Below are 57,671 nucleotides of genomic sequence, written 5' to 3' on the forward strand. Positions count from 1 at the left end.
CCAATACAAGCTCAATCGTGAAAAACAGAAAATGCAGCTTGATAGTGTCAGTTATACCGAAGAGGAAAAACTGGCATTAGCGGTATTTGATGAGCGTATTTCTCGTGCTGATGAAGATCAAGAGGTTGCTAACGCTAAAGTTGAGCGTCTTTCAAGCGAAGAACGTAAATTACGGGCTCGCCGCGACCAAGCCAATGAAAGCTTACGTTTAGCCGCTATTCGCGTGACTGAACGTCAATCTGAACTGGATGAGCTACACCATATTTTATTCCCGCAATCGCATACCTTATTAGAATTCCTACGCAAAGAAGCCCCAGGTTGGGAGCAAACGCTGGGTAAAGTCGTTGCACCTGAGCTATTACATCGTACTGACTTACAACCGAGCATTAGCAGTGGCGACAGTTTATTTGGCATTGGTCTTGATCTAAAAGCGTTAGATGTACCTGAATATGCAGCATCTGAACAAGAGCTACATGCGCGTCATGCTAAAGCTGAAGAGATTTTATTATCAGCTAAAGAGCTGCAACACGAAGCGGAAGAGATGCTGATCAGCATTAATAGCGACTTAGACAAAATGAGTAAAGAACTCACTTTTGCCCGTACTAGCTATAAAAACTGTCGTGAAAATCTACGTCGCTTATTTGATGAAAAACGCAGCCAGCAACAGCAAATTAATCAGGCATTAGCGGCTCGTAAAGCTAAGGCTCAGCAACAATTGAGTCAACTTGATCATGAGTTAAAACAACATCAAAACCAATATCAACAATGGTTAGAAGCGCAGCAAGAACAAGCGCTTGAAGCGCGGATGGAAAAAAATGCCTACTGGCAAGAGGTGATTGGTGCCTTAGAAGCCCAATTACAGCAGATTAAACAGAATATAGAAAGTCGCCGCATCAACGCAAAAGAGGAACAAAAAGCCTGTGAGCGTTGGTACAAAGATGAATTAAAATCACGCGGTATTGATGAAGATAAGATTGTTGCCCTCAAGCAGCAAATCCGTGAATTAGATAATCGCATTGTTAAAGCTGATGGCCGCCGCAGTGAAGTACTGCGTTACGATGATTGGTATCAACATACTTGGTTAGGTCGCAAGCCAAAACTGCAAACTCAATTAAGTGATGTTAAGCGAGCGGTGACCGATTTAGAAAAGCAGCTGAATGGCAAGGTTGCGACCGTTAAGCAGCGCCGTGGTGAGCTAGAAGCTGCGCGTAAGTTGTCTGATGCTGCGCAAGTGGAAGCGTCTGAAAACTTAACTAAATTACGCAGTTTAATTCGTAAATTAACCGAACTTAAATTACCTAAAAACTCAGATGAAGCCGAGGGCAGTTTAGGTGAGCGTATTCGTGAAGGTGAAGATCTATTATTAAAACGCGATAATTTACAAGGCTCAGTTAAGCAGTATGTGGATCATTTTGATTCTGTGATTGCGGCTAAATCAGGTTCTGGTTTATCTGAAACTTGGGAGCGCGCCCGTGAAGAGTCAAGCTTTATCAATGACAAGGGCATTAAGCTGCTGGACTATCGCAAGTTAGTGCCACAGTTAGAGCAGTTACTGAATGTGATTGTGCCACAATCTATGATGGCATTGAGAGAACAAGGCCGTATCTTCGGTGTTGATTTGACCGCTTTCTACGATGTATTAGCGGATATTGACCGCCGTATTGCGACTCAGAGTGCGCGTATAACCCGTGAAGTTGGCGAAGAGTTATTCTTAGACGGTGTATCTGAATCTGCGGTTAAAATTCGTTCTAAAATCAGTGAACTAGAATTTTGGCCTGAGCTGCAAGTGTTTGTGAAGGCATTTGCGGATTGGAAAGCCGATGGCTTTAACGGTTTACCAGATGAACATTACACCAATAGTATGCGCCGCGCCCTTGATATTATTGGCCGTGCAGCACTCACTGGTGGTATTGCTAAGCTACTCGAAATCGAATTGCGCCTTCGTGAAGGTAGCAGTGATTTGATTATTCGTACTGATCGCCAGCTTAATGAATCATCAAGTCACGGTATGGCGTACCTGATTTTATGTAAGTTCTTATTAGCCTTTACTCGCTTATTACGTGGCCGCGCAGATGTCACCATTCATTGGCCTATTGATGAGTTAGGGACGTTGCATCACGGTAACGTGAAAAAGATTTTCGATGCCTGTGAGAACAATAATATTTCAGTGTTAGGTGCATTCCCTAACCCCGAGTCGGAAGTATTAAGCCTGTTTGCTAACCGTTATATCATCAATAAACAGACCCGTAAGCTGCAAGTGGTGAAACCTAAAGTGAATATTTTGGCAGATAAACTGCAACAGCGTATGACTAAGGAGGCGGCAGTATGAGCCAGTCTGAAACAGTAATTTTAGGTACCAGTGCTGTTATTGAACGTCTACTTCGTGGTGAGTTTATCTGTCAAACCCGTGATGAAGATGGCTGGCGTGCATTGCAGCATCCAGCAACACGTGAACGCATTGAAACATACCTTAATGAGATTAACCGTACGCTGGTGGTTGTGGGCGAAGCTGAAGTGTTTTTCTGTGGCTATTTAACCTTAGGCGACAATGAACGTAAGGTGATTTCGCAGCAGTTTAAAGAGGTATGTCAGGCGTTAAGTCCATTAGTGGATTGGTTAGTGCTAGTGCAAGAATCAACAGGGCAAGATGCGCCACTGACTCAAGGCGCCGCAGTTCGTTTAACTGAATTACAAGGCCGTATTGAAGATACCCCAGCGTTTCGTGAACAACTTGATAAATTAAGCCGATACCGTTTATTTGGTTCAACCAGTACTACGGTTGATGCCCAACTTAAATTGGTCTTTAAACGCTTGGTTGAATTGGGCTATTTAATTAAGCCTAACCCAGAAAAGCAGATCTTTATTGCTACCGGTAAGCTTGATTATTTGTACGATGTGATCCGCTTTATTGATGAAACTGAAGGACTCAGTTTAGAAGCTCAAGCTGAAACTGCCACGCAAAAGGATCTGCTATGAGTAGTCATTTGCATCAAGCTGGGGTTAAGTTGCTTAAGCAACTTGGCCGCCATGCTGATCTTATTATGGATGCCTATCAACAAGGCTCTGTAACCGAAGAAAACCATGATGCTGCAGTGATTGAAAAACTTCGTAAAAGCGGCATTTTATGGCGACCAGAGCCTGAGCAAGAGCTGCGTTTAAAGCGCAGTATTCGTGCCTTGTTGGAGGAAGCATTAAGTGATGAACGTAATCGCCAAATCGATGCCAACGTTGGCTCGGCAATGGCGACCATTAAAACCTTAGCGGATCATTACAAAGAAGCGCGTCATGAGGTTAACTTTGCCGCGGCAGAAGCTTATCTTGCCGATTTGAATGAGCATGTATTTAGCTTTGCTGATGGATTGCGTTATGCCATTCGTGTGCTTTGGAGCCGAATTAATAACGAGTTTGGTTATGTTGGTACTATCAATGCCAAAATTCGTGAAAATGAGCTGGCGCAGAGCCAAGTCACTGAGTTATTGAATGGTCTTGAAATGCTGCATTTTAGCGAGTTAGCTGAAATCGCGGGTGATATTCGTGAATTGCGGCGTTTACTGGTAACCAGCTTACAAGAAACTTTATCCGACTGTACTGCCGAATTGAGTGTTGTACAGGGACGATTACTGGAGCTGTTAGGACGCTTCCGCCAAATACGAGGTCGTACTCGATTACTGAAAGGTTGGCAGCTACACCGCGATCTACATCCTGATTATCAGGTCAGTGACCATGTATCGCATAAGCAGATATTTAAGTTGTTTAATCGCGCCGAAGGTTTGTTAGCTCCTGCTGCAGTTGATATTCATAATCAAAGTCATGAAGCTGAACTGTTAGAGATGGTGGCGCATATTAAGAGTATTGTGCGGCTACCTAATATTGAAGCGAACAATCGTGATTTCAATGTTGAATTTGTTTTAGCGGATAGCGAAGATTTTGATATTCCACATAATGAATTGAAGTATGCCGTTGATGAATACTTCTGCGCTGTGATTGATTCTGGTATTAGCCAGTCGGCGCTTGATTATCATCAACAACGACAGTTTGATTGGGATTATGAAGCATGGTTATATCAGGTGATTTGTGGTTATGAAGGCTTGAGTATTGAACATAAACAATACTTCGAGTTAGAACCAATAGGTGAACCTCATCCAATTTATACCGGCAATTTTATTATTCGGGATGTTGAACTGGGTTTAGCATAAATTTAAAACGCGCTTCGGCGCGTTTTTGTTATGAGAAAGAAGTGCTAATGAATTTAAATAAACAGCAACGCAATCTGATTGTTAATCTGCTCAAGCAACCTAAGTTTAAAGTGGCTTACTCAAAGAACTGGCAAGTGATTCACCAAGAGTTTGAGATTGGCCAAGTTGATGGGCGAGCTAAATATTTAGAGTTCAGTAAAGATGATTTATTGCTGTTAAAGCAGATGAGTCAGCAATTTTTTGGAGATGGACTATTAGCACCATCTGTTGCGAGTAATCGCATGGCTCAAGCCCACCACAGTCGTAATGAAAAGTGGGCCAGTATTAGTCCCGAAGCTGAATTTGTAACCATTAAACCGCTGCACTGCCAAACTGAGTTTAAGTTAGCGCCTGATTTTGCATTAAGAGTGCCGCTAGATGCCGCACACAAATTTTGCCAGCAGTGGCAAGTTAAGCAAGTACTCGTGGTCGAAAACCTTGATTGCTTTGATTATATTGCGCAGGCCATATTGCCGTTCTCAAGCGCGACTATGGTGATTTATCGAGGCAGTGGTATTGCTTCACCGAGTGCGGTGAAATTATTTTTATCACAACTGGATGATGGCATTGATGTGGTGGTGTTTGCAGATGTTGATCCTGCAGGAATACAGATAGGCTTAACGACCCCTAAAGTGAGTCAATTACTACTGCCATCCATTATCGACTTAACTTCCTTACTCGCTCAATTTAACTATCAATCTGACTTTGATGAGCAGTATAAACAACTGAATTTCATCGTGAGTAGTAATTGTATTGAAATAAAATCTTGGATTAATTTTGTTTGTCAGCATAAAGTTAGTGTTAAGCAGCAGCATTTAATCGCCAATAAGCTGACATTACAAAGCATAGGTGTTTTTAAATAAGCTAGGTTATTATTTTATAAATTTCCATATTAAGATGTTTAATATGGCAATAACCATTAAATATAGATAAATAAACCATTAAATTTTTATGTTTTTATGGGTTTAATAAGAATATTATTTTGCAATCATTTTGTGTGTAAAATTGTATCGCCATAATTGCTATTTAAATCATTTAAAATCAATTTGTTAATGCATGGCTTTAACCTGGTTGTTATTGTTTTTCTCTACCTTTAATTTTTTGCTTATTGTATTTGTTAATAGCATGATTCACTATCTCTGCACGCCAATATAATCATAACTAATTATTAGTAAAAGCTTATTTAAATTAGGTGCTAATGATTTAATAATAAGGTAGTGCAAATATGACACTTTCAACTCGAATATTTATAGGGCTCTTTAGTGGCTTGCTCTTAGGCACATTAATTCAATATTTATTTAGTGATATTAATTTTCTAGCGGGAAGTGTCGTTGATTTTGCCACCGCCATTGGCACCATGTTTGTGAATATGATTATGATGCTCGTGGTACCTCTGGTATTTATTAGTATTGTGTGCGGTATTTGCGAATTAAAAGATATGGCTAGTTTTGGTCGTTTGGGCACTAAAACATTTGGTTTTTATCTGCTTAATACTGTGTTTTCAATTGGCGCTGCATTTGCGGTTGTGATGTTATTACAGCCGGGACAAGGGGTTGATATGCGTAGCGCAACAGGGGCTGATATTGTGGCCACTGAGTTACCAGACTTAATGGCGCTTATCGTCAGTATTGTGCCAAGTAATCCTATTGCCGCTTTTACTTCGGGCAATATGTTGCAAGTGATCTTTATGGCATTGCTGCTAGGTGGTGTGATTAAGTCACTAGGTCAAAGCGCACAAGCTGCAGTAAATGGTTTTGTGGTGGCGAACAAGATAATGATGAAGCTAATCAGTGTGGTTATGCAGCTTGCGCCAATTGGTGTGTGTGCACTGATGTTAAAGCTTGGTGCGACCTTAGACGCTGAGCTATTTACAAGTGTACTGCAATACTTAGGTTTAATTATTGGTTTATTAACCTTGTGGGTATTTGTGGTTTATCCTGCTGCGGTTGGCATATTTACTCAAACATCAGCAAAAACTTTTAGACAAAAGACTCGTGAGCAGATTTTATTTTCGCTTTCAACTGCAAGTTCAAACGCGACTATTCCTGTGACCATGCGCACTTTAACTGACAAATTGAATGTGAGTCGTTCAGTTGCAGGTTTTGGTGTGCCTTTGGGAGCAACCATGAATATGGGCGGCGTATCTATCTATATTACGGTGGCTATTTTCTTTATCGCCAATGCATTTGGTGCGCCGATCACTTATGAGCAAATGCCTACGGTACTATTTAGCATCTTTTTATTAGCGATTGGTGCCGGTGGCGTACCAGGTGGTGGCATGGTGATGATTGGCGTAATGATCCATCAAATGGGATTACCGATTGAAGCATTCGCAATTGTGGCTGCATTAGACCGCTTAATCGATATGATTTTAACATCATGTAATGTGGTTGGAGATACTGCGGTGCTAACTATTGTGGATCAAACAGAAAAGCAGGGAGTCAATACGACTCAAACGGTATTGAATTAGAATCCTTGCAAGTATCTGATTGCTTAGATATAGGTACGAAGGGACGTAACTGTCCCTTTTTCATGTTTATTTTGTATAGCGCTCTACACTCACTAGAATTTCTTCACGTGCAGCAGCTGCGCCTTCCCAACCATCAACTTGTACCCACTTACCTGCCTCTAGCTCTTTATAGTGCTCAAAGAACTGTTTGATTTGGGCTTTTAGTAGCTCAGGGACATCGTTAATATCTTGGATATGGCCATATTCTTTCGAGATTTTTTCATGCGGTACGGCAATAATCTTGGCATCTTCACCAGACTCATCTGTCATTCTTAATATACCAACAGGTCGACAACGAATTACGCTACCCATTTGTAATGGATACTGAGTCGGTACAAGTACATCGACAGGATCGCCATCTAAACTTAAGGTGTTATTGATATAGCCATAATTGCATGGGTAAAACATAGGTGCGGTCATGATGCGATCAACAAAAAGTACACCTGATGTTTTATCGACTTCATACTTAATTGGATCATGGTTTTGTGGAATTTCAATAATGACATAAATATCATCAGGTAAGGATATACCTGCAGGAACAGTATTTAAGCTCATATAAGTATCTTGACCTAGGTAACTTATTTGTCATCATTATAGCCATAAATAGTTAAAAGTTATTAAATTAAACAAGAATTAATATGAGATCTAGGCTGACTAGAATTGGTCTTAATTATGAATGAAATGTAACGCTAGTCAGCTGCGCAATATGTATTGACGTTCTCTAATTGTTCAGCTAATCCAAATAATGGTTGTTGGCTACTAACACTGTCATTTGAACGATATGAGATCACCTCTAATAGGGTATCTGGCATACGCGCTAATTTAATTAGTTGCAGTATTTCTTTATTGACTAAATTAGCATGAAAAGTGTTAACAGTGCTGCGTCCTTTAATTTTTAATTGCTGATTTTTATTGGATACTATCAATAGACTTTGATCTCTGTGATAAGCATAAACGCGAGCCATTCTAATTTTTACCGTGAGTATTTTATTTGCACAGTTAGCTATTACTTTTACGTCAAGTAGTTTTGATGTTTGAAAAGGTTGTGATGATTTATGTATTTCTTGCTGTGAGTTTTTATTTAGTATTTGATTGTCGTGATAGTCATTGAACATCGCTATAGTAGATGTAAACATTAATACTTCCCTCATAAGTATTGGGATGAGTAAGACTTATTAACAGGGATATTTTACGTGATATTTTGATTAGGGAAGAATCTAAAATGTGCACAACTTAATCTGTTGGGTGACAGCTTGGAAAGAAAAGTATGCAGCAGGCGAGTATTATACCAATTTGATTAAAGATGTGATCTATTCAGAGCTTGTCAGCCTTTTCAGTTCTAGGCGCATTGATGCAGTAATGGCTATTCCCTTTCAAATCAATGCAACATCGAAATGGAAAGGCCTGAAAAGCTCACTTCGTGCGGGTTTCAAGGCGCCGTATACTGCGTTGAACATTTTCAAAATACGACTGCATGGATGCAGAAGGTAGAGCAACGCAGGAGCTAGTTGTCGAGAATAACTATTCCATTCAAATGTCCGTAAACCACATGGATGTGGTGAATGTAAGTATTGCAGGAGCAAATACTTACCTTGTCTACAGCACCTTGAACTCCCGCTGAATGATCACCTTCTTAATCAAGTTGGTATTACCTTATCTGCCGCATAGATTGATTAAAGTGCTGGCTCTTGATCGTTATAATTTTGCTGATGGTACTCAAGGCAAGTTGCCACTTCATTAGCTGAGCCCAAAATCACCGCGACACGTTGATGAATATGCTCTGGCTCGATATCTAAAATATCTTGATAGCCAGTTGATGCTTTACCTTGTGCTTGTTCAACTAGCAATGCCATTGGGTTGGCTTCATACATTAAGCGTAGTTTGTATGGCTTGTTAGGATTTTTGTTATCAGTTGGATAGGTAAAAATACCGCCGCGACATAAGACGCGGTGAACATCGCCTACCATGGCTGCAATCCAGCGCATATTGAACGATTTTTGACGAGGCCCAATTTCACCTAATAGCAGATCGGCAATATAGGTTTGCATGGGTGCTTGCCAAAAACGTTGATTTGACATGTTAATCGCAAATTCACTGGTGTCAGTGCTAATCGTTACTTGCTCATTGGTCAATAGGTATTCATTGGTTTCAGGATTGAGAGTGAAAAATTGCACCCCATTGCCTGTGGTCAATGCCATCATGGTTGATGGACCATAAAGCATATAACCCGCTGCAACTTGATTGCGACCCGATTGTAAAAAGCTCTGTTCAGTCGCTTCACCAGCAGGCGCTGGTAATACAGAAAAAATAGTGCCAACTAATGAGTTGATATCGATATTTGATGAGCCATCAAGTGGATCAAAGCAGACTAGATATTCACCTTGTGGATTCACAGGGACAATAAAATCTTCCTCTTCAGACGCTAACGCTTTGACATGACCATCTGCAGCTAGCGAATCTTTGAGCATATCATTAGTGATGATATCAAGTTTCTTTTGCGTTTCACCTTGAACGTTTTCACTGTCCGCAGCCCCTAATACACCCGCTAGTGCACCATGTTGTACTGCATGGCTAATCTCTTTCGAGGTATTGGCAAGTGTTAAAATTAATTGACTAAGAGATGGGCTAATTGTTTGGGCACTTAGGTATTGGGCTAAGGTTTGCATCGATGTTCCTTAAGTTCTGAAATTCAGATCCGTGCATTTATTATTGGCCGCATAATAGCATGTTAAATCGACCAATTTTAGTGGTATACCGCAATTATCTTTATGCTTGTTTTTTGGGCATAATAATCTGTAAACCATCACCCAAGGAAGAATAATGAATTGGTGTCGAATAAAATATGTATTGGCTTTAGGCTTGGCGACGTTATCAATAGATACTGTGGCAAAAACAGATTTTGGACAGCAAGCGCTAACCGTTGAACGTTTACATGGCTCACCTGCCTTAGCTGGCAGCAGTCCGCAAGGATTGCAATTATCTCCTAATGGATTATTAGTCACTTATTTAGAAGGGCGGGCTGATAACCAACATTTTTATGATTTATGGCAAATGGAAATTAAAACTGGGGTCAAACAGCGCTTAATTGATGCCAGTTTATTATCACAAGCGGAATTGTCTGATGAAGAGAAAGCGAGGCGAGAGCGGCAGCGTATATACGGCCAAGGCATTATGGAATACTTTTGGGCAGATGACAGCGAATCAATTCTGATCCCTGCCTCGGGACAGCTTTATCATTACACTTTAGCAACTGGAAAAATCAAAGCTCTGGCGATTGGCAATAAAGTCGCAACTGATGCTCGTTTTTCACCTAAAGCGAATTATGTCTCGTTTGTGAGCGAACAAAATCTGTATAGCTATCATCTCAAAACAGCAAAGTTAACCCAGTTAACCTTTGATGGTAAGGGACCTGTTAAAAATGGTATGGCAGAATTCGTCGCGCAAGAAGAGATGGATCGCATGACAGGTTATTGGTGGGCACCGGATGAGTCTGCCATTGCATTTACACAAGTTGATGAATCTCAAGTTGAGTTAGTAACCCGTAATGAAATTTATGCTGACGGTATTAAACTGACTAAGCAACGTTATCCTTATGCCGGTAAAACTAACGCGAGTATTGCATTAGGGATTGTGACTTTGGCTGACGCTGCGATTTCATGGTTGGATTTAGGAAAGCAAAAAGATTTTTATTTGCCAAGAGTGCAATGGTTACCAGATAGTCAGCAATTGAGCTATCAATGGCAAAGTCGTGACCAACAAACCTTGCATTTAGTGAAGCAAGCTCTTGATAGTGATACACCTGCTCAAACATTATTAACTGAAAGCAGTCAGGCTTGGGTTAACTTGCATAATGATCTCTATTTCTTCAAACAAAATAAGCAGTTTATTTGGGGCTCAGAGCGAGATGGATTTCATCATCTCTACTTATTTGACGGGGACGGTAAACTTGTTAGAGCTTTGACTCAAGGACAGTGGAGTGTTGATCAGCTTGAATATGTTGATGAATCATCGGGCTGGATTTACTTCACTGGACGTCAAAAAACAGTAATAGAAAAGCAGCTCTACCGGGTAAACCTGAAAGGAGGTGAGATTGAGTTATTATCACGGCGTGATGGGATGCATTCGGTGGTCTTTGCTGCTGAAAGTGCCACGTATTTAGACTATTTTAATAGCTTAACGCAGCCACCTCAAATTAGTTTGCATGATAGTGATGGTCAGCAAATTTTATGGGTATCAGAAAATAAAATCGATAAACAGCATCCATTGTATCCTTTCTGGGGATTGTGGCAGCAGCCACAATTTGGTGAGCTTAACGCGAGTGATGGACAAACATTGCATTATCGTTTGTTTAAGCCTGTCGATTTTAATCCTAAACACCGTTATCCGGTTGTGGTGCGGGTTTATGGTGGCCCTGGCGCACAGTTAGTAACCAATAGTTGGAGTAGTCATGATTATTTTACTCAATATTTGTTGCAGCAAGGCTATGTGGTTTTTCAGTTAGATAATCGTGGCAGTGCCCATCGAGGAACTCAATTCGAGCAGGTGATTTATGGTCATTTAGGCGAAGTTGAATTAGCAGACCAAAAACTGGGTGTTGATTATTTACGTCAACTTGATTTTATTGATAGTCAAAAGATCGCAATTTATGGTCATAGTTATGGTGGCTATATGGCGTTAATGGCAGCATTTAAAGCACCCGATTATTTTAGGGCTGCAATTGCAGGGGCTCCTGTAAGTGATTGGACACTTTATGATACGCATTATACTGAGCGTTATTTAGGCCATCCTGATAACAATAAAGCGGGCTATCAAGCCAGTTCGGTGATGCCTTATTTAGATAATTATCAACAGGGTTTGTTGATTTATCATGGTATGGCTGACGACAATGTATTGTTTGAAAATAGCACGCGAGTATATAAGGGCTTACAAGATAAGGCGGCATTATTTCAGATGATTGATTATCCAGGTTCAAAGCATTCTATGCGTGGTAATAAAGTGAGAACCCATCTTTATAAGTCGTTAGCTCACTTTTTAGATGCAGAGTTAAAATAATTACAGACATAAAAAAACCACTCAAATGAGTGGTTTTTTTGAAGAGTAATAATATTAGTCTTCTAAAGTACCGCAGAAACGATAGCCTTCACCGTGAATAGTCGCGATGATTTCTGGTGTATCAGGCTGGCTTTCGAAATGCTTACGGATGCGACGAATAGTTACGTCAACAGTACGGTCATGTGGCTTAAGTTCACGACCAGTCATCTTCATAAGAAGATCAGCACGGCTTAAGATTTTACCTGGGTTTTCTACAAAGTGCAGCATAGCGCGGAATTCGCTACGTGGTAGTTTGTATGACTCACCTTGTGGGCTAACAAGTGAACGACTGTTGATCTCTAAGCTCCAACCGTTGAAACGGTAGTATTCAACTGAGCTCTTCTCTTCAACTTCAACACCTGAGCTATTAACACGAGTTAATAGGTTACGCGCACGGATAGTTAGTTCGCGAGGGTTAAATGGCTTAGTGATGTAATCATCCGCACCAATTTCAAGACCCAGGATCTTATCAACTTCATTGTCACGACCAGTAAGGAAGATCAAACCAATGTTGTTAATTTCACGAAGTTCACGAGCTAATAAAAGACCGTTTTTGCCTGGTAGGTTAATGTCCATTACCACTAGGTTTACTTTGTTTTCTTGCAATGCTTTATGCATTTCAGCGCCATCATTGGCTTCAGTTACAACATAGCCTTCAGCTTCAAAAATGCTGCGTAGGGTATTACGAGTAACTGCTTCATCTTCAACGATCAGAATGTGCGGGTTTTGCATGTCATTTACCTAAAAATTGAATCAAAAAAATCTAATCATAGACGCTAAAATTGTGTAATTGATTATGAATGATTGAGCATTTGAACTGTTTAGTATGCGCATATCATTAGCAAAAGATATCGAATTACACACTACGATTAGTAAATCATGTCGGCATAAGATTGCATTAAGGGCAAATCATATGACTTTGATCACACAAGTTAAGTTTAGTTCACTAAATATTGTGTAATTTAAAAAATTTGTTTGTCGAATTTCATTTTAGAACAAAATTTATACCTATGTATCTTTAAGTTGGTTAAATTTCGTTGTCTCAGTAACATTTATTACGAGATTGTTTTAAGTAAAACTCAATTGACAATAGCGCTATTGTACTCGTTTTAGGCATTTGTTAACAAATTAAATGTTAACAAATTTTTGTTAATGTTTGATTTAAATCAACCGCAGAGGCTATCTTGTTGAAAAGTAATGTTTTTAAAAAAATTAACAATGTGATATAGATCACGTTGTTATGTGGGTATAGCAAGCTAGTTCAGCCTTTGCTATATCTGTTTTGTCTTATTGAGCTTTATGTACATGTTATGGATGGTGACATCACATGACTGTGGCAAGATTAATCATAATGTTATTTTTATGCTGTGTTTTATCAATTAAAGGATATTTTTGTAGTTTCAATCCAAATTATTGAGATTGATCTCACTTATTTTATTTAGATGTTTGTTAGATGGGTGTTATTTGTTGACATTTGTGTGCGTGTGTAGCAAATTTTTAACCCTGTATTGGATTACGTTCAACTACAGTAACAGAAGAGGAGCGCTAACTAGGTAGTAAGTCAAAGGAGCCTAATCCGTTGATGACTTATGAGGGAGATTAGCGCCGAGATAGTTAACTTGTTAGGTCGAGTTAACCGTTGGTTGTTTAGGCTGAATCCTAGCAATTGTCACCCATTTTGGTGGAGAGCTTCTGGTGCTAGATCTGTCTCCTCTTTTGGGTGTCAACTCACACCAGGCTCTTGTAACGTTTTATGTTCGGAGCATTTCAATGTTTATTTCTAATTTCTTATCGATTGCTTTAATGGCTCATATGGAGGTGTATTAATGTCTCTTGTTGTTGCTAAGTTTGGTGGGACATCCGTCGCTAATTATGCTGCGATGCAATCGTGTGCATCAATTATTGCCGCAAATCCTAATACTAAAGTGGTGGTTGTGAGTGCTTCTAGTGGCGTGACTAATTTGTTAGTTGAGCTTACTAAAGCGACAATTAATGATATCCAGCGTGATGCATTAATTAATGATATTAATGTGGTTCAACAAGATATTTTAATGCAGCTAGATGCCTCTGTAGACGTTGTAAGTGCCATTGGACAGGTACTTAACCGCATTCAACAATTAAGTGAAGCATTAGTGTTAGATCGCAGCAAGGCCATTATGGATGAGTTGTTATCTTGTGGTGAACTATGCTCATCGATTCTTTTTGCTGAGGTGCTTAAGCAAATTGGTGTTAATGCCACCGCATTTGATGTTCGCCATGTATTACGTACTGATAGTCACTTTGGTAAAGCTGAGCCTCAGATTGAGCAAATAAGTCACTTAGTAGAACAGCATTTACTTCCGCATTTAGCTACGCAATGTGTTGTAACTCAAGGTTTTGTTGGCGCAGATTGCCATGGTCAAACCACGACATTAGGCCGTGGTGGCAGTGATTATTCAGCGGCATTACTTGCTGAAGCACTGCATGCTGAAGCGGTGGAAATCTGGACCGATGTAGCCGGTATTTATAGTACTGATCCGCGTATTACCAATAATGCAAGGCCGCTAAAAGAGATTAGTTTTAATGAAGCGGCTGAAATGGCAACTTTTGGTGCAAAAGTGCTCCATCCTGCAACGATTCTCCCCGCAGTCAGGCAGCAAATTCAGGTCTTTGTTGGTTCAAGTAAGCAACCTGAATTGGGGGGGACTTGGATTCGTCATCAAGTACATAATCCTCCTGTTTTTCGTGCAGTTGCACTTAGACGTGGGCAAACATTATTAAATCTTCATAGCTTACAAATGCTTCATGCCCAAGGTTTTTTAGCACATATATTTACCACCTTGGCGCAGCATAAAATCAGCGTTGATTTAATTACCACGTCTGAAGTGAATGTCGCGCTTACGCTTGATCAAACGGGGTCAGACTCGAGTGGCCAAGGCTTATTAACCGAGGCATTGTTGCAAGAGTTATCACAACATTGCCGCGTAAGAGTTGAAGATAAATTGGCATTGGTGGCACTAATTGGTAATCAAATTGCAACAACATCAGGCCTCTGTAAGCAAGTGTTTGAGGTACTTGAACCCTATAATGTACGGATGATTTGCCAGGGGGCGAGTCCACATAATTTATGTGTATTAGTCAGTGAGAATGATGCCGCTGATGTAGTGACTAGGCTGCATGGTCAGTTGTTTGAGTTGGAGGGGAGATGTTAGCCGCTAAATCAACGGTGAAAATAGGGGAGTTAGCAACGGGGCAACCGTTAACTGTGCCAATTTATTGTTTCAAAGGGGCTTGTTCATCGGCTCCTAGCTTGTATTTGCAAGCGAATGTACATGGTGCTGAAGTACAGGGTAATGCAGTTATTTTTCAGTTGCTTAAATTATTAGAACAATGTCAGATTTTAGGTGATATTACTCTGGTGCCCTTAGCGAATCCATTAGCGATTAATCAAAAAAGTGGCGAGTTTACCTTAGGGCGTTTTGATCCTATTACGGGGAATAATTGGAATCGCGACTATGTTAATTGCACTCCTGATTTATCTGATTGGTATGCTAAACATCAAGAATTAGATGATTCCTTACTTATCACTCAGTATCGACAGCAGTTGTTAAATAGGTGCCAACAGCAATTGACGAGTGAATGGGGAATAACCAGTGGACAGCGGCAAGCATTAACACTACAAAGTATCGCTTTTCATGCTGACGTGGTATTGGATTTACATACAGGCCCCAAATCTTGTAAACATCTCTATTGCCCAGAGTATGCGCAAGCTAAAGTGAGCTTATTTAATATCGGTTGCACATTATTGATGCCAAATGAGTTTGCTGGAGCCATGGATGAAGCCATGTTTTATCCATGGTGGCAGCTAACTAAAGTCGCTGCAAGTCATGGTCGTGAGCTCCCCGTCGCGGTAGAGGCTTATACGTTAGAGCTAGGTAGCCAGGAGTTGATTGATTTAGTGGATGCGAAGCAAGATGCCTTGGCTATTTTGGCCTATTTAAGTGATAAGGCATTATTGCTGATGCTTTTAAGCCTGCGCAAATGCCACGCTATGCTTGTTTATTGCAAGATTATAAGAAATTTCATGCCCCAATTGCCGGAATGGTTGAGTATTTGGCACCATTGGGAAAACCATTAACGGCTCAGCAACCATTAGTGAATATACTTAGGCTCGATCGTTATGGTACTGATGAGGAGCTACAAACTCTGGCATTGCAGCAGGATTGTATTCCTGTGCTGCATTTTGCTTCGGCATCGGTTTATCAAGGGACTGAATTATACAAGGTGATGACGAATTACGTTGAAATACCAAGGTAATATAAAATGTCAGTATGTTGGGATAAAAGAAAAGGGAGCTTATCGCTCCCTTTATGTTATCGATTAAATATCAAAATCATTATTTAGTCTGCTTACGACGACGCCATAGTGATAATGGCAGTAGTAACAATAAGCTTAATCCACCAACGGCTGCACCGCTTTCAAATTTATGCACAATAGTGACAGTTTTAGTTGTAGTGTTTGAATTACCGTGGTTATCCGTTACGGTTAGTTCAAACGCAACATCTGTGTGATCAACAACATCAGGTAAAGCCATACTTATATCCATTGCTGTTGTATCAAAACTGAGAGATGGCCCAGCAGTTTGCTTCCAAGCATAAGTTAGTGGATCAGCATTAGGATCTGAAGAATCTGATGCTGATAGGGTGAGTGTCGTTAACTCATTTATACTGTCGGGACCCGAAATTATGGCCTCAGGGCCAGCTTCTGTTACACCGAAGTTATGAGTACTTGAAACTTCATCTTCATTCAAACTATGGTTGAGCACCATGTCATAAGATTCGCCTGCCGCTCTTGGAATTAAGTCGAATCCAACGATAGTCGCTTCTGCTGACTCACCTCCTGCAAGCGTAACAGACCAATTAACGGTATCACCTGATTGGCTACCATTGTGGGTGATATTACTTGCCTCATGGTTAGCTGGTAAGGTGGCAGATAATTTATATGCCTTATCTGTTGTGGTGAAATTAGGCTTAATATTAAATGTAACTTGAGATGCGACTCCTGGCTCCATTAATGCAGATAAGTTGGTCGAAGTTGTTACATCATTATCTGCACGGCTTAATTTGTAAGCAACTTGCTTTGTAGCACTACCATCTTCAGATGTTAGTGCCACAATACCTGATGAATTAGTTGCATCAGTCCAAGTAAAATTAATACCAAAGTTATTATTATTATGGCTAGTTGTTGCAGATAGATTGTCCGATAATGACTCTTCATTAGTTAAGATCGAAGATATCGTGACGGTGACATCGTCTGTCGCACCTTCTGCTGAAGCAGTGTAAGCATCAACAACGACAAAATATGTACCAGCAGGCAAGTTGGTGAATGTTACTGACTCATTTGAATCTGGCCCACCACTTGAACCAATTTTTTGGAAACTAGAGTTTAAGATTCTAAGATCTACATCTGGAGCCGTTTCCGATGAAGTTGCAAACACAACATTAGGTACAATTTCATCAAATGTTAATGCTCTATAATCAAAGCTTCCATCTGGAACTTGGTAAATAATAGATGCAAGCTCAGTTGATTTATCATAAACCGCTGCAGTTGGATTCGTTAGTTCTTTATCTATAAATCCTGTAAAACTAATATTACCAGCGTCACGCGATGCTGAAATATCGAAGCTATTAGGTAGGTTGCTATTATTACCTTTGACCGCTACAGGCATTTTTAAAGTACTATCATCAGCTGTTAAGCCGATATTAGCGAAGTTCCATCCCGTATCTGCGGTTGTAATATCTGCAGTGATAGTTAATTCTTGAGTTTCACCGGCTTTAAGTGAGAAGCTTTCTGGGGCAACAGATAATGTTAAGCCATCTTGTACATCTTGCGTTGTAGCAGTCCAAGTTGCATCTTTCGTGGCAGTCACTGTTCTAGTCCATGAGCAAGTATCAACACAGTTGGCATTCGCCATCGTTGGTAAGTTGATATCGCGAGGCTGACCATCAACATCAGGATTCGCTTTTTGATATCCCAAATAGCTTTCATCGAGAATTAAACCACTATCAGCTGCTGCGGCAACATTGATATAACCAGCACCCATATCAAAAAAGTCTGATGCAGTGGTGCCATCTTCTTTAAAGGTGGTTTGATCCGCAGTGAGCATCAATGCTGATTGCGCAGCCGCGGGGCTCCAGTCAGGATGAAGTTTAGCTAAAAGCGTTAATGCTCCAGCAACATGTGGACTCGCCATCGATGTGCCACTTAAGAAGCCAAAATCACTTGGATCAGGTGACTCTTTAAAGCCTTCAGGTTGATCATCTGCGTAAGCTGCAAAAATTCTGACGCCAGGAGCTGCTACATCAGGTGCAATAATATCGGGTACTGATTTATTTGGGCCCCTTGAAGTAAAGCCTGCTGCAATTTTAGCTAGAGCAGGATCTTTAATGACTTCGGTATCACCAATGGTTGCCATATGATCACTACCTGAAGCCAGCCAAGTTCTTAATGCATCACCTTGGTTCGCATCAATATGAATCGCTGGGAGTACATGGGCATCAGCTACAACGCTAGTTGCACCACCTTGTAAATTTGCAAGCACTAAACCTGCTGCTCCACCTGCTTGTACATTACGTCCTTTATCGACACGTGCTATAGCACCACGATCACATACAACAATGGTATCTGCCGCAAAAGTATCTGCTGGGAACGGTTTTAGGCATTGTTCTGGATCGCCTTCTGTATCATTTGCATTGGTAAAGTCACCAGCATAGACGAGAGATCCAGTGATGCCACCCGTCATTGCTTTACCTGTCATAGCCGCTGGAGCATCACCTTCACCACCACTAAAGCCGTTAAGTGATTTTTCAGTAAAATCTCGATCATGAGTATAGGCCGCAACGGTTGAAATCCAAGGTGCATCACCTGGAGAGCCAACAGTTTCTGGATTTGGGCCTGAATTACCCGCAGATGTTGCTACATGAATCCCCGCTTTACGTGCGGCAAGGAAAGCGAGGCTATCTGCATCATTCCAAGGGTTGCTACTGCCACCACCAATTGAATAGTTGAGGGCATCAACACCACTCGCAATAGCTTCTTCTACCGCTAAAATGGTCAGTGATGGGAAACATCCTGCAAAACGAATGGCATCATTTTCGCCGGGTAAACAAACTTGGTATGAAATAATATTGGCGTGCGGTGCAACACCTGAAACTTGTTCAAATACCACACCAGTATTGCCATTATCGACATTAGGGACGTTTTGATTAAGCAGTACATTACCTGCTGATGTTGCAGAAGTATGAGAGCCATGACCGTTATGATCTTCACCATTTTTAGGTGTACCAGGGGCTTTTTCTTCATATTCATCTGTGATAGCTGGCCAGCTATGCACACCAATTAATTTATCGTTACATAGCTCAGGAAAATCGCCTGCACAGTCACCCGTATAAGTACCTGCTCCCCAAGGATTAACGTGGTCATAGCCATCTCCACCAACATCAGCAAAAGAGGGGTGATCAGTATTAATACCTGTATCAATAATACCGACAATCATGCCTTCACCTTTAGTGGCAACACCATTGTCTGTAGTACCGTTCCAGACATCTGGTGCTTTGATGATTGCTGGCCCTGCATCAGTTGTTGGGTAGCGTAATTGCTCACGGTAAATATGTGCAATACCTGCAATTGTGGCTAGTTTTTCGGCCTGCGCTTGAGTCATTTCAATGACCATGCCGTTATAAGCAAGTGTTGTTTGTTGTTTTATGTCGACTGAACCGATTAATGCCGTTGCCTTATTAATAATGTTACTTTGGCGGTGTTGTAGATAATTCTGATAATCTTTGACTGGCTTGCTATTAATATCTAGTTTATTCGATTTGCCATTAATACTTGCAGGCATAGTCGCTTTAAACTGTTGAATGCCGCCACCGTATAAGGCTACCGGGCTTTCAATTAAGCGTACAAAATAGCGATATTTTTTTGTATTAGGTAAGTTCGCCTCTGGTGTGAATACCGCATGATTTGATAGTTTTTGTTTGCTTGGCTGTTTGTTATCAACATGCTGTATTTTATTGTTTATATTAGCTGGCTTTGATACGACGAAACTACTTGTATCAAATGGAGCCGCAAGTAAACTGCCGCTGACTCCTGAAAGTAATGCAGTCGTAACTGCAATGGCAATTTTTGTCCTCATTATTATATCCTCATAGCTAAGCCTAATACACTTCTCTACTTAGATGAAAAACTACAACTAGTTACAATGTAACTATATGATCATAAAAGAATTGTAAAGTTATACGGTAAGTTAGCATTCCTTGTTTGATGATTATGCCATTAATCAAAATGGCTAATAAATTTAGTATTCTTGCTGTTCATTTTTCGTTATTAATTTAGCGAGCTAAATTTGACAGCATGCTAAGTTTGTATCACATAAAAATCTTTAGGTTAATAGTATGTTGCAAAATAAACTGTATTTATATGGAATAACCTATAAAAAAAGAGCTGTTAAGCTCTTTTTTATGATGTCAAACAGTGCTGACTATTTTTAGATAAGTCTTGTTTGGCGGTAACGATGTATTGAAATTACCGACAGTAATAATGCTAACCAACCTAATGCTCCGCCTGATGATTCCTCCTCTGGAGGTGTAGTTGCTGGGCTAATTTGAATAATACTGGTGCGAGTTCTACTGGTTAATTTGCCATCAGATGCAAAAACTGAAAATGCTAAGGCATCATTACTACTCACTGTTGGCGCAATAAAACTAATTTCATCGCCGCTTTCATTAGTCTTAAATGTCACTGGTGTGCCTTTAATCTGTTGCCATTGGTAGCTTAAGGCATCAAAGTCAGCATCAGAACCTGTCGCTTTTACTACGATTTGTTGACCACTGATCCCTGCAGGGCTGGTAACTTTGATCACTGGCGCAGTATTAATGATATTAATTGTAATGGTGGCAATATCTGATTCCTTGTCATAATAGTCAGTTGCACTGACTTTGAGTTGCATATTTTCAGTTTGCTGATCTATCACTGCATTGTTTGCAAGTTTGATTTGGCCACTTTGCTCAATCACAATGAGTGGGTTTGATTGTAAAATATTAAGTTTAGCAATGGGACTGGCAACATAGTCTGGATCATGCATATTAAGTTGACCAATGACGGTACCTGCATCAGTGCCTTTTTCTAAGTTTATTGTCGTTGATGTAATGGTTGGCGCTACATTATCTTCAGCATCAAAATTGGCGGTTAATGATAATGCCCCATCTTTAGATAACATTATAAAGTTATGCAATTGACCATTATTGCGATCAATCTGCGCTGTTTCCCCCGGTGCTAAAGAGGTGACTTGATTGCCTTGTTCATCGGTTAGATTAACTAAACTCTGATTGGGTGTTAACCGTAATTTAGTGGTTATGGTGTCAGCACCTTTGGTCGCTTCAAAAGCAAAGTCTGACTCTTCGACACGGTAGCGAACATTTATCTCTGTATCTACAGCAGTTTTATCTAATGGTAAGTCGGATAAACAAGCTGACGTGGTTATAAAGTCATTACCTGTAACATGATAAGCAGGGGTAAGTTTACCTGATGGCGTGGCATTATATTGATGTACTAATCCAGACAGGGTATTAGGATTATTACTGTCATACCAGTTGTAGTTTACGGTACTAATGCTGTAATCCCAGTTGCCATCATTATCGAGGTCTAAATCAGTATGATAACTGGCAACAAAAGGATGTAAGATCGGATCTCGCATTTGGAATGTGGTTGCTAAGCGTAAACCAATATCGCCGCAATTATTATCAGTTTCTATTTCAGCTGCGACGTTAATAAGGTCGTGTCTTCTCTCTTTATCAATAGGGCTTGATGCAGTTAAGGGGGCTAAAATAGGTTCACTAATATTAATCGTACTGGAATTGGTTAATTGGTAAGCTAATGTTGAGTTATCTTTACTAATGCCTACATCTACACTTGCTACTGCTTTAGGCAGTATGTGATAGACCATGTGCAAAATAGTATCGTTATTTTGTTTAAACTCAATCGCACCATCATATTCTAATAGGGTTAACCGACGTGATGCGAGTTCAGGTGATGTGGTTAATAGATCTGATGACGATAATTGCCATTTGGGGAGTTTACTTGGATCAATATGTAGAGTGGCTGCAAACTCGAGGGTGCTGTTGGCTGCGATGGTGATTGATGATGGTAATTTAAATGAGATGGCCTGTGTGTCCTCATCATTTTGATAGCGAGGAGCAACATTGAGCTGGAAGGTTTGCTCGCTGTTAGAAAAGTTTTTAACACGTATTATTTTTTCATAACTACTTGGTTCTGATAGTGTCACTAGACCATAAGCTAATGCTGCTTGCTTCGTTTTTTTAGTCCAAGCAATTACATTTAGTTGACTCGCTTTTTTAACATCAATTAATCCCGCACCAATATAGCTAATCGGTGCCAGTGGTGCGTTAATATCAACCGTTGTAGCTTTTGTGGTGACGTTTAAATTGGCGCTATTCATCAGCATTGCCTTAACTTCAAACGCATTTCTATCTGGGTATAACTCTTTGATTAAGGCCACTGCTCCTGTCACGATGGGTGCTGAGAATGAGGTGCCACTGACTGGAGTTAAGGCATTCCCCGTACCCGGCTCAGCCGTTAATATTTTAGATCCAGGAGCGGTAATTTCTGGTTTTAATGTGCCTGCAATGCTCGGGCCTCGGGAAGTAAAAGAGGTAATTGCACCTGCGTTAAGCACTTCTTTTGCTGTAATTGAATAGGTAAGCTGATTATTACTTATTTGTTGCTTTAATTGGGCACCATCTTCTTTCGAGATTGCAATTGCGGGAATGCTAATGTTATTGCTTGAACCCGTCATGCTTTGTGGACCTTGATTGGCTTGTTTATTCGCTATAATGACCAATTTTGCACCGAGCTTTTGGGCATTGAGCACTTTATCTGTATAACTACAAGTACCTCTATCAAGTAGTACAGCCTTGCCTGTAAAATCAGTATCTGGACTGTAAACAGCGCAACCCAAAGCGTTTTGAGCCGGGTGAACTAATGCAGTCGTTGTTTGATTAAATTCAAATTGGTTGCTCTGATTAAATTCAGCTGCAATCACTTCCATTGGCTGGTTAGCCATAGTGGCAGTAATATTTGATACAGGGGCACTTGGATGGGTCATCGCACCGACAGATAATGCGCTGTTATTGGTACTTGGTCCGCCGACAATAAAGGGGACTGGGCCATCATTACCCGCCGATACTACAATATTAATACCGAGCTTTGTCATGGCTGTGATCATGGTTTGTACTGCACTGCCTTCAATATCACCAAAGTCACGGCCAATAGACATATTGATTGTTGATACGCGATCACTGGTATCGTCATCGCCATTAGGATCCATTGCTGTTTCTAGTGCTTTGATTTGAGCGACACCATTACAGACGGTTTTCTCACATACTTTATAGGCATAGATTTCAGCTTTAGGAGCAATAGCTAACACGGCATGGGTAACATGGGTACCATGTTTAGTTTTATCTGCGTTAGTGTCATCGTTGAGCGAATGGTCATTAATTGGGTTTGGATTATTATTGATAAAGTCATAACCGCCGATGATTCGACCTTGTGGCCAATCAGGTTGGCTATCATGATTATCAATGGCATATTGATAATCATGGGCTAAACCACTGCCTCCTAAAGCATTATGGGTATAATCAAGGCCTGTATCTAAGACTGCAATCGTTTGTCCTTCACCTGTTGCAATACCTTGCGATGTGAGCTGTTTGGCATTGATGTAGTCTGCACTGTCATTGGCTTCTAGTTGGTAATCATAAATAGGTAAAATTTCATGAATATGAGCGCTTCGAGTGAGTGTTTTGAGTGCATCAATTGTGCCGGTGACTATGATGCCATTAACTAAATTAGAGGTGGTTTCAATAATATTAATTGATTGATGGTTTGCTAATATTTGTTGGCTAATCTGTGCTTGTGAATCGGTTATTTGCTGTTTGATGAGGCTATGTGGCAGGCGTTGTTTTTGTAATTCTATAATTGAAGGTGTCGTTAACTTGATTAACCAAGCTGATGGTGGTTTTAGTTGCGGTGTTAATTCAACTTGATGTTTGGGGAAATGCTGTTCCTCAATACCGGTAAGGTTATATTTATTCGGCGTAGCGATACTGATGCTGACGTTAGTAACGCAGCCATTACTGCTAAATTGGTTATTGTTTTCACAGAGAATCCCTTCTATATCGTGAAATAACGGTATGTTTAATGTTGCTTTATTTTATTAACCCTTTGGCTTAACGCCTTAATTATCAATATTTATCATAAAAATGATTTAGCGAGTACTACTCTTTATGCCTATATTACGGCTTAACCATTCTAACAATCGGATTTTGTAAGCTGATTAATGTTTCGGTTGATTGAATTTCATCGATAGACTGAATACGGTTAATCAATACATGTTGTAGTCCATCAATGGACTGGCACATCACTTTGACAAATACGCTGTAATTACCCGTAGTGTAATAGGCTTCAACAACTTCTTCTAAGGCGTTAAGTTTAGCGATTGCAGAGGGGTAATCACCTGCGCTTTTCAAATTAATACCGATAAAACAGCAAACATCATATCCAAGTGCTTTGGGATCAACGGTAATTTGTGCTCCAGTGATAATTCCCGCTTGTTTCATTTTTTCGACACGCACATGAATTGTACCCGCGCTAACGCCAAAACGTTTGGCTAACTCAGCAAATGGGGTTCTAGCATCGTGCATTAAAGCGGTTAGAATTTGATTATCCAGTGGGTCGCGTTGAAACGAAGTATCCATAATTTGCTCTTATTTTATATTTTATAATCGTATTAAAACTACTAAGATTCTTACTGTTCGTCTATAGCTTGAATAAAAGGTACATCACAGTTAAAGGTCATCAATTCATTTGAATAGGGATGTTTGATGGTGAGTTCTGCTGCATGTAATAGCAAACGAGGTGCTAATCTTTTGGCTAAGGGATCGGCATAAAAACCATCACCAAGAATAGGATGGCCCAATGCCATCATATGCACTCTCAATTGATGTGAACGCCCAGTAATTGGGGTTAATTTTACCAATGTAGAACGCTTGCCTTTGCTGATCACTTCATAATGTGTCAGAGATGGCTTACCTATTTTATGGTCAACTTTCTGCTTTGGTCGATTCGGCCAGTCACAGATTAAGGGAAGATCGACACTGCCGCAGGCCTCTTTAACATAACCTGCCACTCTCGCATAGTATGTCTTATGAGTTTCTCGATCTCTAAATTGACGCTTTAACTCACGCTCAGCACTACGTCTTAAGGCCACAACAATAATGCCTGAGGTCGCCATATCTAAACGGTGTACAATTTGAGCATTGGGATAGTCGGCTAATACGCGATTAAAAATACTGTCGCTATGGGCGGGATCTCGTCCGGGTACTGAGAGTAAACCTGATGGTTTATTAACCACTACGATATCTTTATCTTGATAGATAATATCTAACCAAGGTGTCGTTGGTGGATTATAAACAAAATCAGACATATTAAGTGCTCATGAGTCAAAGTGGCGGCAAAGATACTCTGAGTGTAAATACTATGCAAGTGCACGAGCATCAAACCTTTGCAAGAAGTCGGATTACGTCTTAAAAGCCACCATTTTAATCTTGATAATAAGTTTAAATGCTTTGGCCATTGCTGAACATAATGGCAAAAGTCCAAACAACAAAAGAAAGTAGGCCATGAATTAAGCCAAAGAACGCCATATCGAATCTTTTAAAGCCATGGCTTATGATGATTAAATAGAGGTGACTTAATATCACTAATGGGAAAAGTAGTAATAGCGGATAAAGTTGAATTAAGCTGCCTTGATGAAATAAAAATTGACCACAGAGTACCCATATTACCATCAAACTTGTTATCGTCGGCGGTATCGCGATTGAGTTGAAGTAGCGATAATCTAGCATAATTCTCCTATTTATCTTTAATGTCTAAAGTTAAGTCGTTAAAGTTACAGGGAGTCAGTCATCCTATGTCATTTTCTGAGCAATGATCTGCGCTTTAAAAGCGTTATCAAATTGTGCCTCATTATGTTTAAGTATGCTCCAATCGTCAAAAATATCGAGTAATTCATCATCTTTGAGTAAAAAATTAGGATTTCTCGGGCGGCCAATTTGAGCTTGTTTATGGGTAAATGTTTCGTAAAAAATTTTCCCTTGTGGTTTTATACTGGCTTTAATGGCGGGGAAAAGTGGACGGTGTAGGTAGTTAACCACAAACACCACATCATACTGTTCTATTGCAAGGGAAGGGACTGGTAAAGTTTCAAGATCAAGCTGTTGATAATCGCATTGCGGGTATAGTGCTAATTGTGTTTGAAATGAACATGGTTGTTTATCAATAAAGGTGACATTAGCCCCTTGTCTAGCAAGATATAATCCATTACGGCCAGAACCACAGGCTAAATCTAATACTTGTAAATTGGCTATATTATTTGGCCAATTAAATTCTGAAATTAAATTAATTGCAATCATCCTTTAACTTCCTTTTTACTTTTTATAACTTTTCTATGCCATATAGAATAATGTCTTAATCCTGATGGTCCATGTGAGACAATAACAGACAATATAACGATAAATATTAATAATTCATGTTTATATTCTGCAAGAGGAACAAATAAAGCAACGAGTACGGCTTTAAAAATAGTAAGAATTCCTTTTAATTGAATTAACCAGCGCCAATCTCTTATAACTTCCCACAATAATAATAATGATCCGGTTACCATCGCCATTACCCAATAGTCTATCCATTGAGATTGCGCCACATTAAGTAGAATGCCGCCGCCAGCACCAACAATACCTAAGATATGTAGAGCTCGTAATGTTGTTTTGCTAAGCCTTTGAAACCAAAATGTTAATTCTTCTTTAGTTGATTTGTTCATAGTCTGTTTAATAATACCAATTTTGGATATTTTAACAGTAATGCAATCGTAATATAAGAAAAACAATAACATGGGTGAAATTGTGATATTCAGCAATAAAATATATAAAAGATTATGGTATTTAATTTGAATTTTAATTATTAATTAGAATATCCTAATTATATATTGTGTGATGTGTATCACTACTAAATAAATATGGGTTTGAGTTAGGCTGTTATTTTAGATTTATAAATTTCAAATATTAATTTATGTGACAGATGTAGTGAAATTTCTTTCATATTCAATGGTACAGTTTTATATATGATAGCCATTTATAAAAAAATACGAAGATATTTTATAAGTTGCTATTGAAAATTCATAAATATAATTCTTGTGGAGAATATGAATATGTTCGTGGGAGCAATTAAAAGAACTGCTTTAGCAGTAATGGTATCTGGTGTGCTTAGTGGTGCAGCATATGCAGATGCAGAATACTTAGCCGATTTCCATACGGAAATGGGCGGTTGTGAAAATTGTCACGAGACTGAAAAAGGTCCTGTTGATGATAATTTAAAATATGAAAATACCCAATGTGTTAGCTGTCATGGCGATTTAGCAGAAGTCGCTGCTAATGATCCAAAAGATATCGTATCTCCACATAAATCTCACCTAATTGGTGATATTGCTTGTACTGCTTGTCACAAAGGTCACGAAAAATCAGTTGCTTACTGTGATGCTTGCCATAGCTTTGGCTATGACATGCCGTTCCAAGGTAAGTGGAAGCGTGAATTTGTACCTGTAGATGCAGATAAAGCGGCACAAGATAAGGCAATTGCAGCGGGTCCTACCGAGTCTACTAACGTAGTAATTATCGGTTCTGGTGGTGCAGGTCTTGCTGCTGCAGTCGCTGCTCGTCATCAAGGCGCTGAAGTGATTATTCTTGAGAAAGAGCCTATTCCTGGTGGTAACACTAAGCTTGCTGCTGGTGGTATGAACGCTGCAGAAACTAAGGTTCAAGCTAAGTTAGGCATTAAAGACAAGAAACAAATCATGATCGACGACACCATGAAAGGTGGCCGTAACCTAAACGATCCTGAACTTGTTAAAGTGCTTGCAAATAACTCATCAGACTCTATTGATTGGTTAATGGCAATGGGCGCTGACATGAACGACGTAGGTCGTATGGGTGGCGCAAGTGTTAACCGTTCACATCGTCCAACTGGTGGCGCTGGTGTTGGTGCTGAAGTAGCACAAGTGTTATGGGATAACGCAGTTAAAGATGGTGCAGACATTCGTCTAAATAGCCGTGTTGTGCGTATTCTTGAAGCCGGTGGCAAGGTAACAGGCGTGCTGGTAAAAGGTGCTCATACTGGCTACTACGTGATTAAAGCTGAATCAGTTGTATTAGCAACAGGTGGTTTCGCACGTAACAATGATCGTGTTGCTAAATATGATCCAAAACTAAAAGGCTTTGCGGCAACTAACCACCCTGGTGCAACTGGTGATGGTCTAGATGTAGCTCAACTTGCTGGTGCTGCAACACGTGACCTTAAGTACATTCAGGCTCACCCAACATACTCTCCAGTAGGTGGCGTGATGGTAACTGAAGCAGTACGTGGTAACGGTGCAATCTTGGTTAACCGTGAAGGTAAGCGTTTCGTTAACGAAATCACGACTCGTGACAAGGCATCTGCTGCAATTCTTGCACAAAAAGGTGCAAGTGCTTACTTAGTATTTGATAACTCTGTACGTAAGAGTTTAAGTAAGATTGAAGGCTATGTGCATCTACATATCGTTGAAGAAGGTAAGACATTACCTGACTTAGCAAAAGAGATGGGCGTACCAGCAGCAGCATTAGAGCAAACTATTAAGTCATACAACGCTGCTGTTAAAGCAGGCAAAGATGATCAATATGCGCGTCCTAATATGCCTCGTGAACTTAACCACGGTCCATACTATGCGATCGAAGTTAAGCCAGCTGTTCACCACACAATGGGTGGTGTTGTGATTGATACTAAGGGTGAAGTAAAAGACACCAAAGGTAACATCATTAAGGGCCTATACGCTGCTGGTGAAATCACTGGTGGTGTACACGGTGCTAACCGCTTAGGTGGTAACGCAATTTCTGACATCGTAACTTACGGTCGTATTGCGGGCACTGACGCTGCTAAATTTGCTGAGCAAGAACAAAAAGCCGCTAAGTAATTAGTGTTTTGTTAAAAATAAGCGAGCCAATATGGCTCGCTTTTTTTATGGATTAATTTTGGATTAAGCTTGGCTTTACGTAATTGTTTAATCAATGAAATGTATTACACTCAAAGCACATTGACTCTGTAGAAGTTGGAACAGCTATGAAAATCGGTTTTTTTAGTGCCAAGCATTATGATATTGAATTCTTTAATCAAACTAACGCCGGCTTTAGTGCTGATATCGAATATTTTGATTATCGCTTATGTAACCAAACAGTCAAACTTGCCCATGGATTCGAAGTTATTTGTGCCTTTGTTAATGATGAATTAGGTGCTGATGTACTTAAAGAACTGGCTGAACATGGCACTAAGATTATTGCAATGCGTTGTGCAGGATTTAATAACGTTGATTTAGAGGCTGCTCAACAATTAGGGTTGAAAGTGGTGAATGTGCCAGCTTACTCACCTGAATCCGTGGCTGAGCATACCATCGCATTAATTCTGACACTAAACCGTAAAATTCATAAAGCGTATCAACGTACCCGTGATGCTAACTTTTCTTTAGCAGGTTTGGTGGGTTTTAATATGTATGGTAAGTCCGTGGGGGTGATTGGTACGGGGAAGATTGGCTTAGCGACCATTAAAATTTTATTGGGTTTCGGTTGTAAAGTGTTTGCCCATGATCCTCATCCTAACCCTGAAGTGGAAAAGTTAGGCGTACAATACTTAACCCTTGATGAGCTTTATCCTATTTGTGACATTATCAGTTTACACTGCCCATTAACCCGTGAAAATCATCACTTATTAAATCAATATAGCTTTAAGAAAATGAAGCGCGGTGCTATGGTGATCAACACTAGTCGTGGTGGTTTATTAAACGCATTTGATGCCATGGAAGCCTTAAAAACGGGGCAAATAGGCGCGCTTGGTCTAGATGTTTATGAAAACGAAAAAGATCTTTTCTTTGAAGATAAATCTAATGAAATTATTCAAGATGATGTTTTTAGAAGACTGTCAGCTTGTCATAATGTTATTTTTACTGGGCACCAAGCATTTTTAACTGAAGAAGCGCTGAATTCAATCGCATTTACGACACTATCAAATGTTAAAACTCTATTGGCTGGTGGTCACAGCAGTAACGAATTATTTTAGAACATATCGGCATGATATTTATTATTAATAGGCTTAACGCATCGCAATAATATTGAGAGAGGCTATATGCAAGTAATCAAGGACGTTTACGACATAAAAACAGCCACGGGAATGATGCGAACTTCACTGTATCGTCCTAATAGTGAAGGTCAATTTCCAAGTATTATTTTTTATTCAGAAATCTTTCAGCAAACAGCCCCTATAGCACGTGCAGCAGCAATTATGGCCGGCCATGGTTTTGTAGTATTAGTACCTGAAATCTTTCATGAACTTAATCCAATCGGTACCGTGCTTGGTTATGATGATGCAGGTAAAGATAAGGGCAACCAAGATAAATGGACTAAGCCGCTTGAACAACATGATAGTGATACTCAAGCATTAGTTGATTTTGCTCGTAGACAGAGCTTCTGTAGTAGCCAAATTGGCGCTATGGGGGTCTGTATTGGTGGTCATTTGGCATTCAGAGCGGCGCTAAATCCTGACATCATGGGGGCGTTTTGTTTGTATGCGACTGATCTGCACTCTGACACTTTACCCGCTCAAGTTGGTAATCAAACATTAGCCCGTTGTGGCGATATATTAGGACGACTTGTGATGGTGTGGGGCATGCAAGATCCTCATGTCGATTTAGCTGGTCGGCAACGGGTTTACCAAGCGTTACATGACAATAAAAAACGTTTTACTTGGTTGGAAGTTAATGCCGAACATGCATTTATGCGTGATGAAGATGAACGTTATGATCCTGCGTTAGCGATTGAAATGTACCAGCAAGCATCGCGGTTTTTTCAAAAAGTGTTACGTTAATTCAATCGTGTATGTGCAGATACGAAAAAGGAGCCGATTAGGCTCCTTTTCTTTAATATTTATCTGCAGATTAAACCGCTTTGCTTTGCTGGTAGGCAACTAATTCATTTAAGCTTACACGAGTGATTAATTGCTTATCTAAGTAGAAATCAACCATTTCGCCGTCTTTTTTGCCTTCCATTAACTGAGTTGTGCCATCTTCATAAGTCAGCATCATTGCTAATGTTTGTGCATCAACAGAAGTCATTGTCGCTTTAGTTAATTTGATTTGAGATGCCGGTGCATCAGTTAATTCTTGGTTGATATGTTGGTTTACTTTAAAAATAGCTTCAACGGGTAAGTCAACCACTGCCGGAGATTTACCCGTGATAGGGTTCGTACCCGTCCAGAACTCAACACTGTTAAAGATGAACAGATCTGCTGTTGCTGTTAAGCCGTAAGCAGGTGCTAAAAGCATGTATAAACCTGCACGAGCATAACGGTTGTCAACAACGCTTAGGTTGGCTTTAGTTAACATACCGCTAAGACCCATTTGGCCCATACAAGCAGTTAGCTGTGAAGTCATTAATGTTGCAAGAGTTAATGCAATAACGGTTTTTTTCATGATATTTACCACCTAATAAAAAGTGGCCAGATTCTAGTGAATTAGCATAAGACAATAATGTGCTTAATTTCACAGCTTCAAGTAAATATTTATAGGTGAATATTATGGATTTGTTTTAATTTTGTATTTATAGGTTTTTATTGGGTGATTAGTTTGAGTGGTGTGGGGGTAAATGTTGAACAGGTATATGTTGTTAATGTTTTTATTATAAATGTATCGTCATCATGAGCAAAGTTATTGGCATATAGGAGAGATCGTCAGGGTATAATATCCCAAGGGAGATTTTATGACTGATTACCAAACTATTTATCAAACTCAAGATGCTTTGGGTGAATTGACTGTCTATGAAGATAAGCAACATCGAATATTATCTTTTGGCGATAATGACGAACAAACGAAACTATTAAAAGCGACACCTTTTATTCCGCAGCATACTTATGTACAAGCCATGTTGTTGGTGTTGTTATTTTGCAAACCCAAGCGGGCAATTATTTTAGGTTTAGGCGGTGGTAGCTTAATCCATGCATTAAGACATTTCGATGCTGCGATTAAATTAACCGCAGTTGAGTTAAGAGCGGACGTGATTGATATTGCTAAGCGCTATTTCCAATTGCCGTTAAGTAAAAAGCTGACGTTAGTTGAGCAAGATGCGATTAGCTATATTGCTAGCACTGACCATAAGAAAGTCGATGTAATTTTTGCAGATATTTATATTGAGGCTGGTATCGATCAAGCACAGTTATCAGCAGAGTTTATCAACAACTGTAGTAAGCTGATTAAGGCTGATGGTTATTTGGTGTTAAATTGTTGGAAAGAACATAAGTTTGACCGACACTTACTGGAACATTTACAGCACCAGTTTGCAGATGTACGAGCTTGTTTAACGGGCAGTGGCAATTGGGTCGTATTGGCCGGTAAAACTGCAAAGTCGATCACGGCTGCAGGTCTTAAAAATAGTGCGGCTGATTTATCTCAAAGCTTAGGTTTTCAGCTCGGGCGCAGTTTAACGCGCTTTGAAACATGGGAATAGGGATTAGATAAATCATATGTAACATTATGTTAGCATTTGCTGTTGATTGTTAACTTACGCAGGGTCGTTTGTTATGCTGCGTTTTTGCAATCAACATCAATAAGCTAATGAATAATAAAATCAATAAAAAATACCTACTATCTGGCTTAGCATTGGCTTGTTTATCAAGTCTGGTACAGGCCGAAACATTCCAATTTAATTCATCATCAACAATGGCTGATACGCTAGTGTTATTCCAATCTGGCACTCAAGCGGCTTATCAACAAACTCAACTACCGAGCCAAACTCAAGCATTACTTCAACAAGCGGCAATTGATAATCAATTTAGTGGTCAAACAGGGCAAATATTGGAACTGGTTGCACCTATAGGCGTAGATGCAAAGCGCATTTTACTGGTTGGGGTAGGGCAAGGGGCGCAATTAACGCCTGCTGAAATTAATCTATTAGGGGGGAAATTTGCGCAGCGAGTTGAAGCGCTAACACAGCCTAGTATTTCACTCTATCTCAATGGTATGCCTAACGCGAATGAGTTTGCGGCTCAATTTGCTCATGGTGTGGAGTTAAATACTTATCGTTATAGTCGTTATACTGAGCGACCACGACTTGAAAAAACGTATCAATTTAGTGTTGCTGATAATGATAAAGCCGAGCAGCGTTATCAGCAGTTAGCTGCGGTTGCCGCAGGGGTTTATTTAGCCCGAGATTTAACTAACGATACGCCAGTGGATCTTTATCCGCAAAGCTTTGCAACTGCTGCGCAAGAGTTAACTGAATTAGGCGTTAAAGTGACAGTGCTTGATGAGCAGCAAATGCAAAAGCTCAATATGGGCGCACTATTGGGGGTTGGTATGGGCAGTAAACGTCCGCCTCGGTTAGTGATTGCACATTGGCAGGGCAGTGATGATACACCGATTGCGCTTGTTGGAAAAGGGATTACCTTTGACTCTGGCGGTTACAACATCAAAGCAACGGGTACTACTATGTCGCGGATGAAGTCTGATATGGCTGGCGCGGCAACGGTATTAGGTACTGTAAAAGCGATGGCTCAGCAACAGGCACCATTAAATGTGGTAGCGATTATGGCAATGGCTGAAAATATGGTGTCAGGTGATGCGCTGCGTCCTGGTGATGTGCTGACGACAGCAAAAGGACTCACGGTGGAAGTGCTTAATACTGATGCTGAAGGACGATTAGTATTAGCTGATGCGCTGTGGTACGCCGATAATTATTACCAACCAGATATTATTGTAGACGTAGCCACATTAACGGGCTCAAAGGTGCGTGCTTTAGGGCGTGAATATGCGGGTTTATTTAGCGATGATATCACGCTGGTTGACGAGCTTACCTATGCTGGCGAACAAGTCGGTGAAAAGGTATGGCGGTTACCATTACATCAAGCTTATGGGGCTGAGCTTAAATCTGCCATTGCAGATTTAACCAATACTGGCAGTAGCAGTAGTGCTGGTGCGTCATCTGCTGCGATGTTCTTACAGCGTTTTGCTGGAGAGTCCCGTTGGGCGCATATAGATATTGCGGGAAATTCACTAGGTAAAGCGACGCCTCTAATGCCTGAAGGAGCCACAGGTTATGGTGTGCGCTTACTGAGTCATTGGTTGATGGATAAAGCTGATAGATAACAATTAATCCATTTGTTTTATAAAGGATAACTGCGGTTATCCTTTTTTATTTAGATTAAAAATTATTCATCTGTATTTCCGATTAGATAAATTGTTTTTATCCATTATCTTATTTTTTTGAGTCTGGTTAATATAATCACATCAACCACGGATTGAATGATTTAGTGGTCAGAATTTAAATATTTATGGAGCAATACACAATATGAGCCAATCAATTATTAATACTGAAATTAAGCCATTCTCAGCAACAGCATTCCACGGTGGTGAATTCGTTCCTGTATCTGAGCAAGATCTTCTTGGTAAATGGTCAGTAGTGTTCTTTTACCCAGCCGATTTCACTTTTGTTTGCCCAACTGAACTAGGTGACATGGCAGAGCATTACGCTAAATTACAAGAAATGGGCGTAGAAGTTTATTCAGTATCAACTGATACTCACTTCACTCACAAAGCATGGCACGATACTTCAGACACTATTCGTCAAATTCAATTCCCAATGATTGGTGACCCAACTGGTGTTATCACTCGTAACTTCGGTGTGATGATTGAAGAAGAAGGTCTAGCATTACGCGGTACTTTCGTTATCAACCCAGAAGGCCAAATCAAAGTTGCTGAAGTACATGATCTAGGTATCGGTCGTAGCGCAGTTGAGCTAGTTCGTAAGATTCAAGCGGCACAGTATGTAGCAGAGCATGATGGCGAAGTTTGTCCAGCTGCATGGCAGCCAGGTGCAGAAACATTAGCACCATCGCTAGACCTAGTAGGTAAAATCTAAGCCAACACTTAGTTTTTAATCTATCAAGTAACGAGTTATACCCTTCAACCCGGCATCTCCCCCATCTCGCCGGGTTGATTGTTTTACGCATCTAAGGAATTATCCATGTTAGATTCAAATTTAAAAACTCAACTGCAGACATATCTTCAAAATCTTAAAAGACCAGTTGAACTAATTGTGTCTAGCGATGAGAGTGCTAAGTCTAAAGAATTGGCTGAATTGGCAGCTGACATTGCATCGCTATCTAATTTAGTTAACGTTGTTAAAGGTCAAGATGCCCGTGTGCCATCAATGAAAGTGACTAGTTCAGATACCCAAACACAAATGACGTTTGCGGGTATTCCTATGGGACACGAATTTACTTCTTTAGTGTTGGCTCTTTTACATACTGGTGGTCATCCATTAAAGCTTGATGATGCTCAAATTGAGCAAATTATAGCACTACCAGGTGAATATCATTTTGAAACCTATATTTCATTAAGCTGCCAAAACTGCCCTGATGTGGTGCAGGCGCTTAATATGATGGCGTCTGTTAATCCAAATATTACCCATGTCATGATTGATGGTGCCTTGTTCCAAGATGAAGTGAACGAACGCAATATTATGGCAGTACCGTCTGTTTATCTAAATGGACAGTTATTTGGTCAAGGCCGTATGACGCTGACTGATATTCTTAATAAGTTAGATACTGGTGCTGTTGCGCGTAAAGCTGAGCAACTTAATGAGAAAGAAGCATTTGATGTGTTAGTTGTTGGTGCGGGTCCTGCAGGTGCATCTGCGGCAATCTATGCTGCTCGTAAAGGCTTACGCACTGGTATTGTTGCCGATAAATTTGGTGGTCAAGTCACTGAAACTGTTGGCATTGAAAACTTTATTTCAGTGAAAGCAACTGAAGGCCCTAAGCTTGTAGCACAACTTGAAGAACATGTGCGCGACTATGATGTTGACATCATGGTCGGTCAAAAAGCGGCTAAATTATCACGCTCAAGCTTATTTGAAGTTGAATTAGAGAGCGGCGCGGTACTGAAAAGCAAAACTGTATTAATGGCGACAGGCGCTCGTTGGCGTGAAATGAACGTACCAGGTGAGCAAGCATATCGTGGTAAAGGTGTTGCTTACTGTCCACACTGTGACGGTCCATTATTTAAAGGCAAGCGTGTCGCGGTCATTGGTGGTGGTAACTCTGGTATTGAGGCTGCAATTGATTTAGCTAATATCGTTGAACATGTTACTGTGCTTGAGTTTGATAGTAAGTTACGTGCCGATGAAGTTCTGCAGCGTAAAGCGGCTTCAATGGGCAATATCACCATTATTAAGCAAGCATTAACCACAGAAGTCTTGGGTGATGGCAAGCGTGTGACTGGACTTGATTATACTGATCGCGCTACAGGCGAGAGCAAGCATATTGAGTTATCAGGTATCTTTGTGCAGATTGGTTTAATTCCTAATGCAGAATGGTTAACCGAGACATTAGAGCTTAACGGCCGTGGTGAGATTGTGGTTGATGGGCAAGGTCAAACTTCAATGGCAGGTGTATTTGCCGCTGGCGATGTAACCAATAGCTTCTACAAACAGATTATTATCGCTATGGGTAGCGGTGCAACTGCATCACTTGGTGCTTTTGATTATCTTATTCGCCACAGTGAAGAAGAAAATACTCAAGCAGCATAATTGATTGTTTATCTACAAAATGCCAGCGTTTATGCTGGCATTTTGCGATCTAGGTGGTCGCTAAAATAAGCTACAATTAGCACAAGATATTGACCTTGTGAGGATTGTGGATGACGAAACTAATATGCGGATTATTAACAACATGGTTGATTGCTATGCCTGCCATAGCAGATGAACCCGTATTGCCCATCATGCAGCAAACACCATATCAAGGTATCGTAGTCAAAGAGCAATTTAGTCACGCAAAAGATTTAGACTTTTGGTTTGCTCAACAAAAGTACACGCCTAGTTACGTTCAACAAACTCAATTTGTGCCGCCCTATTTTGCCACAAACTTACCAGACGATTTAGCCTCTCTCCCAGTCGCCAATAAGATTAATACTTTTATCCAGCTGTTACTGCCCACTGTGATTAAAGTGAATAATGCATTATTGCCGTGCGTGAACGTATTTTATGGTTGCAACAGCAGCCAGCATTATCTGCTGAAGAGCAGCAATGGTTAGCGGATATATCAAAACAATATGGTTTAGCCAAGGTCAGTTTTAAGCAATTGTTATTACGGGTTAATATTATTCCGGTATCGATGGCGCTCGCACAGGGAATTGATGAAAGTGGTTGGGGAACATCATATTTTGCCATTGAAGCCAATGCGTTATTTGGTGAGCATTTAGCTAAAGGCGGTACTCATTATGTTGAGTCTCGCACAGGTCATATCAAAGTGGCCGCATTTGATTATTTATATCAAGGGGTGGCGAGCTATATGCATAATCTCAACAGTACCCATGCTTATCGTGAGATGTGGCAATTAAGACAGCAATTAGCACCAAGCAATCGTGGTATTACTGGCAAGCAATTAATACCATCGTTACTTGATTATTCTGTACGTGGTCAAGTGTACGTTGATGACCTATTAAATCTGATTAAATGGCATGATTTAGGGGCTTACGATAATGCGGTGTTACAGACAGATGTTGAAGCAAGGTTATTGATGTTTAGTCGAAAAAAATAGCGCTTGTGCGCTATTTTAGATGGCTATAATCGATATTGTTATACACGAATATCAATATGATGGCCTTTGTTTCCTTCAGGCTTAGGTGGTGTTGCAGCAGCAATAAGCTCTAAGGCAATCTCACCTTGAACCTGTTGCTGTTGTTTCGCCAGCTGTGCCACTTTTACGCCGACCTGACCATGTTGTAAATTCGGTTCAAGGTTGGGGGTGGTAAGTGTAAAGCTCATAACATCCTCATATGAGTCTGGATTGCAATTAGTTATCGGCATTACAAACACGAACTTTATTGCTGACACCAACTAATATTAACCTGCCGCTTGTGTGTTGGACTTGAGGTCTGTTTTTTAATGATAATCGGTGTATCGAGGTCTTGCTCAGTATAATAATGCTTAACGCGCTCAATTCTATTTTGTGCTAACCATAAATTATATTGCTGCATTTTTTCAGATTTACTTTGCTGTTTAAATTGATAATTTAATAGTAGATAGCCTTTATCGAGGCTTTTTATTTTTTGAACGGTTTTATCGAGAAGTAGCCGTTGGGCTTGGTCGAAATAGGAGCTGTTTTTAGGGAAGTTAACCACAAGCAGAGGGTGTTCATTATGGCACTGGGTTGCATTGGCACTGTTTAATGTTGTTGAGACTATCCATATCCCAATTAATAGTCTTAATTTCATGGCTTACCTATTGGACTAAATGCTTATTTTTGGTCATTAAGTTAATAAAAGGTAAATGAAAAGTTTGTTGAATGCAATAATGGATATGTATGTGACGGGGGATTAAAGATTGCAACAATATGATGTAGTTGTTATTGGTGCTGGCATTAACGGCGTTGCTATTAGCCAATTTGCGGCAGCGCAGGGCTATAGCGTGGCATTGCTGGAAAAGACGACCGTTGCCAGTCAAACCTCAGCTAATTCGAGTAAATTAATTCATGGTGGTCTACGTTACTTAGAAACGGGGGCAATTAGTTTAGTACATCAATCCTTGCAGCAGCGCCAATACCTGTTTGATCATGCCAAGTCCCTAGTTAAGCCTGTAAAATTTTACATCCCTATTTATAAAAACAGCCAGCGAGGCGCCTTAAAAGTTGGTTTAGGTCTAGCGCTGTATCAGCTGTTGAGTCAATTTCATGCGTGTGGCCGTTTTATTAAAGTCCCGGCCAGTCAATGGCCCAAACTTGGGATTAAATTGGCTGGCTTAACTGAGGTTTATCAATATTGGGATGGTCAAACTGATGATCGATTATTGACCCAAGCAATTAGTCAAAGTGCTGTGAATCTCGGCACTGATTTGATTGAACATTGTCAGGTTGAGCAGATAAAAGTTATTTCTGATGGTTATCAAATCGATTATCAGCAGCAACAACAGGCGCAAACATTACAAACAAAAACTGTGGTTAATTGTGCCGGTCCTTGGGTCAATGAAGTATTGGCGAAAGTTATTCCCGCGGTTAATCCAGTTGCCATCGATTGGGTTCAAGGTGCTCATCTGTTGTTTGATATTACCGCACCTGATGGCGTGCTTTATTTAGAGTCACATCTTGATCAACGGGTGATATTTGTGATGCCTTGGTACGGTAAAACCTTGGTGGGTACTACAGAGACCACATTATCTGAACTCCCTAAGCAACCAAGCGTAACTGATGCAGAACGTGATTATTTATTATCAATTTACCAGTTTAACTGCCAGCCACAGCTCTCTAAGGTTGAATTAACACAAAAAATAGTAAAAGAATTTGCGGGTATTCGAGTCTTACCTAAACAGGGACAAGCTGCCTTTGACCGTTCGCGTGAATTGATTCTGCAACAAGCGGTTTATCAGCCTAATTTACTTACCGTTTGTGGCGGCAAACTGACCACACACCGCCATACAGCAGAGCAGGTGTTACAGTGGCTACAGCCATTATTAGGACCTCGAATAATTAGGGCGGATATTAATAGCTTGAGTTTAGATGATCTTGATAGAATAGATGATCTTTCGACTGAAACAGGCTAAAGTGTCGGCCGTTTTATTTGTCGCCTTACCCAGCATTTGGATACTCCCGTGAACTGCCCATATTTTCAAACCGGACAATGTGTTTCTTGTAAAGATATTGAGTTGAGTCAAGCTCAGCAATTAGCGCAAAAGAGTGCAACGCTACAGCAATTATTGCAGCCATTTACGGTTGAGCAGTGGTTAACGCCTGTGGTGGGCGATGAAATGGCATTCCGTAATAAAGCTAAAATGGTGGTGTTGGGCGCGGCGCATCAACCGATACTCGGTGTAGTAAGTCCTACAGGCGAGGCCGTCAGCTTATGTGATTGCCCATTATATCCTGCAGATATGCAATTACTGCTGAAGCGACTTCAAAAGTTTGTTCAGCAAGCGGGTATCCCACCTTATCGAGTTGATAAAGCTAAGGGCGAGCTTAAATTTATTTTGCTGACCCGCAGTGAGGTGAGTGGTGAGTTTATGCTGCGTTTTGTGTTACGCAGTGAACAAGCCATTAGCCGCATTGAACGTGAGTTACCGCAGCTGTTAAGTGAGTTCCCTAAAATCCAAGTGGTATCAGTGAATTTGCAGCCAGTGCATATGGCGATTTTAGAAGGTGAGCAAGAGATTTTCTTAACCGAACAAACTCGGTTACAAGAAAACTTTAATGGTGTACCGCTATTTATCCGACCAAAGAGTTTTTTTCAAACTAATCCCAAAGTGGCGGCTGCTTTATATCAAACTGCGCGGCAATGGGTGGCTGATTTTGCCCCTAAAAGTTTATGGGATCTGTTTTGTGGTGTCGGCGGCTTTGGTTTGCATTGTGCGAGTAAAGACATTGCATTAACAGGGATTGAGATTGAAGCGGAAGCGATTGCTTGTGCCAAAATGTCAGCAGCACAATTAGGCTTAGACAAGGTCAGTTTTAGTGCCTTAGATTCAACCAGTTTTGCTTCGGGTCAAGCTGATGCCGATAAACCTGAGTTGATTATTGTTAATCCGCCACGACGCGGTATCGGTCAATCTTTATGTCAGTCATTATCAGAGTTTGCCCCAAAAGCGATTTTATATTCGAGCTGTAACCCTAAAACGTTAGCGAAGGATTTAGCTGATATTGTGGGTTATCGAATCACTAAAGTGCAGCTATTTGATATGTTCCCGCACACCAGTCATTTTGAAGTGCTGTGTCTATTAGAGAAGATTGATTAAACAAAGAGTTGCCATATTGTTGTCATATTCGTGCTATAAACTAATGAGTTACTCTCATTATCAAGAGGCACTATGTGGCAGATATTTAGTCGATTTTTGGCGCTTGGCTTAGTCAGTTTTGGTGGTCCCGCCGCCCATATAGGGTATTTTAGAAAGACGTTTGTTGATGAGCTGGCTTGGCTACCTGCCGATAAATATGCCAGCTTAGTTGCACTGAGTCAGTTCCTGCCTGGACCTGGCTCTAGCCAAGTGGGTTTTGCTATCGGTTATCACCGTGGTGGCTTATTTGGTGGTATGGCCGCATTTTTAGGTTTTACCTTACCTTCCTTTGTCTTGTTATTACTGCTTGCATTAACCAGCAGTCAATTTATGCAATATCCCATCACTCAAGGGATTATCCACGGCTTAAAGTTAATGGCAGTGGTGATTGTTGCCGATGCAGTATTAACCATGTTTAAGCAATTCTGTCGCTGTAAAGTGACCCAAGCTTTTATGGCTATAATGGCTGCTATTGCCTTAGTACTGCCTAATCAATGGTTGCAAATTGGCGCATTATTGATATTTGCATTACTTGGCTCGCAGTTATTAGTTAAAGCGGATACGGGGCAAAGCGAAACTCGCGAACCATTGGCGCTAGGCTGGGGTTATTTGCTGCTGTTTAGTTTATTACTACTGACGAGCTTTATCGGCTTGGGAGGTGAACTCGGCAAAATGGCGGCGGACTTTTACCAAGTGGGTTGTCTGGTGTTCGGTGGTGGCCACGTGGTACTGCCATTATTACAAGCCAGTGTTGGCCAAGCGGTTACTCCTGATGAGTTTTTAACGGGTTATGCGTTAGCGCAAGCAGTGCCGGGCCCGATGTTTACCTTAGCCACTTTTTTAGGCGCTGAAATGCTGCCAGAACAAGCTTTTATAGGGGCTGTGATTGCTACCTTAGCTATCTTTTTGCCGGGCTTTTTATTGATGCTCGCAGCATTAAAAAGTTGGCATAGCATTAGTGCTAGACCACGAATTGCAGCAGGATTAGCAGGCATAAATGCGGCGGTAGTAGGGTTGTTATTAGCGGCATTATATCAACCTGTTTTTAGCTCAGCGGTGCTAACAAGTTTAGATATGGTGTGGGTGATATTAGGCTTTGCACTGTTAAAAATAATTAAACCCAATATTTTATTATTGGTGTTTGGTTTTGCTGGGTTAGGGGCTGGACTCGCGTTTATCTAGATTGTAATCAATAATATAAAGCCCGTTATATTGGCATATAACGGGCTTTTATTATTTAACGAACCATTAAGCTAATGCTGTTTGCTCAACCTTTTCAACCTTGACCGCACAGATCTTAAATTCTGGGATATTAGCGACAGGATCTAAAGCATCAATCGTGAGTTTATTTGCTGCTGCTTCGGCAAAGTGGAACGGTAAGAATATCACCCCAACTTGCGCTCGCTTAGTCACAAATGCTGCAATTTCAATCTCACCTCGGCGAGTTGATAGACGCAGCATATCACCATTACTGACACCTATTTTTTCGGCGTCATAGACTGAAATCATCACCTTTGGTGAGCCTAAAACATCTAAGCCTTTGGTCTTACGGGTCATAGTACCCGTGTGGAACTGCTCCAATAAACGCCCAGTTGATAGGGTTAATGGATAGTCAGCACATGGCATTTCTGCAGGCATGCGGTAATTAACGGGGATTAAACGTCCTTTACCGCGCGTAAACTCATGTTGGTGCATCACGCGAGTGCCAGCATCTTGTTCATCACGGCATGGCCACTGTAGGCCGTGTAAGTTATCCTGCATCCGCGCCCAAGTAATACCACGATATTGTGGGGTGACTTGATTCACTTCTTGCCAGATATCTTGCTCGGTTTGATAGTCCCAGTTTGCGCCTAAACGGTTAGCAATTTGCTGCACAATCCACCAATCCATTTGCGCTTGACCCGGCGGCGTTAACGCCGGACGTAACTGCTGTACACGGCGCTCTGTATTGGTGAAGTGACCTTGCTTTTCGGCAAATGAGGCGGCAGGTAATACGACATCAGCGATTTGCGCTGTTTCAGTCATAAAGATGTCTTGTACGACCATAAACTCAATTTTATTAAGGGCTGCAACCACATGATGCTGGTCTGGATCACTTAACACTGGATTTTCACCCATAACGTACAAGGCTTTTAATTTGTCATCAACAATGGCTTTCATCATTAGGGTGGCTGGAATACCCGGCTCTACAGGTAAATCATTAATGCCCCATGCTTGACGGAAAATTTCCTGCACATTGTTGTCTAGAGTTCGCTGGTAACCACTAAAGTAATTAGGTAGCGCCCATATCACAAGCACCTTGTACGTTACTTTGACCACGTAGCGGATTAATACCTGCACCTTCAATACCGATATTGCCGCACAATAACTGTAAATTAGAAATTGAGGTGACGTTATCATGACCTGTGGTGTGTTGAGTAATACCCATCGCATAGTAAATTGCCGTATGTTTAGCGGTGCCAATCATACGGGCAATCTGCAGTAACTCAGCTTCACTAATGCCTGTAATTAATGCTGCATTTTCAATGCTGTAATCTGGCTTCATCACTTCGGCGTAGAGGGCATCAAAGTCTTCACAACGCGCTTCAATGTAGGCTTTATCATGCCAGTCATTGAGGATGATTTGCTGCATTAACGCATTAAGCATCATCACATCCGTACCGGGACGCTGCGCCACATAAAGTTCTGCATCGTCGGCAATGGCAACTCTTTTGGGATCTGCCACAATCAAACGTGCGCCTTTTTCGCGTATGACACGCTTGATATGCGAGGCGATAATAGGATGCGCACAAGTGGTATCCGATCCCAAAATGAAGATCAGGTCTGAATGCTCAATACTTGGAATATCATTGGTCATAGCGCCGCTGCCTATACTGTCGTACAGACCCGTTACCGTGGACGCGTGACATAAACGGGCACAGTGATCAATGTTGTTAGTTTTGAACACAGTACGCATCATCTTTTGCAGTAGATAGTTTTCTTCGTTAGTGGCTTTGGCTGAGGCCAAACCTGCAATAGCATTACCACCATGTTGTGCCAGAGTATCGCCTAAGCGCAGCGCCACATAATCTAATGCTTCTTGCCAAGAGGCTGGGGTTAAAACGCCATTTTTGCGGATCAGCGGCGTTGTTAACCGTTCTTGACTGCCAATAAAGTCAAAGCCAAAGCGGCCTTTAACACATAACATGCCTTGGTTGACGGCTGATCTTTTATCCCCTTCAACATGGGTTATTTTGTTATTGGCTTTATCAATGTGCATCACCACACGGCAGCCAACACCACAATAGGTACAAACCGTTGAGACTTGCTCAATCGGTGTTTTATTTCCTTGGGTCTTATTACGGCTATCTACTAATGCACCCGTTGGGCACACTTGCACGCAGTTACCACATTGAACGCAATTACTATCTGCCATGCTGACACTAAAGCCTGCACGTGGCGCATTACGTTGCTCAACTTCACCTTGTGGTAGTGCGCTAAAGTTATTTTCTGTAAAACTAATGGCTTGATGACCACTTTGGCTTTGGCACGCTTTAACGCAAGCGCCGCAACTAATGCAACGGTTGGCATCAAAGGTAATAAATGGACTGGTGCGATCCACATTAAACTGACGCGCTGCGCTAATATCTAGTTCAGTTTCTTTGACTTTATATTGGGTTGCGTATTCACGTAGCTGGCAATCGGTATTGGCTTGGCAAGCACATTCAAGGCAACGCGCCGCTTCTTTTAACGCTTCATCATTGCCAAAACCAAGCTCGACTTCATTAAAGTTTAATGCGCGTTTAAGGGCATTTAGCTCTGGCATTTTTGCACGTGGCTCAACACCTGAATCTGGGTATAAATGACTGTCTAATTGTTTTGTTTTCGCGGCTTTACGAGAATTAAAAGGCTTTGATGTGAGCTCACAGCTTAAGTGGCCATTTAATTGTTTTTCAATCGCTTCAGCAGCCACGCGGCCATCACCAATCGCCGCTACTGCCGTAGCTGGGCCGCGGCGAGAATCACCAATTACAAACAGTTTATCGACACCTGTAGACATGGTGTGATCACAACCAATAAAGGTATTCCAGCGAGTAAGGGCTAACTGACCTGATGAAATGCGAGATTTAGGATCATCTAAAAATGATAAATCAGTTTGCTGTGAAACTGCGGCAATAACAGTATCAAAATCTTCTATAAAGGTTTCGCCACTGACTTTCGGACTTCGGCGACCTGAGTTGTCGGGTTCACTTAACACCATTTTATCGAATGTGACTTGGCTGACGCGGCCATGCTCATCGCTATGGTTTTGCTGAGGGTTAGTTAAAAAGTGGAATTTCACTCCTTCAACTTCTGCCTCATGAATTTCATAGGGCTCAGCCGGCATATCGGCTTTAGTACGGCGATAAATCAAGGTGACATCAGCACCATCACGGGCTGCGGTACGGGCACAGTCGATAGCCGTATTACCACCACCAATAACTGCTACTTTTTTACCGGTAGTCAGTTTTTTATCGGTGCAATAATCTTTTAAATAATCAACCCCAAGATAGCAACCTTGTAAGTCACTGCCCGGATAATCCATTGGTACCGCTTTTTGTGCGCCAACGGCTAAACAAACTGCATCAAAATCGTGTACCAAATCATCCAAATGGATTTCATGGCCCAAGCGTGTGTTGGTAATGATATTTAGGCCGTTGCGGCTTAATAATTCGATCTCTTTATCTAAAATATTTTTCGGTAGACGATACTCAGGAATACCATAACGTAACCAGCCGCCAGCTTTAGGCATTGCCTCATAAATAGTGACATCGTGGCCATTGTTCGATAAAAAATAGCCTGCACTTAGTCCAGCAGGGCCTGAGCCAATAATAGCAACTTTCTTACCCGTTGCAGCGAGGCGAGGGGGGACATAGCTTGCTGCGTCATTTAAATCTAAATCTGCCGCATGGCGCTTTAATTGGCGGATAGCAATCGGTTCATCAACTAAGCCTCGGCGACATTCTGCTTCACAAAAGGCTGGGCAAACACGGCCAATAGACAGTGGCATAGGTAAGGTTTGTTTAATTACCTTTACTGCTTCGGTGTGGTTACCTTGGGCAATATGGTACAGATAGGATTGAACATCGACACCTGCAGGGCAAGCTTGTTGGCATGGCGCTTCACAATCAGCAAAATGGTCTTGCAATATAAGCTTAAGGGCTTGCTGTCGTTGCTGGCTTAAATATGCAGAATGAGTAATAACTTGCATACCTGCTTGAACTTGAGTTTCACAAGCTCTGACACAGTTGTTTTCGCCTGAACCATCAATTTCAACTACACATAAGTTGCAATGGTTATCAAATTCACCTTCGATACGAGTGCCGTTATTACATAAATTGGGAATAGTAATTCCTGCATCTGTTGCAACAGTCAGTAGCGTTTGTCCTGCTGTTGCCGATATTGAAGTGCCATCAATTTTGAGTTCTATCATTGCAATGCTCTATCTTTTATTACTTATTTAATTTAATGAGTATTTTTGTTGCCCAATTAATTTAAAGAAGTATTTATTTTGTACTTTAAATTATACGCTTACCTAGATTGCTACCCTATTTAATGCAGCAATCTTTGCTTTGTAATTGTTGTTTTTGTCACGTTTTGCGCGCGGATTGTGAACAGTAACGCATAAAAAACGTTAAAGACATGATGTAGATCACGTCATTTTCGATAAGACAAGATTATTGTGAATAGTTTTAATCTGAATTACAGATAAGTGTCGGCACTATATCAGAACTTGCTTTTTTAGCTGGTATAACCTCTAAATACGATCAATTTACAACCATTTGGTATAAAATTTACATACTAAGTGATTGCCGTTGATAAATTAATCAAACTAATCTTGATTTGTATCTATTTAGCCCCTAGGTTTACACGCCGCCTTAGGTTAAAATGTCCCGTTTGCAGCCCGCATTAATCGCAAGAAGTAGAAAACCATGTTTGAAGTTAATCCAGTAAAATTTAAAATTAAGGAGCTTGCCGAGCGCACTGAGCTTCTTAGGGGGTATCTTTGACTACGCTACTAAACAAGAACGTTTAGAGGAAGTCACCCGTGAACTTGAAAGTGCTGAGGTATGGAATGATCCAGAACGTGCCCAAGCCCTTGGTAAAGAGCGAGCTAGTCTAGAAGCCGTGGTTAAAACCATTGATGATATGGACTCTGGCCTTGAAGATGTTGAAGGTCTACTTGAGCTTGCAATTGAAGAAAATGATGAAGATACCTTCAACGATGCCCAAGCCGAACTAAATGAGCTGGAACAGCGTTTAGCCGAGCTTGAATTCCGTCGTATGTTTTCTGGTAACCAAGACAGTTCAAATTGTTACCTTGATATTCAGTCTGGTTCAGGCGGAACAGAGGCACAAGACTGGGCTAACATGGTACTACGTATGTACTTGCGCTGGGGCGAAGCTCATGGTTTTAGTCCTGAGCTGATGGAAGTCTCTGACGGTGATGTTGCTGGTATTAAAAGTGCTACCATCAGATTCACTGGTGAATATGCATTTGGTTGGACACGTACCGAAACGGGTGTTCACCGTTTAGTGCGTAAATCGCCATTTGACTCTACCGGTCGTCGTCATACTTCATTTTGTTCTGTGTTTGTTTACCCAGAGATTGATGATTCGATTGAAATTGATGTCAATCCTTCTGATTTACGTATCGACACTTATCGCGCATCAGGCGCGGGTGGTCAGCACGTAAACAAAACAGAATCTGCTATCCGTATTACTCACATACCGACTAATACTGTAGTGCAATGTCAAAATGACCGTTCACAACATAAGAACCGCGATTCAGCAATGAAGCAGTTAAAAGCTAAATTGTATGAATTGGAAATGTTAAAGCAAAATGCTGACAAGCAGGCTGCTGAAGATGCCAAGTCTGACATCGGTTGGGGCAGCCAAATTCGTTCATACGTATTGGATGATGCTCGTATTAAAGATTTGCGTACCGGTGTTGAAAATCGAAATACCCAGACCGTTCTTGATGGCGATCTGGATAAGTTTATTGAAGCCAGCCTTAAATCAGGGCTGTAACGAGAGAAGAAGATGACTGAACAAGTTCAAGATGAAAATAAGCTGATCGCCGAGCGTCGCGCCAAGCTGGATCACATCCGTACTCAGTGCCCAGCTAATGGCCACCCAAATAACTTCGATCGTAAACATAAGGCGGCCGAACTGCAGGCTGAATTTGGCGACAAGACTAAAGAAGAGCTAGAAGCACTTGGTCATCAAGTGAGCATTGCTGGTCGTATCATGGCTAAGCGTGGCCCATTCTTGGTTATTCAAGATGTATCTGGTCGCATTCAAGCTTATGCAGAGAAGAGTGTTCAAAAAGCCCTGAAAGAACAGTATGAAGGTCTAGATATCGGTGACATCATTGGTGTGACTGGTCAGCTACACCTATCTGGTAAAGGCGATTTATATGTCAACATGGAGCAGTACCAGTTACTGACTAAGGCATTACGTCCACTACCTGAAAAATTCCACGGTCTTACAGACCAAGAGACTCGTTACCGTCAGCGTTATGTTGACTTAATCGTTAACGAAGATTCTCGTAATGCATTTATTATGCGTTCAAAAGTGGTTGCAGCTATCCGTAATTTCATGGTTAAGAAAGAATTTATGGAAGTTGAAACGCCAATGATGCACGTGATTCCTGGTGGTGCTTCTGCACGTCCATTTATCACTCACCATAACGCATTAGATATCGATATGTACTTACGTATCGCACCTGAATTATATCTAAAGCGTTTAGTGGTTGGTGGTTTTGAGCGTGTATTCGAAATCAACCGTAACTTCCGTAACGAAGGTCTATCTCCACGTCATAACCCTGAATTCACTATGATGGAATTCTATATGGCTTATGCTGATTACCGTGATCTGATGGATCTTACTGAAGAGATGCTAAGCTCTATTGCAACTGAGTTATGTGGTAGCCCTGTACTACCATACGGTGAGCATCAAGTTGATTTTGGCGGTCCATACACACGTATGAGCATGCTAGAAGCGATTCAGCATCACAATCCTGAAAATGAAACCATTCAGGCGATGACTTACGAACAAGTTAAAGATCGCGAATTTATGCGTAACCTTGCTAAGAGCATTGGTATGCAGATTGAAGATTTCTGGACTTGTGGTCAATTACTTGAAGAGATCTTTGGTGAAACTGCAGAGCCTAAGTTAATGCAGCCTACCTTTATTACTGGTTACCCAGCTGATATTTCACCACTGGCTCGTCGTAACGATGAAAATCATTTTATCACTGACCGTTTTGAGTTCTTCATCGGTGGCCGTGAAGTGGCTAATGGCTTTAGTGAGCTTAACGATGCTGAAGATCAAGATCGTCGCTTTAAAGCGCAGGTTGATGCTAAAGATGCGGGTGATGATGAAGCGATGTTCTACGATGCAGACTATATCACTGCACTAGAGCACGGTTTACCACCTACAGCTGGTCAAGGTATTGGTATCGACCGTTTAGTGATGTTATTCACTAATACTCATACAATCCGTGACGTAATTTTATTCCCTGCAATGCGCCCTCAAGCGTAATAGCAGCGAAAATTAATGATAAAAACCCGACTTAGGTCGGGTTTTTTTATCATAGTGATAAAATTTAGCTTTACTTATATGCAATAGCTGGTAATCTACACTCGCTCTGTTGATAAGAGTTATTAAGTATCAAGTTTAAGTTAAACCTCAGCTACATGTTTCTTTTGTAAGAACCGTCCTCTGTGTTTCCTTTCGCTTCATCAATAAATTAATAATTCGCTACAAGCTGTCATTTCATTAGAATGGCAAATTTTAATATTAATTATTAAGGGACAACACATGTCTGCATCTACTGGTATCGTAAAATGGTTTAACGAAGAGAAAGGTTTTGGTTTCATTACTCAAGACAATGGCGGCGCTGACGTATTCGTACATTTCCGTGCAATCACTTCTGACGGTTTCAAAACTTTAGCAGAAGGCCAAAAGGTTTCTTTTGAAGTTGAACAAGGCCAGAAAGGTCTTCAAGCTGCAAACGTTGTTGCGCTATAATTAGCCAGTAACTAAGTAGTTAAAAAGCCGCTTTTGCGGCTTTTTTTGTATCTGCAATTCAGTGATTATTTTTATGAGAATATAGCTTTACTTTCGTTGGCAAAGTGTTATTCTGCACAGGCTCTGTTGAATAGAGTTATTAAGTATCAAGTTTAAGTAAAACCTTAGCTACATGTTTCTTCGTAAGAACCGTCCTCTGTGTTTCCTTTCGCTTCATCAATAAATTAATAATTCGCTACAAGCTGTCATTTCATTAGAATGGCAAATTTTTATATTAATTATTAAGGGACAACACATGTCTGCATCTACTGGTATCGTAAAATGGTTTAACGAAGAGAAAGGTTTTGGTTTCATTACTCAAGACAATGGCGGCGCTGATGTATTCGTACATTTCCGTGCAATCACTTCTGACGGTTTCAAAACTTTAGCAGAAGGCCAAAAGGTTTCTTTTGAAGTTGAACAAGGCCAGAAAGGTCTTCAAGCTGCAAACGTTGTTGCGCTATAATTTAGCCAATAACTAAGTAGTTAAAAAGCCGCTTTTGCGGCTTTTTTTGTATCTAAATTTTGTTCGCTACAGTGAATCTGCAATAGCGATATCGACAGCTTTGATTGCATGCAGCTGAGCGGTATCATAAACGCTAACACTCACATCTTCAGTACCTATCAACAATCCTATCTCAGTACAGCCTAGAATCACTCCTTGCGCCCCTTGGGCAATCAATTTATCTATAATCGCGAGATACTGCTGTTTGGATTTAGCTTTAATAATCCCTTGGCATAATTCTTGGTAGATAATGTCATGAACAATTGTTTGATCATCACTGTTTGGTACAAGCACTTCAATATCATATTTATCTTGTAAGCGCTGTTTGTAAAATGCTTGTTCCATGGTGAAGCGGGTACCTAATAAGGCAATTTTTTGTTTGTTATCACTAATGATTTCATCAGCTGTTGCATCAGCAATATGGATCAGTGGGATATTAATGCCTGCTGAGACTTCATCTGCCACTTTATGCATGGTGTTAGTGCAAATTAAGATAAAGTCTGCTCCAGCAGCTTCTAAGGCGCTTGCTGCTTGAGTTAGTATGCTGGCCATTTGCTGCCATTCTCCAGCGCGTTGTAGTGCTTCAATTTCGGCGAAATTTACGCTGTATAGGCATAATTTTGCAGAATTAAATCCGCCTAGGCGCAGCTTTACTTGCTGATTAATCGTTTGGTAATAACTTACCGTTGATTCCCAGCTCATGCCGCCAATCAATCCAATCGTTTTCATTCTCTTCTCGTTTAATATTCTAATAATTATCCAAGCTACTTCAGATTGCTGACATATATCAAATAGGCATGCTGTTATCTGTGATGAATACATCATGTTTCATTCGCTTACGCTTTATTAGTAAGTAATAAAATTGTTTCATTTAATGGTTTTTGCTGCAGATCGGTTTTTATTTTAGTTAGATCGTATTTAGGTTTTACAGAGGCAACGTTGTTGTCACGATCATGCTGTAGCGATCTAAAATTCAGATCGTTTAAATGTATACTGAATATTAACATGCAATTTAACATTGTAAGTTATTGAATTTCATTTGTATGTTTGAGTGTTCTTGGTTGCTTAACTTAAGCCTGATCGTAAACGTTCATTTATAAAGCGGTAGTTATGAAGAAAAAAAAATATGATCAGCCATCTTTATAGTTTTGATCGCAGGTACGATCTGGTTCCTCGTAAGATTATTTTCTCGATCAAATTGAAATTAGTTAGATTTAACAATTTGATTGCATTTAAGTAGCAAATGCTAATGCGATATCAAATTAGGTATATACTTTTATAGTGGCTGCCAATAATTTGAGGAGAGATAAGATGAAGCAAATAGGGATGATATGCCTGCTCGTTTTATGTTTGATTGGTTGCAGCAGTACGCCTGAAAATGTGGTTGTGCAGCCTAAGATCAATTCACAGTTATTCCCCTCTCAGTCATTAGCTCCTGCATCTGAATTATTTGCCTTATCTGATGAGCAACAGAAATATATTCAGCAAGTGATCCGCGAATTAGAGTTACAAGATCAAGCTGCATTTTTACAAATATCAGGCGTGATTAAGTTTATAAGCCAACGATTTAACTATATTGAACGTAACAATAATGCCACTGAAGCTTTGCAACAGATGCAAGGAAATTGCATGAGCATGGCATTAATGACACTCAGCTTGGCTCATCAGTTAAATGTCAAAATTCGTTTTCAGATGATCTATAACGAGCCTATTTTGTTAGGGATTGAGAACAATATTGCGCTTATTTCTAATCATGTCAGTAGCATTGTGTATAACGCACCCGAATACCAACATATTGCTTCTAATTTGTTCCCTGGCGTTGATCGAGTTGAAATCGATTTCTTACCTAATAACCGTCAGCGCCGTGGACGTTATATCGATACTAAACAAATGCTTGCTTTGTTTTATCGTAATTTGGCAGCAGATGCATTGGTCGCAAATAACATCCCACAAGCTGTAGCTTTGTCTACACAAGGATTACAGCTTGATGAGCATTCTTTGCCACTTATCAATATTATGGCTGTTGCCCATAAACGTGCTGGAGATATGAATACCGCCGCAGATTTTTATGAATATGGGATTTCGTTATCTGACGACAGTATCAATTTGATCAGTAATTATATTTTGTTAGCGACTGATAGAGGTGATACGGAAAAAGTTAATCAGCTTAAAGGCATGTTGAGTCAAGCGGATGGAGAAGGTCGCTTTGATCTGTATATTGAAGCATTGGATGCCATTGAAAGAGAAGATTATTTACTCGCTAAACAAATGCTTAAAAGATTTATTAAGCAAAACTCATATTTTCATCAAGCGTATTGGAAATTAGCAGAAGTAGAATATTATCTAGGTGATAGTTATCTGGCTAAAAGGGCGTTACAGCAGGCCTTAGATTTCACCTTGCAACAGGATAAAATCGATCTCTATCAAGCGAAACTTAATTGGCTAAATCAATAAATCAAATAAACCAGCGTAAGATAGAGCAGAGACTCATCAATACCACGGTTAAAGTGATAATCGGCATGCTTAAGCGTCGATCAAATATCATCACGGCAATTAACACTAATAAGGCGGGTGTCGCCCAGTTGTATCCCATTTGGTCAAGCTTTTCTAATACGTAAACGGTTGAACTAATAAATAGATAACTTATTACAGCAACGAGCATTAATAGTAATGACGTCCTGAGTTGCGATTGTTTATTTAAAATCATAATTATTCTTATTTTTCTTGTTTATATTGTAATTTAACATTTTTGCAACTATGCATTATTCTATTTTTTGTGACCGATCTCAACAAAATTTTTTTTATCGTTTATATTCAATATGATGAAAAGTGCTGTAATTCATGTCGGGATGATTATTGCAGCGGAAAAGATGGTTTTCAGCCTGAAAACTACACTTTATGCTGTTTAGTTGAGCAAGTCAGATGTAAGAGATTTGCTTGCAAAATTAGGGCTAAAAACCATAACTCGTGAGCAAGATATATTCAATTTAATATAGCGTTTCGATTTGATTCTCGTTTTTGTAAGCGTTACAACTAGTGTTCTCAAACAAACTAATAACACTTGTGAGGGGCTATATGATAGAAAAACATGTTGCTTTGACGGATTTTGTGGAATACCCACCACAGCAAATGCTAATGCGAGCGCAGCAGAATTTAGTACAATTACAAAGGCGCCATTCGATTCGAATGTTCAGTGAACGCACCGTTGATCAAGCGGTTATTGAGCAATGTATTTTGGCGGCGGGCAGTGCTCCGAGTGGCGCCAATCATCAACCTTGGCATTTTGTGGCAATTAGTTCAGCAGATATCAAAAAACAGATCAGAATTGAAGCTGAAGCGATTGAGCAGGCATTTTATGCGGGTCGAGCTGCAGAGACTTGGTTAAATGATTTAAAACCGTTAGGTACCAGTGCCGATAAGTCATATTTAGAGCATGCACCGTGGTTAATTGCTGTTTTTAGTCAGAAGAAAGGCGGCATTATGCAGGATAATGAAACGGCTAATTATTACGTGCATGAGTCAGTAGGTATTGCCACTGGATTTCTAATTCAAGCCTTGCATCATGCTGGGTTAGGGACATTAACTCATACCCCTAAACCGATGAGCTTTTTGACTAAAATTTGTAACAGAGATCCTGACAATGAACGCCCGTATATGTTGATTGTTGCAGGATTTCCAGCGACTAATGCGACAGTACCAGAGTATGCACTGCATAAAAAATCGCTGGCGCAAATCAGTGATTTTATTTAACTCGGTTTAAAAAGGTTTAATAATACCTAATAAGATACATATGCTGATCAAGATGAAGATTGGGAATTGATACTTGTTAATAAAATTAGGGAGCACTGCAAGTATCGCCAAAATACCGCAGAAAATGCCTGCTTGAGCGTAAAAGTTATCGATTTGCATTGATAGGCTTATTGCTTGAGTGACGTAGTTTGTGATGTATAGTGCAAATATAATTAGCGCAATACCGAGTATGCCACATACAAGCATCAACCAGAAAGCAGGTTTATCGTCTTCGAATGTTTCTTTACAGTTACTGAGTAAATCTTTGATAAATCGCATTATGCTGTACGTCCGAGTTATTATTATTGTTTAATCGTAGGTTGTTTTTAATATTTTCTTATAAATTTAATTGTTTACAATTCAACCACCTACAGTAATTATTATAACGTCAAAATGACTTATCGTCATACTGAAATTTATTTGGTTATTGATGCTGATATTTTTATTTATATTATCTAATTTGCTTATATTCAAGAGTATTAAATAAGTGCTAAATAATAATACTTAGGTTCTATTTATATATTAATGCTTGGTTATATATCAACTTGTAAATGAGAGTTAATTACATTAAATAACTGTCATTTATTATTTTTAGTATTATTTTTAGAAAGCGTGAATATCAACACAATAAATAATAGTGCTTTTACGGTATAACTATAAAGTTGATTATCTTGGATTGATTATAAGGATGTTGATAACAACATAATTATAAATCGATAAATAAGTGATATGAACATATGGAGATGGAACCTTGTATGCTGAGTAATTCTCAAAGTTCAGAACTAATGAAACTGCAACCTATGATTGTCAGATTCACTCATATGTTGGCATCTGTTCTGCAGTTGGATGCTGAAGTTATTGATGACAATTTAGTGAGAGTTGCAGGTACTGGACCTTATCGCAACTGTTTAGGTGAAAAACCGCTTTCTGGTAATGGTATTTTTAGTCATATCTTACAAACTAAAACAGAAAAAGTGATTATTAATGCTCAGCAAGATCCCATTTGTTTGGGCTGTAATTTTAGAGATAACTGTCAAGAGACGGCATTTTTAGGCGTACCTATTATGCTCGATGAGCGCTGTATTGGCGTCATAAGTATCGTTGCATTCACATTAGATTCTCGGGCTCGTATTAAAAATCATGTCGCTATGTTTTCTGAGTATATTCACCATATTTCTCAAATTTTTGTGGCAAAAATATTGGATAGTAAAACCGTTAAATCAGAGATCGATGGGGTTTTAAAAAGCTTAATAGAAAACATGGATCAAGGCGTCTTAGTGCTTGATAATGCAAATCGGGTTCGATTTGGTAATTTACCTGCATTAACTCATCTGAATTTAGATGCTAGTGAATTAACTAATTCAATTATAGATATAAAACCGATCGTGCTTAAGCGAGTGCCACAACCGAGTGGTCATCAGCAACATATTCTGACGTTTGGTACAGAGCAAAAACTATTGAATGGTCAATTCTACCAGATCAATGGTCATCAACTGTTTTTAATGGCATTTTACCAATCAAGTTGCTGTGAAGTAGGCGATAACAGCCAGACCTTACTCAATAAAATTATTGGTGATAGTGCCAAGATGCAGCAAATTAAGTTATTGCTGACGCGGATTTCTAATAGTCCTTCCAGTGTATTAATTAGTGGTGAAAGTGGTACAGGTAAAGATGTCATTGCCCACGCTATTCATGATTTAAGCGACCGTAAAGATCATCCTTTTGTGGCGATTAACTGTGCCGCTATTCCAGAGCAACTACTTGAAAGTGAGCTGTTTGGTTACGAAAAAGGGGCTTTTACTGGCGCTTCAACTAAAGGTCATAAGGGCTTAATTCAAACCGCTAACAAAGGTACCTTGTTTCTAGATGAAATTGGCGATATGTCAATGAAACTACAAGCTAAATTATTACGGGTATTGGAAGAGCGCAAAGTGATGGCTGTCGGTTCGAGTCAATCTACTTATGTTGATATTCGGGTGATTTCTGCCACCAACCGTAATTTTTCTGAGTTAATTGCCAATGGCGAATTCAGAGAAGATCTCTATTACCGTTTGAATGTTATTCCAATTCACTTGCCTGCACTGCGTGAACGTACTGGGGATGTTGAACGCTTTATTAAACATTTTATCAATCTGCACGCGCATCGCATTGGCGTTAATAGCCCTGAGCTTTCAAGCTCAGTATTAGCCTTGCTTAATGCTTACCATTGGCCGGGTAATATTCGAGAGTTAAGTAACTTAATTGAATACCTGGTTAATATTGTGCCTGAGGGCGATTCCATTGATGAGGATTTATTACCACCTTACTTTTCTCAGGTTAAATTAACCAGTGAGCCTGCGACTCGAATTATTGCTGACAGTAATAATATGAGTTTAGAGCAAATGGAATTAATTCGAATTGAAGAGAGTTTAAACCGTTTAGGTAATCGTAATCTAGTCGCAAAAGAGCTTGGTATTGGTATTGCGACACTTTATCGGAAAATAAAAAAATATAATCTTCAATAGAAACAAGCAATAAATAAAAAGGAGCTAATGCTCCTTTTTTTATTAGTTGAAAATAAAAAGTGATCACGATCTAATTAATTATAAAATTAATATAAATATCAATTTTTTGATTTAGTTAATAACTAATTAAATTAATAAAACACAATGATGATATCAGAATGATAAATTCAAAATAACTGGCTATCAAATTGGTTTTGTTAATTGATAACACCTGATAATTATTTTATTGGCTGAATTTTTATTTCTTGACGCTCTGTGTAACTCATTGTTATTAAACAATATAAAAAACTTTCTCGGTCATTAGTGTAATTGGCACAGAATGTGAATTACCTAAGTCAGACGCTTGTTATGTTCGCAAGCACTTCACAACATTCCATCTTATTAAATACGATAATGAATTAGGGACAAAAGATGAAAAATATCAATACACTGATTGAGGAAATTAATGGTTTAAAATCTGAGTTGCATGATAAGGATTTTCTATTAACGTGGGAACAAACACCTGAAGAGTTAGAAAGAGTGTTGAAAACCGCTGCAGCATTAAAACAGATGCGTAATGAAAATATTGCAACGAATGTATTTAACAATGGTTTAGGTATCTCTTTGTTCCGAGATAATTCAACCCGTACACGTTTCTCATATGCTTCTGCTATCAACATGTTAGGTCTTGCTCAACAAGATCTAGACGAAGGCAAATCACAAATTGCTCACGGCGAAACCGTACGTGAAACCGCTAACATGATTTCATTCTGCGCTGATGCAATTGGTATTCGTGACGACATGTACTTAGGTGCTGGTAATGCTTACATGCGTGAAGTGGGTGAAGCATTAGATGAAGGCGTTAAAGAAGGTGTTTTACCACACCGTCCTGCACTAATTAACCTTCAGTGTGATATCGACCACCCAACTCAGTCTATGGCTGACCTTGCATGGTTAGAAGAGCAT

44 protein-coding genes, 2 pseudogenes and 1 riboswitch (2 of these 47 cut by a window edge) are annotated in these 57,671 nt (G+C 40.2%); of the genes and pseudogenes, 28 read left to right on the forward strand and 18 right to left on the reverse strand.

Annotation, left to right across the window (positions count from 1 at the left end; all coding sequences use genetic code 11):
* The 5 genes from JCM15074_RS06590 to JCM15074_RS06610 form a co-directional block, all read left to right on the forward strand.
* A protein-coding gene (locus JCM15074_RS06590) for an ATP-binding protein (RefSeq protein WP_025820500.1) crosses the window boundary here: on the forward strand, positions 1-2,329 show its 3' portion. The gene continues 1,343 nt to the left of window position 1, outside the view; the window shows 2,329 of its 3,672 coding nt (coding positions 1,344-3,672); the start codon falls outside the window, past its left edge; it ends in the stop codon at positions 2,327-2,329.
* On the forward strand, positions 2,326-2,976 hold the full coding sequence (locus tag JCM15074_RS06595) for a condensin complex protein MksE (protein ID WP_025820501.1): 651 nt from the start codon (positions 2,326-2,328) through the stop codon (positions 2,974-2,976). The genes JCM15074_RS06590 and JCM15074_RS06595 overlap by 4 nt, the downstream gene beginning before the upstream one ends.
* Entirely contained in the window at positions 2,973-4,196 is a 1,224-nt protein-coding gene (locus JCM15074_RS06600) for a hypothetical protein (RefSeq protein ID WP_025820502.1), read from the forward strand. The genes JCM15074_RS06595 and JCM15074_RS06600 overlap by 4 nt, the downstream gene beginning before the upstream one ends.
* A 47-nt stretch (positions 4,197-4,243) precedes the next feature.
* Entirely contained in the window at positions 4,244-5,098 is an 855-nt protein-coding gene (locus tag JCM15074_RS06605; RefSeq protein WP_025820503.1) for a DUF7281 domain-containing protein, read from the forward strand.
* 362 nt (positions 5,099-5,460) lie between these two features.
* A complete protein-coding gene (locus JCM15074_RS06610) occupies positions 5,461-6,705 on the forward strand; it encodes a dicarboxylate/amino acid:cation symporter (RefSeq protein ID WP_025820504.1) in 1,245 nt (414 codons plus the stop codon).
* Positions 6,706-6,771: 66 nt separating this feature from the next.
* Here JCM15074_RS06610 and ppa read toward each other — a convergent pair whose 3' ends face one another.
* The 3 genes from ppa to JCM15074_RS06630 form a co-directional block, all read right to left on the reverse strand.
* Complete coding sequence (gene ppa / locus JCM15074_RS06615; RefSeq protein ID WP_025820505.1) at positions 6,772-7,299, reverse strand: inorganic diphosphatase; 528 nt, start codon at positions 7,297-7,299, stop codon at positions 6,772-6,774.
* A gap of 134 nt (positions 7,300-7,433) precedes the next feature.
* A complete protein-coding gene (locus tag JCM15074_RS06620; RefSeq protein WP_025820506.1) occupies positions 7,434-7,880 on the reverse strand; it encodes a hypothetical protein in 447 nt (148 codons plus the stop codon).
* Positions 7,881-8,417: 537 nt separating this feature from the next.
* Entirely contained in the window at positions 8,418-9,410 is a 993-nt protein-coding gene (locus tag JCM15074_RS06630) for a class 1 fructose-bisphosphatase (RefSeq protein WP_025820508.1), read from the reverse strand.
* Positions 9,411-9,564: 154 nt separating this feature from the next.
* On the opposite strand from JCM15074_RS06630, the gene JCM15074_RS06635 reads away from it, so the two are divergent.
* Positions 9,565-11,796 carry a S9 family peptidase gene (locus tag JCM15074_RS06635; protein ID WP_025820509.1) on the forward strand — a complete coding sequence of 744 codons (2,232 nt, stop codon included), beginning with the start codon at positions 9,565-9,567 and terminating at the stop codon, positions 11,794-11,796.
* Between the two features lie 54 nt (positions 11,797-11,850).
* Here JCM15074_RS06635 and arcA read toward each other — a convergent pair whose 3' ends face one another.
* Positions 11,851-12,567 (reverse strand): two-component system response regulator ArcA, encoded by a 717-nt coding sequence (arcA, locus tag JCM15074_RS06640; RefSeq protein ID WP_025820510.1) that lies wholly within the window; start codon positions 12,565-12,567, stop codon positions 11,851-11,853.
* Between the two features lie 795 nt (positions 12,568-13,362).
* Positions 13,363-13,535, forward strand: a riboswitch (Lysine riboswitch).
* Positions 13,536-13,661: 126 nt separating this feature from the next.
* Between arcA and lysC the strand changes: the two genes are divergently transcribed.
* Positions 13,662-15,026 (forward strand): lysine-sensitive aspartokinase 3, encoded by a 1,365-nt coding sequence (gene lysC / locus JCM15074_RS06645; RefSeq protein ID WP_025820511.1) that lies wholly within the window; start codon positions 13,662-13,664, stop codon positions 15,024-15,026.
* Positions 15,020-16,131, forward strand: a pseudogene (locus tag JCM15074_RS21275) (succinylglutamate desuccinylase/aspartoacylase family protein). Before lysC ends, JCM15074_RS21275 begins: the two are co-directional and overlap by 7 nt.
* A gap of 79 nt (positions 16,132-16,210) precedes the next feature.
* On the opposite strand, the gene JCM15074_RS06655 reads toward JCM15074_RS21275, so the two are convergent.
* The 7 genes from JCM15074_RS06655 to JCM15074_RS06685 all read right to left on the reverse strand — a co-directional run bounded on the left by JCM15074_RS06655 (position 16,211) and on the right by JCM15074_RS06685 (position 26,767).
* Positions 16,211-20,008, reverse strand: a complete 3,798-nt coding sequence (locus tag JCM15074_RS06655) for a S8 family serine peptidase (protein WP_025820512.1) — start codon at positions 20,006-20,008, stop codon at positions 16,211-16,213.
* Positions 20,009-20,359: 351 nt separating this feature from the next.
* Complete coding sequence (locus JCM15074_RS21280) at positions 20,360-24,082, reverse strand: S8 family serine peptidase (protein WP_084266970.1); 3,723 nt, start codon at positions 24,080-24,082, stop codon at positions 20,360-20,362.
* A gap of 100 nt (positions 24,083-24,182) precedes the next feature.
* Positions 24,183-24,644, reverse strand: coding sequence for a transcriptional regulator AsnC (asnC, locus tag JCM15074_RS06665; protein WP_025820513.1), 462 nt, complete (start codon positions 24,642-24,644; stop codon positions 24,183-24,185).
* A gap of 50 nt (positions 24,645-24,694) precedes the next feature.
* Complete coding sequence (rluA, locus tag JCM15074_RS06670) at positions 24,695-25,372, reverse strand: bifunctional tRNA pseudouridine(32) synthase/23S rRNA pseudouridine(746) synthase RluA (protein WP_025820514.1); 678 nt, start codon at positions 25,370-25,372, stop codon at positions 24,695-24,697.
* A 133-nt stretch (positions 25,373-25,505) separates the two neighbouring features.
* Positions 25,506-25,793, reverse strand: coding sequence for a hypothetical protein (locus JCM15074_RS06675; RefSeq protein WP_025820515.1), 288 nt, complete (start codon positions 25,791-25,793; stop codon positions 25,506-25,508).
* Between the two features lie 63 nt (positions 25,794-25,856).
* Positions 25,857-26,360, reverse strand: a complete 504-nt coding sequence (locus JCM15074_RS06680) for a class I SAM-dependent methyltransferase (protein WP_025820516.1) — start codon at positions 26,358-26,360, stop codon at positions 25,857-25,859.
* A complete protein-coding gene (locus JCM15074_RS06685) occupies positions 26,357-26,767 on the reverse strand; it encodes a hypothetical protein (RefSeq protein WP_025820517.1) in 411 nt (136 codons plus the stop codon). The genes JCM15074_RS06680 and JCM15074_RS06685 overlap by 4 nt, the downstream gene beginning before the upstream one ends.
* A 387-nt stretch (positions 26,768-27,154) precedes the next feature.
* Here JCM15074_RS06685 and JCM15074_RS06690 point away from each other — a divergent pair, with 387 nt between their 5' ends.
* From JCM15074_RS06690 to JCM15074_RS06700, 3 genes are all read left to right on the forward strand, one after another.
* Positions 27,155-28,951, forward strand: a complete 1,797-nt coding sequence (locus JCM15074_RS06690; RefSeq protein WP_025820518.1) for a flavocytochrome c — start codon at positions 27,155-27,157, stop codon at positions 28,949-28,951.
* A gap of 146 nt (positions 28,952-29,097) precedes the next feature.
* Positions 29,098-30,087 carry a 2-hydroxyacid dehydrogenase gene (locus JCM15074_RS06695; RefSeq protein ID WP_025820519.1) on the forward strand — a complete coding sequence of 330 codons (990 nt, stop codon included), beginning with the start codon at positions 29,098-29,100 and terminating at the stop codon, positions 30,085-30,087.
* Between the two features lie 66 nt (positions 30,088-30,153).
* Positions 30,154-30,891 carry a dienelactone hydrolase family protein gene (locus JCM15074_RS06700; protein ID WP_025820520.1) on the forward strand — a complete coding sequence of 246 codons (738 nt, stop codon included), beginning with the start codon at positions 30,154-30,156 and terminating at the stop codon, positions 30,889-30,891.
* Between the two features lie 70 nt (positions 30,892-30,961).
* On the opposite strand, the gene JCM15074_RS06705 is transcribed toward JCM15074_RS06700, so the two are convergent.
* Positions 30,962-31,495, reverse strand: coding sequence for a DUF3332 domain-containing protein (locus JCM15074_RS06705; RefSeq protein WP_025820521.1), 534 nt, complete (start codon positions 31,493-31,495; stop codon positions 30,962-30,964).
* A 286-nt stretch (positions 31,496-31,781) separates the two neighbouring features.
* Between JCM15074_RS06705 and JCM15074_RS06710 the strand changes: the two genes are divergently transcribed.
* From JCM15074_RS06710 to JCM15074_RS23510, 6 genes are all read left to right on the forward strand, one after another.
* The gene (locus tag JCM15074_RS06710) at positions 31,782-32,525 is read left to right on the forward strand and encodes a spermidine synthase (RefSeq protein ID WP_025820522.1); all 744 of its coding nucleotides are present in this window, start codon (positions 31,782-31,784) and stop codon (positions 32,523-32,525) included.
* A gap of 107 nt (positions 32,526-32,632) precedes the next feature.
* Positions 32,633-34,162, forward strand: a complete 1,530-nt coding sequence (locus tag JCM15074_RS06715) for a leucyl aminopeptidase (RefSeq protein ID WP_025820523.1) — start codon at positions 32,633-32,635, stop codon at positions 34,160-34,162.
* A 202-nt stretch (positions 34,163-34,364) separates the two neighbouring features.
* Complete coding sequence (gene ahpC / locus JCM15074_RS06720; protein WP_025820524.1) at positions 34,365-34,934, forward strand: alkyl hydroperoxide reductase subunit C; 570 nt, start codon at positions 34,365-34,367, stop codon at positions 34,932-34,934.
* Positions 34,935-35,039: 105 nt separating this feature from the next.
* Positions 35,040-36,605, forward strand: coding sequence for an alkyl hydroperoxide reductase subunit F (gene ahpF, locus JCM15074_RS06725; RefSeq protein WP_025820525.1), 1,566 nt, complete (start codon positions 35,040-35,042; stop codon positions 36,603-36,605).
* A gap of 110 nt (positions 36,606-36,715) precedes the next feature.
* A complete protein-coding gene (locus JCM15074_RS23505; protein WP_051536848.1) occupies positions 36,716-37,108 on the forward strand; it encodes a hypothetical protein in 393 nt (130 codons plus the stop codon).
* Entirely contained in the window at positions 37,042-37,614 is a 573-nt protein-coding gene (locus JCM15074_RS23510) for a glucosaminidase domain-containing protein (RefSeq protein WP_148300744.1), read from the forward strand. Before JCM15074_RS23505 ends, JCM15074_RS23510 begins: the two co-directional genes overlap by 67 nt.
* 38 nt (positions 37,615-37,652) lie before the next feature.
* On the opposite strand, the gene JCM15074_RS06735 is transcribed toward JCM15074_RS23510, so the two are convergent.
* Entirely contained in the window at positions 37,653-37,841 is a 189-nt protein-coding gene (locus tag JCM15074_RS06735; RefSeq protein WP_025820526.1) for a hypothetical protein, read from the reverse strand.
* Positions 37,842-37,897: 56 nt separating this feature from the next.
* Positions 37,898-38,290, reverse strand: coding sequence for a hypothetical protein (locus JCM15074_RS06740; protein WP_025820527.1), 393 nt, complete (start codon positions 38,288-38,290; stop codon positions 37,898-37,900).
* A 109-nt stretch (positions 38,291-38,399) separates the two neighbouring features.
* Between JCM15074_RS06740 and JCM15074_RS06745 the strand changes: the two genes are divergently transcribed.
* The 3 genes from JCM15074_RS06745 to chrA all read left to right on the forward strand — a co-directional run bounded on the left by JCM15074_RS06745 (position 38,400) and on the right by chrA (position 42,017).
* Complete coding sequence (locus JCM15074_RS06745) at positions 38,400-39,611, forward strand: FAD-dependent oxidoreductase (RefSeq protein WP_025820528.1); 1,212 nt, start codon at positions 38,400-38,402, stop codon at positions 39,609-39,611.
* A 36-nt stretch (positions 39,612-39,647) separates the two neighbouring features.
* A complete protein-coding gene (gene rlmC / locus JCM15074_RS06750; protein WP_025820529.1) occupies positions 39,648-40,796 on the forward strand; it encodes a 23S rRNA (uracil(747)-C(5))-methyltransferase RlmC in 1,149 nt (382 codons plus the stop codon).
* A 72-nt stretch (positions 40,797-40,868) separates the two neighbouring features.
* Positions 40,869-42,017 (forward strand): chromate efflux transporter, encoded by a 1,149-nt coding sequence (gene chrA / locus JCM15074_RS06755; protein WP_025820530.1) that lies wholly within the window; start codon positions 40,869-40,871, stop codon positions 42,015-42,017.
* A gap of 66 nt (positions 42,018-42,083) precedes the next feature.
* On the opposite strand, the pseudogene fdhF reads toward chrA, so the two are convergent.
* Positions 42,084-46,287 (reverse strand): annotated as a pseudogene (fdhF, locus tag JCM15074_RS21290) (formate dehydrogenase subunit alpha).
* Between the two features lie 499 nt (positions 46,288-46,786).
* Here fdhF and prfB point away from each other — a divergent pair.
* The 4 genes from prfB (at position 46,787) to cspE (JCM15074_RS06780) (ending at position 50,394) form a co-directional block, all read left to right on the forward strand.
* A protein-coding gene (gene prfB / locus JCM15074_RS21295; RefSeq protein ID WP_199899782.1) for a peptide chain release factor 2 occupies positions 46,787-47,885 on the forward strand; the annotation gives its coding sequence in 2 pieces (ribosomal slippage) (positions 46,787-46,861 and positions 46,863-47,885; 1,098 coding nt in all).
* Positions 47,886-47,897: 12 nt separating this feature from the next.
* A complete protein-coding gene (gene lysS / locus JCM15074_RS06770; RefSeq protein WP_025820531.1) occupies positions 47,898-49,400 on the forward strand; it encodes a lysine--tRNA ligase in 1,503 nt (500 codons plus the stop codon).
* 279 nt (positions 49,401-49,679) lie between these two features.
* On the forward strand, positions 49,680-49,889 hold the full coding sequence (gene cspE, locus JCM15074_RS06775; RefSeq protein ID WP_025820532.1) for a transcription antiterminator/RNA stability regulator CspE: 210 nt from the start codon (positions 49,680-49,682) through the stop codon (positions 49,887-49,889).
* A gap of 295 nt (positions 49,890-50,184) precedes the next feature.
* Complete coding sequence (gene cspE, locus JCM15074_RS06780; protein WP_025820532.1) at positions 50,185-50,394, forward strand: transcription antiterminator/RNA stability regulator CspE; 210 nt, start codon at positions 50,185-50,187, stop codon at positions 50,392-50,394.
* Between the two features lie 66 nt (positions 50,395-50,460).
* Here cspE (JCM15074_RS06780) and JCM15074_RS06785 read toward each other — a convergent pair whose 3' ends face one another.
* Positions 50,461-51,162 carry an aspartate/glutamate racemase family protein gene (locus tag JCM15074_RS06785; RefSeq protein WP_025820533.1) on the reverse strand — a complete coding sequence of 234 codons (702 nt, stop codon included), beginning with the start codon at positions 51,160-51,162 and terminating at the stop codon, positions 50,461-50,463.
* A gap of 582 nt (positions 51,163-51,744) precedes the next feature.
* Here JCM15074_RS06785 and JCM15074_RS06790 point away from each other — a divergent pair.
* Entirely contained in the window at positions 51,745-52,887 is a 1,143-nt protein-coding gene (locus JCM15074_RS06790; RefSeq protein WP_025820534.1) for a tetratricopeptide repeat protein, read from the forward strand.
* 1 nt (position 52,888) lies between these two features.
* Here JCM15074_RS06790 and JCM15074_RS06795 read toward each other — a convergent pair whose 3' ends face one another.
* Complete coding sequence (locus tag JCM15074_RS06795; RefSeq protein WP_025820535.1) at positions 52,889-53,140, reverse strand: hypothetical protein; 252 nt, start codon at positions 53,138-53,140, stop codon at positions 52,889-52,891.
* Between the two features lie 368 nt (positions 53,141-53,508).
* On the opposite strand from JCM15074_RS06795, the gene JCM15074_RS06800 reads away from it, so the two are divergent.
* Positions 53,509-54,183, forward strand: a complete 675-nt coding sequence (locus JCM15074_RS06800; protein WP_025820536.1) for a nitroreductase family protein — start codon at positions 53,509-53,511, stop codon at positions 54,181-54,183.
* Between the two features lie 6 nt (positions 54,184-54,189).
* Here JCM15074_RS06800 and JCM15074_RS06805 read toward each other — a convergent pair whose 3' ends face one another.
* Positions 54,190-54,501 carry a hypothetical protein gene (locus JCM15074_RS06805; RefSeq protein WP_025820537.1) on the reverse strand — a complete coding sequence of 104 codons (312 nt, stop codon included), beginning with the start codon at positions 54,499-54,501 and terminating at the stop codon, positions 54,190-54,192.
* Between the two features lie 476 nt (positions 54,502-54,977).
* On the opposite strand from JCM15074_RS06805, the gene JCM15074_RS06810 reads away from it, so the two are divergent.
* A complete protein-coding gene (locus JCM15074_RS06810) occupies positions 54,978-56,726 on the forward strand; it encodes a sigma 54-interacting transcriptional regulator (protein ID WP_025820538.1) in 1,749 nt (582 codons plus the stop codon).
* Between the two features lie 411 nt (positions 56,727-57,137).
* A protein-coding gene (gene ygeW, locus JCM15074_RS21300) for a knotted carbamoyltransferase YgeW (RefSeq protein WP_267880173.1) crosses the window boundary here: on the forward strand, positions 57,138-57,671 show its 5' portion. 342 nt of this gene lie beyond the right edge of the window; the window shows 534 of its 876 coding nt (coding positions 1-534); its start codon is at positions 57,138-57,140; its stop codon lies off the right edge, out of view.

The sequence above is a fragment of the Shewanella marina JCM 15074 genome (assembly GCF_000614975.1).
Classification (GTDB): Bacteria; Pseudomonadota; Gammaproteobacteria; order Enterobacterales; family Shewanellaceae; genus Shewanella; species Shewanella marina.

Bases quoted from the DNA above. Each gene is read 5' to 3' on its own strand.
- JCM15074_RS06595 (WP_025820501.1), top strand. From the start codon at position 2,326: ATGAGCCAGTCTGAAACAGTAATTTTAGGTACCAGTGCTGTTATTGAA.
- JCM15074_RS06600 (WP_025820502.1), top strand. From the start codon at position 2,973: ATGAGTAGTCATTTGCATCAAGCTGGGGTTAAGTTGCTTAAGCAACTT.
- JCM15074_RS06605 (WP_025820503.1), top strand. From the start codon at position 4,244: ATGAATTTAAATAAACAGCAACGCAATCTGATTGTTAATCTGCTCAAG.
- JCM15074_RS06610 (WP_025820504.1), top strand. From the start codon at position 5,461: ATGACACTTTCAACTCGAATATTTATAGGGCTCTTTAGTGGCTTGCTC.
- ppa (WP_025820505.1), bottom strand. From the start codon at position 7,299: ATGAGCTTAAATACTGTTCCTGCAGGTATATCCTTACCTGATGATATT.
- JCM15074_RS06620 (WP_025820506.1), bottom strand. From the start codon at position 7,880: ATGTTTACATCTACTATAGCGATGTTCAATGACTATCACGACAATCAA.
- JCM15074_RS06630 (WP_025820508.1), bottom strand. From the start codon at position 9,410: ATGCAAACCTTAGCCCAATACCTAAGTGCCCAAACAATTAGCCCATCT.
- JCM15074_RS06635 (WP_025820509.1), top strand. From the start codon at position 9,565: ATGAATTGGTGTCGAATAAAATATGTATTGGCTTTAGGCTTGGCGACG.
- arcA (WP_025820510.1), bottom strand. From the start codon at position 12,567: ATGCAAAACCCGCACATTCTGATCGTTGAAGATGAAGCAGTTACTCGT.
- lysC (WP_025820511.1), top strand. From the start codon at position 13,662: ATGTCTCTTGTTGTTGCTAAGTTTGGTGGGACATCCGTCGCTAATTAT.
- JCM15074_RS06655 (WP_025820512.1), bottom strand. From the start codon at position 20,008: ATGAGGACAAAAATTGCCATTGCAGTTACGACTGCATTACTTTCAGGA.
- asnC (WP_025820513.1), bottom strand. From the start codon at position 24,644: ATGGATACTTCGTTTCAACGCGACCCACTGGATAATCAAATTCTAACC.
- rluA (WP_025820514.1), bottom strand. From the start codon at position 25,372: ATGTCTGATTTTGTTTATAATCCACCAACGACACCTTGGTTAGATATT.
- JCM15074_RS06675 (WP_025820515.1), bottom strand. From the start codon at position 25,793: ATGCTAGATTATCGCTACTTCAACTCAATCGCGATACCGCCGACGATA.
- JCM15074_RS06680 (WP_025820516.1), bottom strand. From the start codon at position 26,360: ATGATTGCAATTAATTTAATTTCAGAATTTAATTGGCCAAATAATATA.
- JCM15074_RS06685 (WP_025820517.1), bottom strand. From the start codon at position 26,767: ATGAACAAATCAACTAAAGAAGAATTAACATTTTGGTTTCAAAGGCTT.
- JCM15074_RS06690 (WP_025820518.1), top strand. From the start codon at position 27,155: ATGTTCGTGGGAGCAATTAAAAGAACTGCTTTAGCAGTAATGGTATCT.
- JCM15074_RS06695 (WP_025820519.1), top strand. From the start codon at position 29,098: ATGAAAATCGGTTTTTTTAGTGCCAAGCATTATGATATTGAATTCTTT.
- JCM15074_RS06700 (WP_025820520.1), top strand. From the start codon at position 30,154: ATGCAAGTAATCAAGGACGTTTACGACATAAAAACAGCCACGGGAATG.
- JCM15074_RS06705 (WP_025820521.1), bottom strand. From the start codon at position 31,495: ATGAAAAAAACCGTTATTGCATTAACTCTTGCAACATTAATGACTTCA.
- JCM15074_RS06710 (WP_025820522.1), top strand. From the start codon at position 31,782: ATGACTGATTACCAAACTATTTATCAAACTCAAGATGCTTTGGGTGAA.
- JCM15074_RS06715 (WP_025820523.1), top strand. From the start codon at position 32,633: ATGAATAATAAAATCAATAAAAAATACCTACTATCTGGCTTAGCATTG.
- ahpC (WP_025820524.1), top strand. From the start codon at position 34,365: ATGAGCCAATCAATTATTAATACTGAAATTAAGCCATTCTCAGCAACA.
- ahpF (WP_025820525.1), top strand. From the start codon at position 35,040: ATGTTAGATTCAAATTTAAAAACTCAACTGCAGACATATCTTCAAAAT.
- JCM15074_RS23505 (WP_051536848.1), top strand. From the start codon at position 36,716: ATGACGAAACTAATATGCGGATTATTAACAACATGGTTGATTGCTATG.
- JCM15074_RS06735 (WP_025820526.1), bottom strand. From the start codon at position 37,841: ATGAGCTTTACACTTACCACCCCCAACCTTGAACCGAATTTACAACAT.
- JCM15074_RS06740 (WP_025820527.1), bottom strand. From the start codon at position 38,290: ATGAAATTAAGACTATTAATTGGGATATGGATAGTCTCAACAACATTA.
- chrA (WP_025820530.1), top strand. From the start codon at position 40,869: ATGTGGCAGATATTTAGTCGATTTTTGGCGCTTGGCTTAGTCAGTTTT.
- lysS (WP_025820531.1), top strand. From the start codon at position 47,898: ATGACTGAACAAGTTCAAGATGAAAATAAGCTGATCGCCGAGCGTCGC.
- cspE (WP_025820532.1), top strand. From the start codon at position 49,680: ATGTCTGCATCTACTGGTATCGTAAAATGGTTTAACGAAGAGAAAGGT.
- cspE (WP_025820532.1), top strand. From the start codon at position 50,185: ATGTCTGCATCTACTGGTATCGTAAAATGGTTTAACGAAGAGAAAGGT.
- JCM15074_RS06785 (WP_025820533.1), bottom strand. From the start codon at position 51,162: ATGAAAACGATTGGATTGATTGGCGGCATGAGCTGGGAATCAACGGTA.
- JCM15074_RS06790 (WP_025820534.1), top strand. From the start codon at position 51,745: ATGAAGCAAATAGGGATGATATGCCTGCTCGTTTTATGTTTGATTGGT.
- JCM15074_RS06795 (WP_025820535.1), bottom strand. From the start codon at position 53,140: ATGATTTTAAATAAACAATCGCAACTCAGGACGTCATTACTATTAATG.
- JCM15074_RS06800 (WP_025820536.1), top strand. From the start codon at position 53,509: ATGATAGAAAAACATGTTGCTTTGACGGATTTTGTGGAATACCCACCA.
- JCM15074_RS06805 (WP_025820537.1), bottom strand. From the start codon at position 54,501: ATGCGATTTATCAAAGATTTACTCAGTAACTGTAAAGAAACATTCGAA.
- JCM15074_RS06810 (WP_025820538.1), top strand. From the start codon at position 54,978: ATGCTGAGTAATTCTCAAAGTTCAGAACTAATGAAACTGCAACCTATG.